The sequence below is a fragment of the Shimia sagamensis genome (assembly GCF_900182745.1).
GTDB lineage: Bacteria > Pseudomonadota > Alphaproteobacteria > Rhodobacterales > Rhodobacteraceae > Shimia > Shimia sagamensis.
Genome location: NZ_FXTY01000004.1, coordinates 1 through 57259, shown reverse-complemented (window position 1 = coordinate 57259; position 57259 = coordinate 1). Strand labels below are relative to the sequence as shown.

Here is a 57259-nt window from a genome sequence, read left to right as displayed (position 1 = left end):
CTACGTCAACCAGCTGGAATTTATGAAAAAAGGCGGCTCCCGCATTGGCGGTGCCACCGGTCAGTATGCCTTGCGGTTCTTGGGCAAAGACAGCTTCATTCTGTCCCGCGATGTGGTCGCCCGCCTGATCGCCGAAGGTGTAATCGACAAACAACCCACCTCCAAAGGCGCGATGAAAAAGGTGCAAGAGGCCTTCAACATCTGGATGGATCAATCCGGCCGCTCCCTGACCGAGATCAGCCGCGTTCTGGCGATGAGCCTTTAACCTTTACTGCTGCACACTCTGCAAATACGCCACCAGCGCCACCACCGGCTGCGAGGTCATAATCGGCTGGCCCGTGGGGGCTTTCAGCGCCACATCCACACCCTCAAAGAAATCGCCATACACCGGCATCGGGCTGCCATGGCTCACCAGCGGATCCCGCCCGTCAATGCGCTTGATCACCCGCACCAAGGGAAACTCCCCGCTATTGCCACTGCTCAAAGTCAACAAGTTGTCCGGCTTGATCATCAACACGCCCGCCATCGGCCCGTTGCCATCCATATCAATGCCATGGCAGGTCGCGCAGTGCTTCATATACAGCGCCGCACCCTCTTCCACATTCTCCGCAAAACTGGCCCCCGCCACCAATGTGACCGCCAGCGCATATAGTCCGATTTTCATCACACCATTCTCCTCAGCTACAGCAGACCATTGATCTGCATTGCACGCCCCCACGTCAGCAGCCTGCCACACCCACCCGGGACATGCCTTGATCCGGATCATAGCACGTGACACAACTCAAACCTGTTCTTCAGAGAGAGCTCCGCCATGCACTACGCCGAAGACCTCGCACCCAACGCTCAAGCGATTACAGCGCTTTTCACCATCACCTTCACCACCTCCGAAGGCGAAACAGAAGGCACGCTCATTGGCGCCATGGTGGATCAGATGCTGCGGGACCGGCAAGATGACGGCACACGGGTGTTCACCGCCACCGACAATGGCACGCTTGTTGGCGCGGTACTGTTCTCACCGCTGCGCTACGCCGGAGATCCGCGCACCGTGGTCCTGCTGTCTCCAATGGCGGTTGCCACCACGCGCCACGGCGAAGGCATCGGCCAAGCGCTCATCACCCACGCCCTGAATGTGCTGCGCAACACAGGCGCGGACATCGCCATCACCTACGGAAGCCCCGTATTTTACGGAAAAACCGGCTTTTCGCCAATTGGCGAAGACATGGCCACCCCGCCTCTGCCGCTCAGCTTTCCCCATGGCTGGATTGCTCAGTCCCTTACAACTGAGCCGCTCACTCCGCTCCAAGGCAAGCCCACTTGTGTCCCTGCACTGAACAATCCGGATGTCTGGTAAACCAATGCAGGCCATCGCGGCTCATCTAGGCGGACCATGCGCCAATTTTTGCCGATCCCCGACCTTTTGCAGCATCTTCCCAATAATTGTTTTGAAGCTTTCTCTTGTATACTGGGCAACAGCCTCTTATGTAGCCCTCGCAAACGTTTTTCTATTTCGACCACTGTCTCCCTTCAAACGGCGTTCAGTCTCTCGATACAGACCGACATCGCCACGCTGCCGCAATCGTGCGGGCAGATTATTTTAGGAGACTACGGAATGGCTACTGGCACCGTAAAATGGTTCAACACTACTAAAGGCTTCGGCTTCATCGCACCAGACGGCGGCAGCAAGGACGTGTTCGTACACATTTCCGCGCTTGAGCGCTCCGGCCTGACTGGTCTGGCTGACAACCAAAAAGTGACCTTCGACATCGAAGCAGGTCGCGACGGTCGCGAATCCGCGTCCAACATCGCGCTGGCATAAGCCACCCGATCAAGACATTTGAAACGCGGTTCTCTTCGGAGGGCCGCGTTTTGCGTTTGTGGTCCCTGATGCGCCGCTGAGACAGCTGATCGCGCAACGCACGTTGTGTTTACAAGCGGCCGGCAGCACAACAGGACCACCTCCGCAAAACGGTCGTGTTACCGACGTAATACCGACGTGATTTTTTTGGCTTTTTGTCCGTTAACCACTCCCGCAACAGGCGATGGTTAGCCGTCCACCAAAACCCCGTTTTCAAGCCGCACCACACGGTCCATCCGCGCCGCCAGCTCCATATTGTGCGTGGCCACCAACGCCGCCAATCCGGTCTCGCGCACCAGCTTCATCAGCGCATCAAACACTTGATCACTGGTTGCCGGATCAAGGTTCCCTGTTGGCTCATCTGCCAATAAAATCCGGGGCTTATTGGCCAAAGCCCGACAAAACGCCACCCGCTGCTGCTCGCCCCCGGACAGCTCCGCCGGCCGGTGTTTCGCCCGATGCGCCACGCCAACGGTTTCCAGGAGTTCCCGCCCCCGTGTCTCCGCGTCCGACTTGCTGACCCCATTGGCCATCTGTGGCAGCGCGATGTTCTCTAAGGCACTGAACTCCGGTAACAAATGGTGGAACTGGTAGACAAACCCAATGTCCTCCCGCCGCGCTCTGGTGCGCCGTCGATCCGACTTCCCACTCAAGGTTTTCCCGTCAATATCAACGGAACCGCTGTCCGCTTCATCCAACAATCCTGCGATGTGCAGAAGCGTCGATTTGCCTGCCCCTGACGGCGCCACAAGCGCCACCAACTCACCCGGTTTTAGCGCCAAATCTGCGCCGCTCAGCACGCAGATCTCATTGGCTAAGCCTTTGTTATAAAACTTTTCTACGCCCTCAAGCGTCAGCACAACATCACTCATAACGCAGCGCCTCCACTGGGTTCATTCGGGCCGCTCGACGCGCCGGGAAAATCGTCACTACAAAAGCCAAACCAAGCGACAAGCTCATCGCACTGATCACATCTCCCACCTCAAGTTTGGCCGGAAGGCGGTAGATACCCCGGATCGAAGGATCCCAAGCCTCGCCCCCTAAGAGCACATTTACAAAGGAAAAAATCGGATCAATATAGAGCGCAAACAAGCATCCGAAGGCGACGCCAAGCAGTGTTCCCAGGACACCCGTGAACGCCCCGCAGATGAAGAACACCCGCAGCACAGAGCCCTCGGTCAGCCCCATGGTGCGCAAAATACCAATGTCACGCCCTTTGTTTTTCACAAGCATAATCAAACCACTTACGATGTTCATTGTGGCGATCAGCACCAAAATGGAGAGGATCACAAACATCACGTTGTCCTCCACTTCCAGCGCATTCAGAAACCCGCCGGAGGCCTGTTTCCAGGTCCACACCAAGGCACGATCTCCAGCGGCCATCATCAATGGAACCGCCAGTACTTCCACATTCTCCGGCTCGGCCACCATGACCTCGATCTCATCCGCCACACCATCACGATCAAAGAAGATTTGCGCCTCGGCAAACGGCAAATAAACCCGTGTGCGATCAATGTCATAACGGCCAGCAGAGAAGATATAGACCACCTCAAAACTGCTGATCCGCGGTGAGGTGCCAAATGCGGTTTTCACCCCATTGGGCGAGATCAATTTGATGCGATCTCCCACCCGCGCACCCAGCTCTCGCGCCACACCGGACCCAATTGCAATACCTTCGTCATAACGCGCGATGTCGCCATCGCTGGTGGTAGGATCCGCAATCCGCGGCAGTTCAGCCAAATCTTCCGCCCGCATGCCAAAGACTTCGACACCGGCGTTGCGGTTGCGCAGGTTGCCCATGACCTGCCCTTTCACCAGCGGCGCCGCTCGGGTCACACCAGGCACGTCTTTCAATCTCGCGGCCATCGCATCAAAGTCTTTGATGGTGCGGTCAATCACGCCGGTTTCGGAAATTTCGCCACTCTGATAGACGCTTACGTGAGCGTTTGCGCCCAATATGGTTCCAACAAACTCCGATCGAAACCCAGCCCGCACTGCCAAAGTTGCGATCAAGGCAAACACTGCCAACGTGATGCCGATCAGGCTGATCCAGGTCATCGTGCTGACCCCGCCTTCAGCCTTGCGTGCACGCAAATAGCGCCAGGCGATCATCCATTCAAATCGGGAAAAAGGGGCTGTACGACCTGCCATAACTGCTCCGGTTCTTGGTTGGCGCGACCCTATGAGGCCACCCGCTTAGGGTCAAGCGATCCCGGCGCATCCAATCCCAGCGGGCAGGCCTCAGCCAACCGCTGTGCGACAACGGCTCGCAGCTCTGCAAGTTCCTTCATACGCGCATCAATGTCTGCCAACTTTCCAGCCAGAAGTTTTTCGACCTCCGCCTGAGACAATCCCCCACCAAGACCCTTTACCAACGCGCCAATTTCTTTGAGCGAAAACCCCAACGCCTGCCCCTGCCGGATCATACGGACCATCTCCACCATGCCCTCGGGATAATCCCGATAGCCATTTGGCCAGCGATCCGCCCGGATAAGTTTCTGTTTTTCGTAGTATCGCAAGGTGTCCCGGCTCACACCGGCCGCCTCAGCCAACGCCCCAATTCGCATCACTTTTCTCCTTGACCTTGGACCTTGCTCCAGGGTTTACACCTCGCCGCATCCAACGCAACTGACAAAGGATGCACGATGTCACCCACCAACTTTCACCGCCTCTACCGCGTCTCCGCCTGGTATGATTTGCTGATCACCTGGCCCTATATGACGCCGCTGACGCTTGGCCTGTTCTGGAGCGGCATGAACGGCGCCCACGCGGCCACCGGCCTGCCGCCCCTCCCGGACCTAAATGCCTATGCCGTGCTCTTCGCCAACTTCTTTGGCAGCGTCGTAACCATCTGGTCGATTGTTCGCCTGCGCCTGAATGATCCCCAACTCGCCCGCTACGACGCCGTCGGCCGCTGGCTGTTCTCTGCCTGGATGCTCAACGCCGTCCTAAACGGCGCAAGCCCTCTGATCTGGGGCTTTATCATCATCGAATTGACCTTCGCGGTTTTGCAATCCCTTCCCGTCCGGGAACCGACACAAGTCCATGCGACATAACAAAAAAGGCCCTCGCAAATCGCGAGGGCCTTCCAATGCTCAATGTTCAAAAAGCGTCTGGATCAGAGGCCGGTCACTCGGTGATCTGCATAGATCTCGATCAGCTTAGCCACCGCCGCTTCAGGTGCCAGTTCTTCGCTTTCGCCTGTCCGACGCGAAGTCAGCTCCACAACACCGTTTTTCAGGCCACGTGGCCCCACAGTGATGCGCCATGGCAAACCAATGAGGTCCATAGTCGCAAACTTACCACCCGCACGTTCTTTGCGGTCGTCATATAGGGGCTCCAGGCCAGCCGCTTCCAACGCCTTTTCGAGCGCTTCACAGGCTGCATCCGCTTCCGCGTCACCCTGCTTCAGGTTCACAATACCCGCATGGAACGGCGTCACACCTTCTGGCCAGATAATGCCGTTGTCGTCGTGACTGGCTTCAATGATTGCACCAAGCAAGCGGCTCACGCCAATGCCGTGACTGCCCATATGGACGGAGACCTTCTCGCCTTCGGCTGTCTGCACCTGCGCGCCCAGCGCGTCAGAGTACTTGGTACCAAAGTAGAAAATCTGTCCCACTTCGATGCCGCGTGCGGTGCGGCGACGCTCCTCAGGAACCGCCCCAAATAGAGCTTCGTCATGGGTCTCATCGGTGCGGGCATATTTCGTGGTGAACTCTTCCAAAACGCCCTGACACTGCTCCACGCTGTCATAGTCGATCTCGCGATCGCCAAAGGACAGGTCGGTTACAGCGGAATCGTAAAACACCTCACTCTCGCCAGTTTCCGCCAACACGAGGAACTCATGGGTGTAGTCGCCCCCAATAGGGCCACCATCCGCGCGCATTGGGATCGCCTGAAGACCCATGCGCTCATAGGTGCGCAGGTAGCTTACCAAGTGACGGTTGTAGGCGTGAAGCGCATCCTCTTTGCTGAGGTCGAAGTTATAGCCGTCTTTCATGTAGAACTCACGGCCACGCATCACGCCAAACCGTGGGCGGATCTCATCGCGGAACTTCCACTGAATTTGGTACATGGTCAGCGGCAAGTCTTTGTAAGAGCTCACGTTGCTGCGGAAAATATCGGTGATCAGCTCTTCCGCTGTTGGCGTGTACAGCATGTCACGGCCATGGCGATCTGTGATACGCAGCATCTCTTCGCCATAGGCGTCATAACGCCCACTTTCCTTCCACAAGTCTGCGGATTGCAGCGTTGGCATCTGCATTGGGATATGGCCCGCACGCATCTGCTCTTCGTGCACAATATTCTCGATTTTGCGCAGCACTTTGAAGCCAAGAGGCAGCCAGGAATAAATTCCTGCCGCGGACTGTTTGATCATGCCAGCGCGCAGCATCAAACGGTGGCTGACGATCTGTGCTTCAGAAGGGGTTTCCTTCAGCACAGGCAGAAAATAGCGGGACAGGCGCATTGGCACTCACTCTCTCGGCTGGGGCCGCACACCAAATGGAGCGGCCATCTTATAACATTTGCCTTGGGCTAGCCCAATCAGACTGGCGAGGCAAGCCATCCACCCTGCTCCTCCTCATCGCGAATGGAACCGTGGATGCAAATTTACAATCATTACCCAAATGGCAAAAAAGTTTACATTTGCTTCGGCTGTATTAGGTCACCATTAACTCTTTTCATGTTTGATCAAAAATTGAAGGGGCGCTTCGCGGCGTTCATTTGTGTTTTTGCAATGTGCGTTTTGGTCGACAGGCAGTCTGAGACCTCACTGCTAACAGAAACTGAACAGCGCGAGCGCTCCTTCTGATTTGTTAACAAGTGAGCCAGATAATGAACACATCGGTGGCATCAAGAATTGATCCCAAACCCGCAAATGACAGGCTTCTGGCAGACCTCGGTCTTGTCGACGCAGACGTTGACGCGGCCTTTGACAATTTGACGTCGCTCACCCGCTCTGTTCTCAACGTGCCTGTTGCGTTGGTCTCCATCGTGCAACCTGCCTTGGACCGCCAATATTTTAAGAGCCAGGTCGGCCTGGTCGCACATTGGGCAGAAGCCCGCCAAACGCCACTGTGCCATTCTTTTTGCCAACACGTACGCGCCAGCAACAGCCCTCTGATTGTGCCCGATGCCCGCGTACATCCTGTGCTCAAATACAACAGCGCAATTGATACGCTGAAAGTGGTTGCCTACCTTGGCATGCCAATCACTTTGCCAGATGGCACTTGTATCGGCGCCCTTTGTGCAAGTGACGATGCCCCTCGCAACTGGAGCGAAGACGAGCAGCAAAAACTGCACCAACTCGCTCTATGTGTGAACGAGCAAATTGCCTTAAAAGTCGCTTTGCGCACCGCCGAGATTGCCAAAACGGAAGCAGAAGAAGCTGCTCAGGCGCGCGAAGATTTCCTGGCGCATATGGCCCATGAAATCCGCACGCCGCTCAATGGCATTATCGGCTCTGTCGATCTGCTGTCCGCAGAATTGGACAAAAGTGATCAGGGCACGGTGGTTCCAGAATTGCTGCGCACCATGGACACCTCCACCCAAGGCCTGTTGCGTACGCTCAATGATTCTCTGGATCTCAGTAAAATTGACGCTGGCAAACTTGATCTGGAGCACCGCCCCTTTAATTTACGTGCCGCAGTGGCGGACGTGATCGCTCTGCACCGCGCCTCCGCTGATTGCAAAGGTGTGAAGCTAATAGTCGAGGCCAGCGATACCGAAAATGGTGCGCCACGCCTGGGGGATAAATTCCGATTGCGGCAGGTGCTCGGCAACCTGCTCAGCAACGCGGTCAAATTCACTGAAAAGGGAACGATTCACGTCACCCTTGAAGCCACGACAGACACGATTTGCGCCAAGGTGAAAGACACCGGCTGCGGGATGGATGCCAGTCAGATTGCGCACGCATTCTCGGCCTATTCACAAGCCGACACCTCCGTCGCCCGTCGCAAGGGGGGCACAGGGCTGGGGTTGGCAATTGTGAAACGATTGGTCGACCTCATGGAGGGGGACGTCTCAGTGGATAGCGCACCGGGAGAGGGCACCACCTTTTTCGCCTGTGTGCCCATGCCTGTCACAACGGAAGTGGACACAAAAGGCCTGAGCGCTGCAAAAATGGCCAATGCCTTTGCTGGCAAACGCGCGCTTGTGGCAGACGACAGTCCAGTAAACCGCCTGGTGCTATCACGTATGCTGGAAAGCATGGGCGCCGAAATTGTCTGTGCCCATAACGGGGAAACTGCATTGCACCATGCGCTGACAGACAAGTTTGACACGCTATTCATCGACATTCGCATGCCCGACATGACCGGTGATCAGATCGCCCGCACTCTACGTGCAATGGAAACCCAAAGCGATGCTGCAATTCTGCCCAAAATGGTCGCGGTCACAGCCAATGTTTTTCCTGAACACATCGCCAGCTATTTGGATGCCGGGTTTGACCATTGTTTGGCCAAACCAATCCGGCGCGCGGATCTCTGCGCATTAGTCACACGCTAACTCCCCTTCAACCGCAAAGGCTTGCAACCCCTGCCCGCTTGCGCAATCACTGTGCGCAACGCGACAGACCGGAGTTCAGTGCCAATGGCCCTTCCCGCCCACAAACAGTTTCAGTTCTGGGGAATATTTGTAGTGGTTTTTTCCGTGGTGCTTTGGGCGCTCGGGGATGTTTTGCTACCGTTTGTTTTGGGCGGCGCTATTGCCTATTTTCTGGATCCGCTTGCCGATCGGCTTGAAGCCCGAGGCCTGTCTCGTGCCGCGTCCACCACGGTCATCACTTTGCTTGGCGTGTTCACCTTTGTGATTGGAATCTTGGCTGTTGTGCCAACATTGATCCAGCAAACCGAAGAGCTGGTGAAAACCTTACCCGAAGTTTTCACTCAACTACGCACCTTTGTGGCCCAGCGCTTTCCCAGCTTGTTGCAACCGGACTCTATGATGAACCAGTCCCTACTAAAAGTGGGCGACTTCTTGCAAGAACGCGGCGGCGATTTCCTGCAAACCGCGCTCAGCTCCGCGGCTTCCCTTTTGAACGTGGTGATATTGCTGGTGATCGTACCGGTTGTGGCCTTTTATTTGTTGCTGGATTGGGATCGCATGGTGGCAGAGGTCGATTCGCTTTTGCCCCGAGATCACGCGCCCACCATCCGCCGACTGGCCGCGGACATCGACAAAACGCTGGCCTCCTTTGTGCGCGGCATGGGCACCGTTTGCCTGATCCTTGGCACCTACTACGCGGTCTCGCTTATGATCGTGGGCCTCAATTTTGGCCTTGTTGTCGGGTTCATTGCAGGCCTCGTAACCTTCATTCCTTACCTTGGTGCACTCATCGGTGGTGCCTTGGCCATTGGTCTGGCGTTGTTTCAGTTTTGGGGGGATTGGCTGCAAGTCGGCCTCGTCGCGGCAATATTTGCCATCGGCCAAATGATCGAAGGCAACGTTCTCACCCCAAAACTTGTCGGAAAATCTGTTGGTCTGCACCCGGTTTGGCTGCTTTTGGCTCTATCTGTCTTTGGCGCCCTCTTTGGTTTTGTCGGTATGTTGGTGGCTGTACCTGTGGCCGCCTCCATCGGAGTGCTTGCACGTTTTGTCACCGGCCAATACATGTCGTCCACGCTCTACAAAGGGCGCAGCGAGACTGATCAAGCAAGTGCACAGGACGCCGACTGAAACCAAATGGCTGAGCAGCTGAACTTTGATCTGCCGGTTCGGGCAGCCCTTGGGCGTGATGATTTTTTTGTCAGCCCGGCCAACGCCATGGCGCTTGGCCTGGTAGATTTGTGGCCAAATTGGGCTAGTGGCAAACTGGTGCTCGCGGGTCCTGCTGGCGCGGGCAAAACCCACTTGACCCATGTTTGGGCCGCCCTGTCGGGCGCACAAATTGTGGCTGCTTCCACACTCACAAAAGACGCCGTGCCCGCGTTGGCCAAAACCCCTGTCGCTGTCGAAGATGTGCACCTGATCGGAGGCAATCCGGAAGCGCAAACCGCGCTTTTCCACCTGCATAACCTGACACTGGCGGAAGGCAACACCCTCCTGCTCAGCGGCAACGGCACACCTTTGCAGTGGGGCCTGACCTTGCCGGATTTGCTCAGCCGCATGCAGGGCACCACAGTTGCCACATTGGATCAGCCAGACGACATGTTGCTGATGGCGGTCATGGCCAAACAATTTGGCGACCGCCAGCTTATGCCCACGCCGGATGTGTTGAGTTACATCGCCAAACACATGGACCGCAGCTTTGCCAACGTCGCACATGTGGTTGAGACGCTGGACCAGTTAAGCCTGAGCGAAAAGCGCCCCATCACCAAAGCTTTGGCGAAACGGGTACTGGAGCAGGAGTGACATCCAATCTCCCCCGCGACACCCTGCCCGGCGCGCGTCTCTGGACCCTGCCAGCTTTCCCGCCTAAAGTCATCTTCTCGTTACCTGCCAATGGCATGAGACCGATATGACCCAAGCTGACTTTCTAAAATCCGACTTTCCTGTACCTGTGGCATTGCCTGATCTGGACCGCACCGGCCCGGATCGCTTCTTCAACCGCGAATTAAGCTGGCTCAGCTTCAACTGGCGAGTTCTAGAAGAAAGCGAAAACCCACGTGTGCCTCTACTGGAGCGTCTGCGCTTTCTGTCGATCTCCGCAACCAACCTAGACGAGTTTTACACCGTCCGCGTGGCTGGTCTGCGCGAACTTGTGCGTGAGGGCCACAACAACCCCGCACAGGACGGCCTGTCTCCTGCTGAACAACTGGTGCTGATCAACGCAGACGCCCGCAACCTGCTGCAAGAACAGCAGCGCATGTTCAACAGCCTGCGTGATGAGCTGGAAGCACAAAACATCAACATCCTGCAACGGGATGCCCTCACAGATGAGGATCTCACGTTCCTCGCAGATATCTTCATGAACCGCGTGTTTCCGATGTTGTCGCCACTGGCCATCGACCCAGCACACCCGTTCCCTTTTATTCCAAACACCGGTTTTACGCTGGCATTGCAGCTAGAACGCAAGAAAAACAAACGCAGCCTCAAGGCTTTGCTGCCGATCCCAAATCAGATCGACCGTTTTGTCTTTTTGCCGTCACCCGAGGGTACCATCCGCGCCTTGCCACTTGAGGAACTTCTGATCCTGCACTTGGACAGCGTTTTTCCCGGCTACAAAACCAAAGGACACTGTGCATTCCGTGTTTTGCGCGACAGCGACCTCGAGGTTGAAGATGAAGCCGAAGACCTCGTGCGTGAATTTGAAGTGGCGCTCAAGCGCCGCCGCCGCGGCGAAGTCGTGCGCCTGAAGATCACCTCCGACGCCCCCGCCGGTCTTAAAAAACTCATCATGCGGGAGCTGGAAGTCACCGGCGACGAAGTGGTCGACATCGACGGAATGATCGGCCTCGCAGACCTCAAGGAAATGGTGATCGATGATCGCCCGGACCTGCTTTGGCCGTCTTTTACCCCAAGGGTGCCGGAACGGGTGCAAGACTTTGACGGCAACATGTTTGCCGCCATTCAGCAAAAAGACATGCTGCTGCACCACCCCTATGAGACCTTCGACATGGTGGTGCGCTTTTTGCAACAGGCCGCCCGCGATCCCAACGTGGTGGCGATCAAACAAACGCTGTATCGCACCTCAAAAGATTCCCCAATTGTTGAAGCGCTGTGCGAGGCCGCCGAGGATGGCAAGTCTGTCACCGCCCTTGTCGAGCTCAAAGCCCGCTTTGACGAGGCCGCCAACATCCGTCAGTCCCGCCGCTTGGAACGGGCCGGGGCGCATGTGGTTTACGGCTTCCTGGATTTGAAAACCCACGCCAAAATTTCGACCGTGGTACGCCGAGAAGGTGACAAGCTAGTGACCTATACCCACTACGGCACCGGCAACTACCACCCAATCACGGCGAAGATTTACACCGACGTGAGCCTTTTCACATGTGACGCGGCTTTGGGCCGCGATGCCAACCGGGTGTTCAACTACCTCTCAGGCTACGTTGAACCTGACACCTTGGAAAATCTCGCCATCTCTCCAATCAGCCTGAAGCCCAAGTTGCTTGAGCTGATCGCTCAGGAGTCTGAGAACGCCGGTGCGGGCAAACCGGCGGCAATCTGGGCCAAAATGAATTCTTTGGTCGAGGCTGAAGTCATCGACGCACTTTACGCCGCATCACAGGCTGGCGTGAAAATCTCGCTTATTGTGCGAGGGATTTGTTGCCTCCGCCCCGGCATTCAAGGCCTGTCTGACAACATCCGCGTAAAATCTGTGGTTGGCCGCTTTCTGGAACATTCCCGCATTGTCTGCTTCGCCAATGGCCATGATTTGCCTACCAAAAAGGCCCGCGTTTTCATGTCCTCAGCAGACTGGATGGGCCGCAATCTCAACCGCCGTGTTGAAACCCTCGTCGAAGTCAAAAACGCGACGGTAAAAGCCCAAATGATGTCCCAAGTAATGGCCGCCAACATGGCCGACGTGGCTCAAAGCTGGGTAATGAACCCTGACGGCAGTTTTGACCGTACCCCGGTGCCTGAAGGCGAATTTGCCTTCAATTGCCACCGGTTCTTCATGGAGAATCCGTCGCTCTCTGGACGTGGCACTGCGGGGGCATCAGATGTGCCCCAATTGACCCATACAGATGATTGACCACACTTCTTTGGTAACGCAATGTTGCGTTACCAAACCACACTGTATCTGACGTAAGACGACCGCCATGCCCCACGACCCGCAGCAGGATCACAGCCTGTTTGAACGCCCCATTTTTGAAGACCTCGAAGCACGCGCCCTGTCGCGGGTTGGCGTGGTTGACGTCGGCTCCAACTCGGTGCGCCTTGTGGTTTTTGACGGCGCGGCGCGCAGCCCGGCTTATTTCTACAACGAAAAAATCATGTGTGCCCTGGGGGCCGGTATCGCTGACACCGGCAAACTCAACCCCAAAGGACGTGAAAGGGCACTGGCGGCAATTGCCCGCTTTGCCCGCCTAGCGGATTCCATGCACCTAAACGGCCTAACCGCCGTGGCCACAGCCGCCGTGCGCGAAGCTTCCGACGGCCCGGATTTCTGCGCCGACGTGATGGCGCAAACCGGCGTGCACATCCACGTGATTGACGGCGCCGAAGAAGCCCGCCTGTCCGCCCAAGGGGTGCTCACCGGCTGGCCCGGAGCCTATGGGCTGATCTGTGACATCGGCGGGGCGTCTATGGAGTTGGCCGAAATCAACGACGGCGAAGTTGGCAAACGGGTAACCTCTTCGCTGGGCCCCCTGAAACTGCGCGATGTGAAAGGCGGCAAGAAAGGCCGTCGCGACTTCATCAACCATACACTGGACGCCCTCTACCAGCAGATGGGCAACCAGAGAAACCGCTTGTTCCTTGTTGGCGGCTCTTGGCGCGCCATTGCCCGCATCGACATGGAACGTCGCGGTTACCCCCTGAGAGTGCTGCATGAATACCGCATGACCGCCACCGCGGTACGCGACACTGCCCGCTTTATTCAAGAGAACGATCCAGACGAGCTGCGTGGCCGCTGCGGCGTGTCCAGCTCTCGCATGGCGCTTGTTCCGCTGGCAATCGAAGTCCTCAAAGGCGTGTTACGACGCTTCAAGCCTCATGACATCGCAATCAGCTCTTATGGCATCCGCGAAGGGATGCTCTACGAGCAAATGCCGGACCGCATTCGTGAGCGTGATCCGTTGATCGAAGCCTGCCGCTTTATGGAAGCCAAAGACGCCCGCATTCCGGGCTTTGGCAAATCGCTTTACAAGTTTATCTTCCCAATCTTCAAATCATCTAGGCCGGAACAACTGCGCCTGATCAAAGCGGCCTGTTATCTACATGACGTGAGCTGGCGCGCGCACCCTGATTACCGGGCTGAAACCGTATTTGACAGCACCACCCGCGCCAACCTCGGTGGCCTAAAACACGAAGAACGTGTCTTCCTCGGTCTGTCTCTGTTGCACCGGTATCGCAACAAATCCGAAGGCACCCGCTTTGAAGAACTCGCCCAGCTGCTGACCGAGAAAGAACGGCATCAGGCCGAAGTCATCGGCAAAGCCATGCGCTTTGGCGCCATGCTGTGGCAGCAGGACCGCGACAATATGGGCACGTTAAAATACCATCCGAAAAAAGCAGAGCTGCACCTGAAGCTGCCCGTCAGCACCGGGCCACTGTATGGCGAAGTGGCCGAAGCACGTTTTAACGCGCTCGCCAATACACTGAGAGCAACTTCAAACGTGCGCCTGAAAGACTAGCACCGCGCCAAGCCTTTATTGGAGCGCACCGCTCTAAAGCTCCACGCCCTCGGAGTTTTCTGTCGTGTCCGGCACACCAATCTCTTCAGGCGTTTTCTTGCGCATGATGATGTCGCCATTGGGCAGCATTTCCGGCGCGTGGTACGTGCTCCAGTCTTCCACCTTGGAGAACACCGCGCCAAGCTTTGGACCCATCTCCTCAAGAAATCCTTGAAGGCCCGGCCCAATCTCCTCCATCAAGCTCGCAAACCCTTCGATGGTGGGTGCGATCTCATCCTGAAGCCCCTTTAGGAACAACTCCATACCTTGCTCCATCAGGCTTCGACCTGCAGTGTCGTCCTCTGCGGTTGCCGACACTCCGGACAAACAAAGTCCTGCGATCACGACGCACGCTCTTAAGGTTTTCATGGGGTACCCTCCCAAACTCAGCTCAAATTTCAATATCCAAAACCACTGGAAAATGGTCAGACGCCGTCAGCAGCGCATCCCGCAACTCCGGCACATCCCAACATGTATGATCTTCAAAGGGATGCCAAATCCGCCAGCGTGGGTTCGCCGATCGCAATGTCTCTGATACCATAATGTAGTCCAGTAGCGCGCTCAGGTAACGCCCTTCGCGTTCAATATGGAAACGTGCCGTTGTCGGCTGTGCCGCCAACTTGTGTCGCAAGGCCATCTCGGCATGCGGATCATACATGCGCGCACCACCGTTACTGCCCAACAAGATTTCAACCGACGACCGCCCAAACAGATCTTCAAATGTATCCAATCCGGGCCCATCATTGAGATCCCCCAGCAAGATTACATCCTCTCCCGCCGCCAATTCCGCTTCAATCCGCCGCCGCAGCCAAATCGCCTGCGCCAATTGTTTGCGACGATTGGCAATGGAAATTTTCATCACCTCATCACGATTGCGCGCACCATGCGGCGCCTTTGACTTGAGGTGCGCCCCGATCACACGCAGCTTCCGACCCGCTGCGGTGGTCAGATCCAATTCTAACGGCGGCTTGGAAAACACCACCAAATCTTCTTTGGCATCCACATCCAAATCCAACCGCAACGTGCCGTCAAACCGCGGCGCGCCAGTGGCCCCGTGCTTTCCGGTGAGTTCCCCGCGGGGATCATGCGCAGGGGTCATCGCCGTGGGGACATACAAAAGCGCAATTTCCTGCTGCGTGGTATTGGCAAACCCCAGAACCGCTTTGTTGGCACGCAGCTCAAACGCCGCCGCAAACCGCTCCAGCGCCAGCACCGTGTTACGCTTGCTGCCTTGATCCGGCGCTTCAATCACCATTACCGCGTCCGCATCCAAGGCCGTGAATACGGCGCCCACCGCTTCGATCTGCTGCGCCCGCGTCACGCCTCGACGACCAGACCAGCCATCGTCCATAAGCAATTGATTTTGAGCATCAAACAGGCTGGAAAACCACTCCACGTTATACGTGGCGATCCGCATCACGCCGCCTCGTTGATCTGTTCCCAAGCGCGGTTGATATCAATCATGCGCTTCTCGGCAATTTTTACCGCCTCTTCCGGCACACCGCGCGCGATCATGGCGTCTGGATGCGTTTCGCGCACCAGTTTGCGCCACACCTGTCGGATGTCTTCCATCGGCATCTCCGGCGTCACACCCAAAACTGTAAATGGATCCGCTTCTGCGTCGGGCACAAACCGTGCACGCATGGCCTTAAACGCATGATCCTCAACCCCAAGAATCTCTGCGACACGTTGCAAGAAAACGTCTTCGTTGGGGTGATATTCCCCATCCGCCACCGCAATGTGAAACAACCCTTCCATCAGGTCATCCGGCCGCCCATGCACGGCCCCAAACATGCCCTTGATGCGTGTGGCGTATTCTTCAAAACCGGCCACATCCTGGCGCGCCATGTTAAAAACTTTGGCCGCGTTGGCCTCATCTTTTTGCGCGATCTGGAATACGTCGCGAAATGCCGTCACCTCGTCACGTGTCACCAAACCATCCGCCTTGGCCATCTTTGCGCCCAACGCGATCACTGCGATGGTAAAAGCCACGGACCGCTCCGGCGGCGCGCGCAAATGATCAAACACAGAGGAGAGCGACTCCCCTTGGCTCAGAGCAGACAACGCCTGCGATATGCGGGACCAAATTGACATGCGGCCACCTTAGCGCTTCTTTGCAGAATGGCCAGTGCTGCGTCACAGCATTTTTTGCAGCAGCACGAAATCCATCCAACGATCAAATTTTTGGCCAACCTGAGGCATCCGCCCCACCTCGACAAACCCAAGACGCGTATGGAATGCAATGCCGGCGGCGTTCTCTCCGCCCACGCCCGCCACCAAAACATGTACGCCGCGCGCTTTGGCCTCTGCCTCCAACGCGCCCATTAAGGCCCGCCCTGCGCCTTTGCCACGCGCGGCCGCAGCCAGATAGATTGTGTGCTCCATCGTTCGGACATAGCCTGGACCGCTCCGAAACGGCCCGAAGGTTGCAAACCCATGCACCCCACCATTTTCCTCAACAACTTTAAACACAGCCTCTGACGCAATCGCGGCCTTTATCGCTCCAAGCTCTTTCTCAACGGTGTTAAACGTGCTGACCCCGTCGCGTATTTCACGGTTCCAGATCTCCGCAATTGCCTCTGCATCCGCAGATGTCGCATTACGCATTATCATCGCAACACCCGCACGCCGTGAGGCGTGTCAAACGTCGCTTGCAATCCCGACGCCCCAGTCACAAACACCACACGCGGATCAATGATCCCAACGCTCTTCTCCAAATCGGCCGCCTCTGGATGGGCCACTTCAAGCCGTGTCAGAATCACACCTGACGGTTTCAAGATCTCAGCAGGTGTCACCGCCACGTCCCATTGAATGAGCGCCGGAAAGCGATTGTCAAACGGCAACACGCCGCTGTCCGGCACCGCCATACGCCAACGCAAATCGCCGCGCGCCAGACGGATTGCTTTGCCCGCGTCAACATCCAGACGCACCAGCTCGACATCCAGATCATCACTGCGACAAATCCAATTCCCAAGGCGCGGCGCGCCCTTCAAGCGATCCAAATCAAACCAGCGAGGATAGCGCAACGGCGCCACGGCCGGATTGGCCGCAATCGCCTCCAGATAAATACCACCTGCCAGCCCCATCAACTGGTTATGCGTTCCAAAGTGGGCATGTTCCCCGCCTGGCCCCATTTTTACGCCCAGCATGTCTTCCACATGCGCCACAGCCGCCTCTAGCGTTTCGCCAGCAACCGCCAAGTGATCCAAAGTCAGCATCAAAGCCCCCCATTTGCCGCCATCAAAGCGCAAAGAACACGCTTCCACAACGCAAAGCGCAGGTTGATCCAACCAATTTGGCCGAGCGAAACCGCTTGGGCCCGTGTCAAAACAGAATCGCGCGCCAAAATGTGTGAAATCTTGTTGGCGGAGAAGCAGTCCGCCTATAAAATCTCGCAAGTTACTGTAACTAAAAATAAAAAAATGTAAGATTTGAATTTGTACCACAAAAAATACCACACCCATTTGTGAAAACCCGATATGCCCCAAGCCCCCCCTAAAGCGAGCCGTCATATTCCTGGTCAGAATCATCTCAGCCTTGCAGAACAGCATGTGAGCCTACAACATCAATAATCTCATTGAGAATGTTACCCGGGAACCCTGGAGGACCTGCGCGCTGCGCGCCACCGATCCTCGCACGGGCAAAAGGGTGGAAAGCGGGCGTGCAGTTCTTTGGGGACCTTCTTAAGGGCCTCAGCACGAATGGGTAGTGAACATTCAGGCCAAAAAAGTGCGCGGGTAGATTAGCCACGACATGTATCGGAGCCCCTTATGTGCATGGTGCAGACTGCCTGTATTCCCAAAATATTCAGGCGGGAGAAAGGGAGCGTCAAATACACTAAACAACACCGCAGTTTTGGTGAATAGCTTAATGAATACTGTTGCCTTCCTAGTCGTTAACCAAACGAGAGTTCATCTCAGTTACCCAACCGAAGCACTTCTCCCCGGAGCCAGTAAACTAAGCCCATGGGATCATCGGCCCACTCCTCGATCTCAGGCGGCTGGATCTGGTGGCCAACGTAGGGACGCTGTGGTTTGTTAAGCGCGTGTTTCACCTCGAACAGCAACAATCCCTGCCGCAGTGTCTGCGACGTCCGGTTCGCAATCTGATATGCGCGACTGTTCTGGCCGGGAAATCTGACGGGAACTACTGTTGCATTGGATCTTTGTATCATCTTGGCCGTAAATGCACTCCAGGGTTGCTCTACGGCTGGGGCAAACCAACTGTCCGAAGAAGCAACTACACCGGCTGGAAACAGCGCAACCAATCCACCATGTTGTAAATGTTCCATCGCACGCTTCCGCATCAACAGACTCTTGCCCAATGCATCAGGGTCATGGGCAAAGGGGACTGGGATCATGAATTCATCAATTTCTCCGACGCCAGTTAACAGTGAGCGCGTGAGAATTTTGTAATCCGTGCGAACCCGACCAATGAGTTCTGCGAGAACCATGCCATCCACAAGCCCGTGCGGATGATTTGCCGTAATGACAACTGGGCCGGTTTTGGGAATACGTTCAATTTCTTCCTGTGGGGTTTCAATGGCGATGCCCATTACTTCCAGAGCCTTCGCCCAAAACGCCTGCCCATGCGGCACCCCCATTGCCTCAAATCGCCTAATTCTACGCAACAGACTCATTTTGGCCGTTGCAAGTTCGATGACTTGGATGGCGCGCTGTTGAATAGGACTGGTGAAGGTGCTGGCGTAAGAGAGACGGCGTCCGTCGTAAGGTTGATCCACCAGGTTTGCCCCATCTCCCTGTCCGTTGGTCTCCACAGCGCTCTCTGTACGTGCACTTCTCACAGGTTTTGGTATTTTAACCATCCTTTTCGAGCTCCTTCGGATCGGTCGGCTCAACTACGTTGGACAAGCACGGAGCAGGTAGCCCTTCGAGAGACCCGTGCAGCTGTCGATCCCAGGAAGTAATCTTTTGCAGAGGGATGGTGCGCGCCAACAATGATCAATTCCGCGCCAATCTCATGCGCGAATTCGGTGATGCGAACGCCAGGTTTCCCTGTTGCGACTTCACAGTCGATATCGCTGCCCTCTCCGGCAAGCGACATTAGTTTTCCCATAATTTTATCCGTCAGGTGGTTTTCTGATTTTACCGTAACAAACTCCGCAGTGAATCCAGGGATTTGCTCAAGCACAGTGAGTAGTGTGATTTTCCCGCCAGGCGCCAGTACCTTGCGTGCAGTGCCGATCTTTTCTTTGACCAATTCTTCATGGTCAATCGCGACGGGGATCAAAACAGATTTATACATGCAGACTCTCCTCAACGGGTCGAAGTGATATTCAGGGGTAGAACAGTAAGTGCTATTGCCACGATTACGGCGAGAAACAGCGTTTCAATCACAAGCAAACCAGCCGCAGCCCGCCCCACCTTCAATACTTCGGCGGGTTTCGTCTTAAGACCCACCGCCGCGATCGCAATAAGCAAAAGCCACTGCGAGCTGTTGGCAACAAAGCTCAACAAAGCGGCTGGCAACGCCATTGCCGAGTTGAGAGTAGCGAGGCCAAGAAACCCAACAACAAACATCGGCACAATGGGAGGGCGCTTCTGGTTCATTGATGGATCAGCCCGGCCTCTCAACAAAAGCGAGGCGACAACAATGACTGGCGCCAGCATTGCGACGCGAAGCAGCTTGACTAAAGTCGCAGTTTCCCCTGCTTCTGGCGAAATCGAAAATCCGGCACCCACAACTTGTGCCACATCGTGTATTGTCGCCCCTAAGTAGATGCCCGCCATTTGATCGTTAAAACCCAAGTACTGGCTAATGATCGGATAGGTGATCATGGCCACCGTCGACAACAGGGTGACCCCAACAACAGTAAAAACAAGACGGTCTTCGGATTTGGCATCCTTCGGCAGGATCGCAGCAATTGCGATGGCCGCCGAGGCACCGCAAATGGCAACAGCTCCCGCGGAAAGAAATGCAAAGCGGAACTTAAACCCAAAAAACCGAGAAACAATCAAGCCAAACGCAATTGTAAGAGGCACCATTGCAACGACCAGTCCAACAACTGGCCAGCCCAGCGTCCATATCATGTCAAAGCTGATGCGGAGTCCCAGTAGTGCAACTCCAAGCCGCAGTACGCTACGAGCACCAAAGGAGACCCCCTCACTGCATTCGGGGTGGTCCCCTACAAAATTCAAGCTAATGCCAAAAAGCAGCGCAAGTAGCATTGCCGGGGCGCCGTAGTGTTCCGAAATGAACTGGCTGGCCAAGGCAATGACCCAAGCAATCATAAGGCCAGGCACGAGTTGTTGGAGCCAAGTAACTCGCCGTGAAATATTTGTTGTCACACTCAACACTCTGTCTCGCATATCGGTTGCATTGGCCTGCCCGCCAGTTGGTGGACCTGTTGATACAGGTGCATGGGGACGTTCAATCCATCCCTCTCAGCCATCGAGATAGCCAATCGACGACGAGCTCCGGGCAGGCGCGCGCCCTCTAGAGATGAGATGATTTCAAGCAAACCTGCCACACGTTGGCCAAACTCGGTGTCGTTGGACGGATGAATGGCAATGAGGGTCTGACCGACATTGGGAAAATCGCCGTCTGAGGTGAAGAAAGAACCCGCGTCGCGACTAAAAGAACTGCCGGACAGCGCTGCGGCAAGAATTTCAACCATAAGCGCCAGCGCGGTGCCTTTGGCTTCACCAATCGGCAGCATGGTGCCTTCCAATGCTGCTCTTGCGTCCGTGGTAGACTGCCCATGAATGTCCAAGGCCCAGCCTTCTGGAATGGGCTTGCCTGCTTTGTGCGCTGCCATGACTTTGCCGCGTGCAACTATGGAGAGCGATAAATCAATCACCAACGGGGCGCTGTTTGCCACGGGTGTCGCAAAGGCAATTGGGTTGGTGCCAAAGACTGCGTCTTTCGCCCCCCAAGGCGCGATGGCTTTAGGGGCATTTGCAACCATCAAACCGATCAGTCCAGCATTTGCGATCTGCTCGACCTGAACAGACATGGCCCCGCAATGATGCGAGTTCCCAATGGTCATAACCGAAACGCCCATTTCCTGGGCCAATGGGATGCCGGCTTCTAATGCGGCCTCCAGCGCAGGATAAGCAAATCCGTTCTCAGCCTTTATATGCAACGCCGCCGGTGCCCGTTGCTCCACTTTGGGCTTGGCCTCAACATTGATCTTACCGCTGTGGATTTGCGCCACATAGTCGGCGACACGACTAAATCCATGACCGACTTGTCCTTCGCTTTCCGCTGCGACCAGCGCACGCGAAACACTAGAAGCAACAGACGGGCGCGCGCCAGCTCTTTCAAAAACAGCCATCAACAGAGAGGTGGCTTCCGACAGTGTTAGCCGAACCATTTCAGTCATATCAAACCCAATTCAAAACAACGGCGGCCCATGCTTAACGCAATGGGCCGCCGCCTGAAGTTTTTAAGCGCTGCGGTACAGTTTGGTCATCGAGAACTCCCGATGCCCCAAGGCTTCCGCTGCAGTATTGCGACCGTTAGCGGTCCGGCGGATCATATCGATCAACTCGTCGCCAGCCTCGTCAATTGTCTGTTCTCGCCGAAGGATGCCGGACACATCCACATCCACATGCTCGCCCATGGTGCGTACAGTGCGCGGGTTTGCAGTGATCTTGATCACAGGCACGATCGGGTTGCCCACCACATTACCTTGCCCCGTTGGGAAAGTGTGAATAACCGCGCCACCTGCGGCCATCAGCGTCACGCATTCCGCCGCGGCAGATGAGCTGTCCATGAAATACAGACCGTCACCGGAGCTTGGCTGCTCAGCAGGTTCAAGAATGTCGATATACTGCGACGTGCGACCAATTTTTTCGAGGTTGCCGAGTGCCTTTTCCTCAATGGTGGTCAAACCGCCCAAGATATTGCCTTTGGTTGGCTGGCTATCACTCAGGTCATCAGTCTGGTGCGCAAAGATGACGTCGTCCTGATAAGCTTTCCACATCTTATACCAACGCTCACCAACCTCCTCGTTGATCGCGCGCATCTGACAGATGTGTTCTGCGCCGGTGATCTCGGAAGTTTCACCAAAGAACCCGGTAATGCCCTCTGGGAGCAGTTTGTCATACATATTCCCCACTGTTGGACAGGATCCGAGCCCAGTAGTTGTGTCACTCTCTCCGCATTTAGTGGAAACCCAAAGTTCGGCGATCGAACACTCTTCGCGTTGAATTTCCGTGGCCTTGTGCACAAAATCCTTTGCCGCCCAGGACGCGGCCCGAATGGTTTCAAAGTCGCCTTTCTGTTCAATAGAGAATTCAGCGACTTCCTTGCCCGTGGTCCGGATTCCGTCCGCGATGCGTTTGGTCCATTCAGGCTCAATCCCGATCACAACAACAGAGTGGACATTCGGGTTGGCACCCGTGCCAATGATGGTGCGGAAATGTGTTTCCAGATCTTCGCCAAATTGCAGGCGGCCATAGGCATGCGGAATTGCCATAGTGCCTTTGACATTGTTTGCCACAGCCTCACATGCTGCGTTTGAAATGTCATCTACCGGCAAAATGATCACGTGGTTACGCACGCCCACGCGGCCATTTTCGCGACGGAATCCCTGAAAGGTGACGTTAGAATATTTCGATGCCATGGTGTCAGGCTCCTTACCAGCGTTTGGTTTTGCAATTGTGAGTGTGGACGTGCGCACCTCGGGGGATGTCGGCGATGATCTTACCAATATCTTCTCCGTACTTGATTGCGGTGCCTCCGTCTTTCAGGTCAGTCAACGCGATCTTGTGCCCAATCGGCACGTCGTCCCCTGCCGTGAGCCGGAATGTGGAATTGTCATGTGTGATGCAGCAAAGCATGTCCGTGCCCGCGGTCAGCCCTTCGACCACCACAACGCCAACGTTGTCGGCCTCCTCATGCACCAGTAGGTGCGGTATTTCATTGGGTGCTGGGTTTGACATTTAGTTCTCCGATTTCGTCATGGTTTAAGAATGATTTTGGGGGCGTGTGTTGTGCCTGCGCGAAGGTCAGTAAAAGCCGCGGCTCCATCGGCAAGCGCGCGGGTTTCAAACCAGTCGAGCGCGCCGAGGCGCCCCTCAAACATCGCCGCACAGGTGTCGCGAAAGTCCTGAGCCGTGTAGGTATACGTGCCAATAAGGGTGATTTCCTGAAGCGTGATGCGCCGGATATCCAGCCCTCCTTCGGAACTGCCAAGGCCGATGTGAAGGATCACCCCTCCGGGACTGACAACAGCACAGGCCGCAGCTCTTGTGGATGCAATCCCCACAGCATCTATCACTAACGGGACATTTTTTTCTGGCTCTGCAACTACATTGATGCCACAGACCTTTCGCAAGTATTCTGCACGGGCGACATTGGGTTCTGACATCGTAACCTCATTCACGCCCATGGCTTTTAAAGCCAGCGCTGCCGCAACTCCGATGGCTCCCCCGCCAAGCACATGCGCACGCCGTTGATCTGCTGGATGCATAGCGGCAAGTCCCAACCGGACGGCGTGCCAACTGACAGCAATCGGTTCCGCAAGAGCAGCCTGTTCGAAAGTGATGTGGTGAGGCACCGCAACCAAGTTGCCCTCTGGAATGGCAACCCATTCGGCAAAGGCTCCTTCGCGCGGAGGCATGGAAATAATCTGCCTCGAAGGACAGAGGTTTTCTCGCCCCGACCGGCTTGCGGCACTGGTGGGATCTGTCACCAGCGGGTTGATCGTCACTCGTTGCCCGTCCGAAGTTACACCAGCCCCTTCATGCCCGAGTGTCAACGGCGCAGGCCGCCGCTCATCATGCCCCAAGTAGGCGTGCATGTCTGAGCCACAAATCCCGACACTGTCGATACGCACCAGTGTTTCGCCTTGGTTCGCGACCGGATCAGAAACAGCTCGATACTCGAGTGTCTCAACGCCGGTATAAACAAGCGCTTTCATTTTGCTGTGAACCCCCCGTCGACCATCAGAACCTGTCCGGTCACGTAGGCGCAGGCATCGGAGCAAAAGAACATCAATGGACCATCGATGTCCTCAGGCTCGCCGTTTCGCCCAACACAGGTTTGCGCCGCGTTGCGAGCTGCGCGTTCAGGGTCGTCAAATACTGCCGCAGTGAGTTCTGTTCGAAAGAAACCAGGACCGATGGCATTCACGCAAATACCGCTCGCGGACCAAGCCTCCGCCATTGCCCTGGTAAGCTGTGCCACGCCCCCCTTGGAGGCTCCGTAACTTAGTCCGCCTGGAAAGGCGCGGCTCGACTGCAAAGACGCAAAGTTGACGATGCGCCCCCAGCCTTTTGTCTTCATGTTCGGCACGAGGTGCTGAGACAGAAAAAATGGCACAGCCAAGTTGAGCTCAATTGTGATGTCCCAGCCCTCGGGCGTCACATCATCTGCCACCTCCCGAGTGTTAATCCCGGCAGCGTGCACCAAGATATCCGGAGGGCCAAACGGGTCCGATGCCGCTTTGGCCAACTCGCCCAACCCGTCTCGGTCCGAAAGATCCCATGGCAGGGCGTGAATCTGTTTCATTTCTTCCAACGCGTCTGCGCGTCGAGCCACCCCGACAACGCGCGCGCCAGATTGGGAAAGGACTTCAGCCGCCCGGCGACCAAGACCAGAGCTGGCTCCGGTTACAAGCGCGACACGTCCATTGAGATCAGGTTGATACGTCACGGTTCGGATCAATCTTCCGCCGTCAGATCAAAATTTTCACTTGGGAAGAACTTCGCTAACCGAATGTCGGCGGTCCGCGCATGGGCCTCCATGCCCTCAAGACGAGAGATCCGCGCGGTTGCTTCTGCAATGGGCTTCATTGCGTCAGCGGTAGACCGCTGCCAAGTCACGATCTTCATGTATTTATGGACACTCAGGCCGCCTGTGTACGTTGCCGCACGGCTGGTGGGCAGCACGTGATTGGTTCCTGAGGCTTTGTCACCAAAGGCCACCGTCGTTTCTTCCCCAAGGAAGAGGGACCCGTAACAAGTTAGGCGATCCAGCCACCAATCAAGATCGTTGGCCATTACTGTCAGGTGTTCAGGTGCGTAATCATCTGACGTTGCCGCCATCTCATCACGATCAGCGCACAGGATAACCTCGGCATAGTCTCGCCAAGCTGCGGTTGCGTTTTCACGGTTCACTTCCGGTAGGTCCTCGATCAGGACCGGTACCAAGCGCATCACCTCTTCGGCCAAGGATCGATTGTCTGTCACCAACCAAACGGGAGAATTGTATCCGTGTTCCGCTTGTCCGACGAGGTCAGTTGCGACCACCATCGGATCTGCGGACTCATCTGCCAGGATAAGGCTATCTGTGGGACCAGCTATCATATCGATGCCCACACGCCCGAACAGGATACGCTTAGCCTCCGCTACAAACTGATTTCCCGGGCCTACCAGTATGTTGGCTTTGGGCAGGCCAAAAAGTCCGAATGTCATCGCGGCGACACCTTGCACGCCCCCCATGGCCATGATTTTGTCCGCGCCGCAGATATGCGCCGCATACACAATGGCCGGTGCAATACCGACTTCCGGACGTGGAGGTGAGCACGCTACAATGTGTTTGCAACCCGCGACTTTGGCTGTGGTAACAGTCATAATTGCACTGGCGATGTGGCTGTAGCGTCCACCCGGCACGTAGCAACCAGCTGCTTCAACTGGGATCATCTTTTGGCCCGCAGTCATCCCCGGCACAACCTCAACCGCAATGTCGGTCATTGATGCCTTTTGGGCTTCAGCAAAGCGTTTTACGTTTCCGTGACTGAATTCGATATCACGCTTCAGTTTTTCTGGAACAGCAGCAATGGCCGCTTGGATTTCCTCATCACTGAGCAGGACACTGCCTTCATATTTGTCAAACTTGGACGCGTACTCCAGTGCCTTTGCATCGCCTCCTTCTTCAATGTCGGCCAGGATCCCCTGAACGATATCGTTGACGTCCGACGCACCGCTTCGTGCGGTCAGTGTCGCTTTCTTTAGATATTCACGAGTCATGTAACGTGTCCTTTTTTTTACCGCGTCTTTTGGCGGCTTATCGGTAGGCATCAGGCAAAAGTGACGTGGAGAACGCCGGAATGTAGGCGATCATCAGCGTCACGATCAGCATGAAGAAAACGAAGGGGATGGCGTAGTACGCAATCTTGAGAATGGATTCGCCGGTGATCCCTGACACCACGAACAGGTTCAGCCCCAGTGGCGGTGTAATGAAGCCTACGCCGAGCGCCGTAATCATCATGATACAGAACTGGATCTGGTTCATCTCGATCTCTTGCGCCAACGGGTAGAGGATCGGTGCCAAGATCACGATATTGGGCGTTGTTTCCATGACGCAGCCCGCAGCAACAAGGATCAGAACCATAATCGCGATCAGCATGTAATCATTTGACGTCATCGAGGTGAGAGCGCCCACAAACCCCTGAGGAACACCAATGATTGCAAGCGCCTCTGCGAGCGGGATCGAAAAGGCAATGATTGGCAGAATGACACCATTCACCTTGGCAGAGCTAACCAGCATTGCTGGGAAATCACTGAGCCTAAGCGTTCCAAGGAGGAACCCCATGGCGATAGTCACTACTACGGCAACCGCGCCAGCTTCTGTTGGTGTCAATCGTCCCGAAAAAATGCCGTAAAAAATGATGCCTGGAACCAAAAAGGCGTACCATCCCGATTTTACGGTTTTCCAAAGGTTGGCGCGCCACTCCGCTGCGGTCATCACCCCGCCGCCTTCCCAAAGGTTGAGGCGGTTCATCACAATGTTTGTCACGAGGATCGCGGTCAGGATCAGTATCCCTGGGATCAGTGCGGCCAGGAAAAGAGTCGACACAGCTATGCCAAGCACAAGTCCGATGATTATGTAGGCAATCGATGGAGGAATTAGGATGCCAGTACAGGCCCCGGCGGCTACCAGAGCGCACGCGTAGGGGCGCGGATAACCGCTCTCCACCAGCCGGTCGATGGTCATCCGCCCAACAGCGGCCGCACCTGCCGCATCCGATCCAGAGATCGCTGAGAACATGCCACACACGAGAACAGTGGCTGATCCAAACCCGCCTTTTGCCCAACAGGTTAGCGCTTCGGCCACGTCTAAGAATTTTCTGCTCAGGCCCGTTCTGACAAGCACGTCACCGGTCAGAATGAAAAGGGGAACAGCAGTAAGTGCAAAGGCGTCAATACCTGAAAAAAGCTTTTCACCCAAAAGACTTAGAGGTAGGGCGCCAGACACCATCAACATTGTGATCGTTGCTGCGCCTATGGCTGCCCAAACGGGCACGGCAAGCGCAATAAGTACCACAAACAGAATAACTGAAGCGTAAAAGTCCCATCCCAACTCGAGGGCTTGGGCACCCATTTGTTGCCACATCATGGTGTGAGACCTCTCTTAATCAAACAGCTTGTCGCCCTCGTAGACGGGACGGCCCGCTCGAAGGTCGGCGAGATCACGGAGGAAGGATTGCACCAGTCGAGAGATGACCAATGCAAAACCAAACGGCACTGCAAAGAGGAAAAAGACCTGGCTGATCCGCAATCCGTGTGTGACGGATCCAAAAGTCCAGGAAACGTGAACAGTTTCCCACGACCAGTAGAGTGCAAAAATCGCTACAATGAACATTACAAGATCGCCAAAGATATACAGGAGCGTTTTGACCCGCCGCGGCACGTAATGCATTAGGACATCGATGCGAATGTGCCCGCGCTCTTTCACTGCTGCGGCCGCACCAATCCAAGCGAGATAGATAAAGGCATATCGGACGATTTCTTCGCCCCAAATGGATGAATAGGCGAACACTTCACGGCGAACCACTTCAATAAACATAGTGCCTACAAGCATGACGTAAAAGACTAGTAGCAGCCATCGCTCAGCGTTTTTATCGATTGCTCGAAAGAGCTTAGACATAACTTCCTCACCTATGTCGCTCAAAGCGACAAGTTCTCGCGGTTTCGATTTGGACGAAAAGACATTGGCCGGCGACACTCGCCGCCGGCCAAGCAAAAGTTAGGCGTCGTGCACGTAGTATTTGGCACGTGTGCCTGCAGCCTCTTCGAGCCTGGAAAATGTATCCATCGAGCCGGCAAGCTCCGTTTTGAAGCTGTCCCATTCGCTACGCTGGTATCCACCAACGTCTTTCCATTCAGCCAGCTGGTCCTCGGAGAGTGAGTGGAACTCCACACCATTTTTGACCAGTTGAGACATCGCATAGGACCGTGCGGATGGCACTTTGGAGAGGTTCTGTTGTTGGGTCACTTCGCCGGCAAATTCGATACCTTCTTTGACATCCGTGGGAAGGCTGTTGAACCATTCCAGATTGACCGAATAAACTTGGCTGTCCGGAACGGCTTGCGTGAAGGTCACGTGACTAAGAATCTCGCCAAAGCCAAACACGTGAAGCGCACCAACCGACGGATCGAGTGCATCGGCAACACCTTGCCTGATTGCAGAAGGAGTTTCACCCCATGCTACAGGCGTCGGGTTCGCGCCAACCATTCCGTAGTACTGCTGCAGCATTTTCGAACCGGGAACGCGGAATTTAACCCCGGACATATCTCCTGGTGTAATGATGGCGCTTCCACCTTGGCGGACCGCTACTACACGCGGGTCAATCACAATGTACATCAACGCTTTGAAGCCAGAAGCCGCAATCTTTGGATCAACTTCCGATTTCCAGGTTTCTGACGACGTTAGGTTCGTAAATCGCTGATTAGAGCCACAGAAGTACGGCAGGTTGATCAGGTCAACGACACTGGCGAATGGCGCAAAGTTTGCCAAGGAATGTTGAGCGCATTGAATTGTTCCGCCCTGCACGGCTTGAGCCAATGCCCCGCCCGCGCCCAACTGTCCGCCAGGCGCCAGTTTCACATAAACCTTACCATTCGTCATGTTCTGGATGTTTTCTTTCAAGTCCAGCTGCATAATCGGATAGCTGCGGGATGCGCCCATGACGTATGCAGTTGCAAGGGTCATCTTGAATTCTGCTGCAGCTTCCCGATCACGCTCTTCGGCTGCCATTTGTGCAGAGGCCTCACTGGACCACAACACTCCAGTAGCGCCGGCAACCATTGCAGCAGTAAATGCTCCGGACCCAGTAAGCTTAAGAAAGTTTCGACGCTCCGCCGATTTCAGTTCCCGTTTCGAATTGTCCATGCGTTTTCCTCCCGATTGGACGTCGCCTGACCTACTTTGAGGCCTTTTCTTCTTCTGAATTTCTTTTCGCCTCGCTGCGGAGGATCCCGATGGAAAAGGCTATCGCCGCCCCCAATAAGATCAGCATCTCCCAGACAACATTTACCGGAGGCGTCTTCCAAACAGCTCCGATCACAACGTTCAAGACGAACGCCATCAGAAGTATTGTTGCAATCAGGTATGGCATGTGACCTCCCTCACTTATCCACGCTCCTAACCGAGTCGAGCTGAATGTAAGCGCTTACATTTTTTAATGCAAGCGCTTACATTTTGAGTGTGATATGCTCTCTCTAGAATACAGACTTTTGTCTGGTTGCTACATGAGTTAGCTGGACACAGAACCGCTAAGAAAACCGATGACAAACAATACAAAAGACAATGGAGTCCCGACTCTTGCGGACGTGGCAAATTACGCAAACGTCTCCACCGCAACGGTGTCTCGCTGCCTGAACTCACCGGAGCGCGTGGGGGGAAACACGCGCAAACGAGTGATGAAAGCCGTTAGAGATTTGGGATATGCGCCGAATTTTGGTGCGCAGGCGCTCGCGGCGAGACAAACAAATACCGTTGCTGCCGTTATCCCGACGATGGAGAACGCCGTTTTCGCCCGTGGACTTCAGGCTTTTCAGGAAGAACTAGGACGTCACGGGAAAACACTTCTTGTCGCGTCGTCAGCGTATAATGCAGAGCTTGAGGAACAGCAGGTGCGCGCATTGGTGGCCCGTGGCGCGGACGGGATTTTGCTGATTGGGTACGACCGCACCCCCGAAATCTATGAATTTCTCGCAAAACAAAAAGTGCCAACACTGATTGCATGGTCTTTCAATCCGGAAGAGCCCCGGCCGGCAGTAGGCTTCAACAATCGCGCTGCAATGGCAGATCTCGCCCGACAGGTTATCGGTCAAGGCCACGAAAACATTGCTTGTATCTCAGCTCCGACAGCCTCCAATGATCGCGCAAGGGAACGAGTTGAGGGTATCCGGGACGCAAAAGCCAAAGCTGGGCAGGATCCAAAAAATCTCACCGTGATCGAGACACCCTATGGCATTGAAACTGGTGAGACTGCGTTCCGTCAAGTGATGACCAACGCACCTCAAACCACGGCAATAATGTGCGTAAATGACGTATTGGCAGTTGGGGCTCTGCGTGCTGCCAGAGAAATGGGGATGAAAGTTCCGAACGACATCTCAGTTACAGGCTTCGATGACATCGAAATTGCCACTCTCGCCGAACCGCCGTTAACAACGGTCCATGTGCCACACAGGGAAATGGGGCGATGCGCGGCTGATATGCTCATACAAATCCTTAAAGGAGACTTGATTGGACATAACCTGGAGCTCGCGACCGAAATTCGGATACGCCAATCGTTAGGGCCAGCCCCACATTGATCGCAAAAAGCCAGCAATGTGTTTCATCCGTGTCGGCTTCCAAGACGGGCTAGACATTGGACGGAAAGCTGGTCAACGGCGGCTCTGGGCCGTCAGTGAAGACGGCCCAGATTCCTTAGATTTCTATGGCCTCTGCAATCGCAAGGGCATCCTCAAGCTCGACGCCGAGGTATCGAACAGTGCTGTCCATCTTCGTATGGCCCAACAGCAGCTGCACTGCGCGAAGGTTGCCCGTCTTTTTGTAGATTTGCGTTACCTTGGTCCTTCGCATCGAATGAGTGCCGTATGCGCTTGCCTCAAGGCCAATCGACGTCACCCAGTCACGGACGATTCGCGCATATTGGCGGGTGGAGATATGAAGGCGTTCGTGAAACCGGCCAGGCCAGAGGTGTGCGGATCCAACCATCAGCGGGTCTTGCATCCACTTTTCGAGTGAGGCGCGGGTGCCTTCGGAGATTTCGAAGCGGACAGGTTTTTGCGTCTTGCTTTGCAGAATCGAAGCGCGTTCCTTGATTTGACCTGACGCCATTACATCGACGACCTTCATTTTGACCAGATCGCAGCCGCGTAACTTGCTGTCGATGGCCAAATTAAAGAGCGCTAAGTCGCGATGGCTCTCAGCCAATTCTAATCGAACCCTGATTGCCCAGACGTGTTTGGGCTTGAGTGGTCGCTTCTGACCGACGATCCGTCCCTTGTTCCAGGCAGGGCGTAGCGCCCGAATGGCAGGTAAGTTTGGTGTTTCCATAACTGATCCTCCTATCCACCTCTCCCTCCCACAACGACAACCCGGCGTTGACCAGGCACATTATCATCGAATTGCGGCACCGCCTCTGCGGTCTGGAAGAACCCGATTGAACGTTGCTGCGCCAAAGTCATATGGCGGCAATGCGCAGACAACGACCTTTGCAAAGTCTACCTTTTGGCCTGGGAACATAGCCTGTTAACGCTGCAACGCCGCGTGAGAAGCGGTCATTGATGAGAGATGCAGCGAAACTTGGGGGTTGAAGGGCAGCAGTGCGGACCTTTCTGCCGTTCACCGCTATGGCTTCAATGGCCGCTCCCAGCCCAAAGCAGACATGGCGTTTCAACACAATGGTGGGAGAGTTGCCTTTCTCTGCGGTTGCGAAGGTAAAGCTTCGACCTGGCTAAAGCGGCCATTCAGACCCTGCCAGAGTGGACCCCACTCGCTGCGTCAATCACTAAGAGCGGCAATGCGCAGAAAGCGAGGTTTGCAAAATTATTGAAATTTCCAAAGCCGCCTTTCAGTTAAGTCGCAAGTACTCGTCGTTTTCTGCGTGACTTTGCCAATCGTTAAACTTGGATCGGGTTGTATACACCCACATAACGATCGCGTGTTGGGCAGCCTGCATTAGCTCCAATGATCTATGCAAGGACTGGTGATTTTGCCGCAGTTGTCGGAAAAGTCATAGCAAGGGTGTTCTGACGCTTGTTGTTTTCTTAAAAACGCTCAACCGTGGATAGCGATGACACGGGGGTTTAGGCATTTGTTTAAAACGACGATGAAGGCTGTTGCGCTGACAGCGCTTCTGGCATGCAACAGCGCGGTGGTCATGGCGCAGAGCGATGAACTGTTTGATGACATAATTCTCGACAATGAATTCGAACTGGAAGCCGAAGACGATACTTCGCCCAGCGATCTGATCTCCCTGGCACCGTTGCAAGTCACCTTCAGCAGCAGTTTGGTTGCCGACAACTACCCCGATTTGAACGATGCGGATTTTATACGACCCTATGAGGTTCAATCCGGTGCGCGCATTCCCCAAGGCGCCGAGCTGCGGATTTGGATCGAGCTGGAGCGGCCCAAACACATCAAATGGAAACGGCGCACCCGTCTATATAGCGCCCAGAACAATGCCAAAAATAGTCTGTCTGAAGATGTATTGTTGGAATTGGATGGCACTGACAACCTATACCTTAAATGGAAAGGCACCAGCTACGAAGACTGGCCCAAAGTGGCCTACCTGAAAGCTCCGGTGAATTTTGATTCCTATACAACCGAGACTGGTCGACGCAACACCAGCGGTCACTTTCAACTGCCTACAGCGCATCTGTTGCCCGGCGACTATCACATATTGCTCGGCATTTTTCGGCGGGAGGATGGTGAAGATGTTGAAGAAGACCTGCAACGATTTGCCTTTAGCGTCATTGATGCGCCTCTTTCGGTAACCACTGAAGTGCCTGGATCGATCCCAGCCTATGTGGATAAGCAAAGTGCCCACCAAACCCGGTTTGCCGCCTATATGTCGGATTGGGCCGTGCCCCCGATTAACGCACACCTGATGAGTGAGCTTCCCGGAATGACGATTACCAATGAGGGGACGTCGACCTGGAACCTTGGTGACCCCCTGTTTTCTTTGACCTTGGAACCCCCGGTCGACGTGGCTGGTCTGCGTGACACCATGGTGTTGGAAGTGACCGATGGATTGGGGCGTACTGCGATCTGGGAGAAAACTGTCAAAATCACCGATGGCCTCTCGAGCCAGATGCAAGTTGAAATGGTCCGTAAAGTTGATGCTGGCGATATGCTCTATGGCACTGTTACCTACCCTTCGGGATTCGAAATGTCCGAGCCCCCCTTTGTTGGTGACAAACGCGGCTTTGAATGGACCAACGATGATTACACCGCTTTTCGCATCCGAGTAAAAGAAGAAGGCGTTCATCATCAACGTCTTCTGGGGTTGGTGGTGCGGGGCCAAGTTGCCGGTGTCAATGAATTTGCCACCCTGGTTTGGCAACAACGCTACAAAGTCCTCTCGCAGGATCTGATCTATGATCCCGAAGCCATTGCCGCAGCCAAGGTCGAACGCGCCGCCACAGCAGCGCGCCGGGCCAGCGTGTTTGTCGAGGTGATGACCGATGTTGGTGCCAGCTACGAGCAGATTGAGGACTATCAGGCGGAAAGCTTCTTTGAGGTGATCAGCATCGAAGAAGGCGACAGCGGCGAAGGCGATGACAGCTGGGGCCAAACCACCGATGTCTTTGAGGCTGTCGAAGGTGACTCCAGCCTCACTTATGACCGTACAACCGGGGGCTCGAATACCGCAGACTTGTCACCCCCTCAAAATGGGTCCAGCAATGCCTATGAAGCCGGCATTGAAGGTGAGATTTGTGGAGTTCCGGTTTTGGGTGACGAATTCGAAGTTGGTTATCAAAAGAACGACTACGTCAGCGAAGGTGTCGGCAATGTCACCTATACTGAAGACAACGTCGAATATGACATCATCCGTTTGGTGAAATACGGCCTCCCCTACGATGGCTATGAAACGTATGATAAATTGGAGTTTATCAAAGACAGCTGTGTGCTGATTGCAGAGGAAACAGCAAACCGGGTAGGTGGAGACGATTATGCACTTTACTATTCCAATGGTGGTCGCAGGTCTTTGCTAAGTGAATTCACAAAAAAAACATGGGACCGCCGCGGCAACCTAACCAGCCATTCCAAGCGCAAGGGCTACCACGCCGATTGGGAGAACGTCTGCTCCAATTTTGGCTACTTGCGCAAAAAATCGCCATGCTCGACCCCGTGAGACCACAACTGCCACGCGCCATTTTCTGCCGAAACCAGCCCCAAAAGACCAAAGGAGCACCTCGTGAGCAATGTTGAAACCGCGCCGCCGACCCCAAGCCGGAAATGCAGCAATTGCGCCGAAGGGATAATGGCTCCGATGCCACTGGAAGAATACGCCTACCGCACTGATCGGCGCTATAAATGCGTTAGTTGTGGTGAGGAGTTAAAGATCGATGCGGTGGGGTTCATTGGCTTGTATTTCTGGGTCTGGGCCATTGTCAGCGTCGGGCTAATCTATCTGTTTTTGTGGCATGACAGATTTCCCAGCCTGTTCAGCTATGTGGTGATCGGGCTGTTTGTCGGTATCGGCGGACTGACCAACCTGTTGTCGATAATTAGGCACTGGACCCATCCTTTTGTTGACCCGCAGGACCCCGTCGACACAACCAAACCCGAGGCCGACACACGAAAAAAATTCGACAAGCTACTGGATCTGGGGATGGTTAAGACCCCGGTTCTAGTTTTTCTGACCGCTGCAGCGGTCTTGGTTGCAGCGGCTATCATCGGGATGTTGCGCGACCACTTCTATTGATGAAGAAATTACCCAAGAAGTGTTGAAAAATGCTTGGTAGTATTTCTCAATGCTTCCCGCGCTGGAATGCGTTGCGGCAAAGGTCCGCTCTCCAGACGAGTGGATGAGCTGTCATGACTGCTCAGGGCTGACAACGGTCCTCGGAGCCCACCTCCAAGGACGCTGAGGCCCGGAATCTGGGCCGCACTGCCGCAAGGCGACTTGGAACCCAGATTATCGATATTCTGCATCTCCACGAATGCCTGTTATCGTCACGCAGTCAAGAACCTTCGACAACAACCGAGGTTTTGAATGGGGTTTTTGGCAGCGTAAATTGAATTGGTTTGAGGCCGCGCCCAAAACGAGGGGTTCTGGTGGAGTCTACTGGAGCAGTTAATAGTCTGGTTGGGGCCTGAGCGGGTACACTCGCCCAGCGACGCGAGCTAAAGTGCTTGATCTACTGGTCTCGTAGGACGAAGAGTATCGGGAATGATTTTTAAGCGAGGCTGGGCCAGTGATTAGAAGTTTAAATCTTAGCACTGTCCTTTCGCTTGTTTGGGTTACGAGCGCATTTTCCGGGGTTTGTGACTATCGGCTCAGCCAGTTGGCCAGCCCCACAGCCGCAACTGCAGTTGTCGCCGCTGGTGGTACCGGGGCATCCGTTGGCCCCGCTACAATGGCTTTAGGGGGGCTTTATTTCTTTCCACACGCAGCCGGCGGATCAGTGATGTTGGGTTCGACGCTTGCCGGGGCTTCAGGAGCTGGGACCGTAGGTATCATCGGAGGGAGTGGATTTGCGGCAAGTGTGCTGGCCGTCCTTACTGCGCCAATTACATTGTTTGTTGCTGCTGGCACGGCGGTCACGGTCGGCGGGGTGGAAGCTGGCTGCTATTTTGTCGATGAGAGGATCACCGAAGAAGAAGAGGTGGTTGCAATCTTAAGGCAAGCGGCGCTGACCTCCAATGAGGATTACTTTAAGCTGTTTGACGTGAGCGGCGCGGAGGCCGCCGAAACCGGGGTAGCCAGCCGAGTTCGTATTCCTGATGAGGACGGGACGTATCAGTTTTATGAAGTAGAAAATCTCTACATCGTAAATGGTGAATTACTGCACCGAGATTGGTTTTTTAACACTTCTCTCGGAAACATCGCGGCCGCGCTGGTTGCACAACCTTAACTGTCATTTCGGATCAGGAGTATCCCGCCTCAAACTGAATAATAGGCTGATTTCAAAAGCGCCCATTTGTTGACCGTTCGCCGAACCTGACATTTACGCTCTTGTAGCGAAGGTCTGAAAGGTCCCGCTCAGCTGGCCTCTGCACCCAACAGTTCGCCGCACCTCCCATCAACGACCGCTTCTCCTGTGGCAACGCAGCAGTCGAATGCAGCGGGGCAAGGCTGAAAGGTGAGCTTTGCAAATTCCGCTTCCTGCGCATTGCTGCCGCTCGTGACTGGCGCAGCATACGGTAATAAGGGCTCAGCGGTTAGCCGCATCACCCACTAAAGTGGCTGAGCGTCGAACAAGAGTGATGTTGGTCTCGCGCTTTCTGTCGGGGGCGCCGGACAGGGTGCAGGGACAGACGGCGAGTGGTCCTTGCCTTAGAGTGTCCAGAGAGGGAAGTCCTCTCATTGGTCCAAGCTGGATAGGCTGCCAGCGGGTGCAGGGGGAGTGGCGAACGACGCCCCTGCGAGTGGGGCTGAAAGGGGTGGGCGAAACCTCCCTTTCTCGGGCTGAAAGCCCCGTGAGGGTTTGGGAGAGTTGGACGTCTCCCAAGGCCGCCGCAGGCGGCCAGGGTCCAGGGGGATGCCCCTGGCGAAACGCGTAGCTCGAACGCAGAACCGAAGGGCCGGAGTGCGAGCTACTTAGTGAGTAAGCAACACCACAACTATGAAAACAAAAATCGGTGGAAAAGCCGCGTTGCAGAACGTCTCATGGACGCGGACTATTCTATTATAGCGGACGTTCATCGATGTATCAGGATGAGGGCAGCTGTATTAGCGCACCGCGGAATTGGATTACCTGGGCTGCAAGTGTACTGGCAGCGGTGATCGCCTCAGCAAGGTTGTGCCCTTGCATTCTGCTGGCGATAAAGCCCGCGTTGAACGAATCTCCCGCGGCCGTGGTGTCTACAATATCGGCAACGTTTACAGGGGTGTGCATGCTGAGCTCCCCATTGGTTATCGTTACAATTTGGCCGGGTCCGTTCTTGACAACAACAATATCCGCGCCTTGTTCGGCATAGCGCTGTGCGGTGGCGTTGGGGCTGGTGTCTCCAAACCAACTTTTTTCATCCTCATGTGATGGCAGCACGATGTCACTGACTGCGCCAGCCGCCATTACTGCTGATGTCATCTCACCAGCGGAATCCCAGAGCCGCCGACGAAGGTTGGGGTCGAAAACCACGGACCCACCGTTGGTGCGAAACTGTCGCAATACGTCTAGCAATCGCTCGCGATCCTGAGGCGGTAGGATGGCGAGGGTAATTCCCGAGAAATAGGCAATATCCGCACCTATCATGGCTTGGGTCAAGGTGGCGGCGTCTTGCGCAAGTGTGCGGGCGGCACTTTGTCCACGCCAATAGTTGAAACTGCGCTCGCCCTCGGCCAACTGGATCATATACAGCCCAACAGTCAGATCACCGCGTCTGATGATATGATCCGTTCCAATACTTGATTGCGTCAAAAAATACATCATCTGGTCGGACAGTGTGTCTGCGCCGAGGGCGGTAAAATAGTCTACCTGATCTTCTGGCCCCAATAGCTGGCGGAGGTACCAAGATGTGTTCAAGGTATCGCCCGCAAACCCCATACGGTACTCAGCAGTTGGCCCTGTTGGGGCCAACTCAACCATGCATTCGCCAATCGCGACGATACGGGTCATTGGGTGTCCTCGGTGAACCAATTGTGGTTGTCGGCCTTGATCGCCTCTATGTGGATCAAGATACGTGACAAGTGGTCTGTCATCGCCAGCTCAACAGCATTAGCATCGTGCGACGTTAGGGCGCTAAATATCCTAATATGATCATCAAGCGCCAAATGCTGTGAAGCCGAATCCAATGTTAGCATCCGAACACGGTCCATATGGGCCTTGTTTTCATGGATCAAATTCCAAACATATCCGACGCCAGATTGCACACATATTTCACGATGAAACGCATCGTCCAGAGCGTGGAACTTTTCTCGGTCTTTGGCGGCGATCGCCGCTTTTTGATCCTCGATTAGCGCCGCAAGTGCCGCAAGCCCGCCTGAATCCAATGTGTCAGCAGCTGTGCGGGAGGTTTTCACCTCAAGCGCAGTGCGAATAAACCGCGCACGCAAGACAGCATTTTCTGAAATCAAGCTTACTGTCGTACTGCTCTGGGGGCGAATGTACAAAAAGCCTAGCTTTGCAAGACGCTTGAATGCTTCGCGTACTGGTTGGCGCGAGACACCCATTTGCTTGGCGACCTCAGCCTCGGAAATTTTAGTACTCGGAGGGAGCTTTAATGATAAAATTCGTTGACTTAGTGCATCAAAGATTTGGTCAGCAACGCTTGGCGTCGTGGCTTGCTGAATGACCGGAAGAGGCAAGTCTTCATCGTGTTTCTTAGGTGCATTTGCCACGGATTTTTTCATTCCCAATGTTCCTCTTTCTCACATGACATGACATCTTTTTTGCGAAGTCGCAACTGGGTTATTAGTTGACATGGCGATTCTGTGATCCTAGGATATCAGTTGATTGGCCAGACCAGAGTGGTGTTCAAGGCATGTATAGAGGAGGGGGAACAGATGGCTTTGCTGGATGAAAATCGATTATTTCCAACAGATCCATCAGTGCGGGATTTGGCACGTATTCTCTACCAGAGTATAAAGCAGCTACCTATTGTCAGCCCTCACGGTCACACCGACCCGCGCTGGTTTGCTGAAAATCGGAACTTCACCAATCCCACTGACTTGTTTGTGACGCCAGATCACTATGTCTTCCGGATGTTGCATTCCCAGGGAGTCGGCCTGAGCGCGCTAGGTGTGCCAAGAGCTGACGGTGGCGAAACCGAACAGGATAAACGAAAAATTTGGCGACTGTTCGCCGAAAACTTTCATCTTTTCCGTGGAACGCCCTCGCGTCTCTGGATCGATCATGCCTTTCAAGAGGTGTTCGGCGTAACCGCGCGCTTGTCTATAGAAACAGCGGATATGATCTATGACCAGATTGCCGACTGTTTGAAACAAGACGCGTTTCGTCCACGTGCATTGTTTAAGCGCTTCAATATTGAGGCAATTTCTACGACCGAAAGCGCGATAGACGACCTACGTTGGCACAAAATGATCCGTGATAGCGGCTGGGACGGCAAGGTTATTACCGCTTATCGCCCGGATGCAGTTGTTGATCCTGAATTTGAAGGTTTTGCCCGCAACGTTCAGATCATGGGTGAAATGACGGGTGAAGATACCACTGCGTGGACTGGCTACCTCGCTGCACATCGTAAGCGGCGCGCATTCTTCAAGACGTTCGGCGCCACATCCAGCGATCACGGTCACCTGTCCGCACGCACAGAAGATTTACCACAAGCTGAGGCCGCTGCCTTGTTTTCCAAAGCCCTGCAAGGCAAATGCAGCGCGGACGAAGCGGATCGTTTTCGCGGCCATATGCTGACCGAAATGGCGCGGATGAGCCTGGATGATGGGCTGGTTTTGCAAATTCACCCAGGTTCATTTCGCAATCACTCGGCAGATATCACAGCAATGTTCGGACGTGACAAGGGTTGCGATATCCCGATGCGCACCGACTACGTCACTGCTCTGCGTCCACTTTTGAACGCAGTTGGCGGGCGATCTGATCTGACAATCATCGTGTTTACGATGGACGAGACAAGTTATTCGCGTGAACTGGCACCGCTCGCCGGGGTTTACCCCGCGCTGAAACTGGGGCCGCCTTGGTGGTTCCATGACAGTTATGAGGGCATGCTCCGGTTCCGTGAAATGGCGACCGAAACCGCAGGATTTTACAATACCGTCGGCTTTAATGACGACACCCGCGCCTTTTGCTCGATCCCGGCCCGCCATGATGTGGCTCGCCGTGTGGATTGCTCCTTTCTCGCCACATTGGTCGCCACCGGGCGATTGCATGAGGATGAGGCATTCGAGGTCGCACATGACCTTGCTTATCGGCTTGCCAAACAAGCCTACCGGCTCTGAGAGCCATTTCCAGGGAGGAAAACTATGACTTACGTAAAAACTATTGGGGCGGCTTTGCTGGCCAGTGTTGCGCTGGCCTCTGCTGCTGCAGCATCTTGCGAGATCACGCTGCGCTCGTCAGATACCCATCCGGATGGGTATCCCACTGTTGCGGCAGTAAATGCCATGGGTGAGATGCTGAAAGAGCGCTCGGACGGTCGGCTGTGCATAGAAGTTTTCCACTCTGCCCAGTTGGGTGAGGAAAAAGACACCATTGAGCAAACCCAGTTTGGTGTGATCGACATGAACCGCGTCTCGTTGGGACCGTTCAACAACATCATCGAAGAAACCCAAGTGCCGTCGCTGCCCTATATCTTCCGGTCGGTAGGGCACATGAACAAGGTTATGGACGGCCCTGTTGGCCAGCAAATTCTGGACGCGTTCAGCGATCATGACCTGGTGGGCTTGGCGTTTTATGACGGTGGCTCGCGCAGCTTCTATAACTCAGAAAAGCCGATTGCCTCGATCGATGATCTGGCTGGCATGAAGTTCCGCGTGATGCAGTCGGACATGTTTGTCGACATGGTCAGCGCACTAGGTGCCAATGCGACACCAATGCCCTATGGCGAAGTCTATTCGTCCATCCAGACAGGTGTTATCGACGGCGCCGAAAACAACTGGCCGTCCTATGACAGCTCAGGGCACTTTGAGGTCGCCAAATATTACACACTTGATCAGCACCTAATCGTACCAGAAGTACTGGTGATGGCAAAGTCGTCGTTTGACAAACTAAGTGCCGAAGATCAGGCGATGGTTCGTCAGGCAGCGCGCGATTCCGTCCCGGTAATGCGCGATCTTTGGATTGCACGCGAACAGACTTCAGAGGCCCGCGTGCGCGAGGCTGGCGTCCAAATCATCACTGACATCGACAAGACCCCGTTCATCGAAGCGATGGTTCCTGTCTATGAAAAATACGTCACTTCGACGGTTCTTCAGCAAATGGTCGCTGACATTCAAGCCACCAACTAAGGTAATTTGGCCTGCTCCTTTTAGAGCAGGCCTCATTAAGTTCGAGCAAGGATGTACGCGTGAAAAACACTATGAAATCAGTGGCCCTCACAACCGGTCTGCTGGCCCGTGTGGCGTTATGGGTGGCAGGCGCGGGGCTGGTCGCAATGACTGCTCTGATCGCAGCACAGGTCTTCTGGCGCTATATCTTAAATGACAGCATCGTCTGGACCGAACCCGCCTCGGTGATGATTATGGGCTGGTTCATTTTTTTGGGGGCCGCAGTTGGCATCCGCGAAGGATATCATCTGTCGTTTGATGTGATGCTTTATCTTGTGCCCGATAGGGTCAAGCTTGTACTCTATTCAATCTCTGATCTGGCAGTGGCCGGATTTGGTGTCGGCATGGTTTGGTTTGGCTGGAAACTGGCAGCCAAAACCGCCGCAAACATGTTGCCGAGCCTTGGAATTTCCGGTGCCTTTGATTTTGCCCCGTTGGTCGCAGGTGGGGTCCTGGTGGTCCTGTTCTCTCTTGAGCGGGTGGCTCGCCGGGCTGCCGGATTACCAACCGCCCGATTTGGCGAAGACGCGGTGGAGCACTAACAATGGAACTGTATGTCCTCTTTGGTACTTTTGTATTTCTGCTTCTAATTGGTACTCCTGTAGCCTTTTGTTTGGGCGTATCCAGCTTTGCCACCATCGCCTATCTGGGCCTGCCGCCAGTGGTGGTTTTCCAGCGCTTGAATTCCGGCGTGTCGGTCTTTGCACTAATGGCAATCCCCTTCTTTATTTTCGCGGGTGACTTGATGGTGCGCGGCGATATCGCCCGTCGTCTGGTGGCCTTGGCCGGCGCCTTTGTAGGCCATCTTCGTGGCGGCTTGGGCCAAGTCAATGTGCTGTCATCAGTGATGTTTGGCGGCGTGTCTGGATCAGCCGCAGCCGATGCAAGCGCGGTGGGTGGTCTGATGGTGCCCCAAATGAAAGAGCGTGGATATGACGTTGACTATGCGGTCAATATCACTGTTGTCAGCGCGATCATTGCCCTGATGCTGCCGCCGTCGCACAACATGATCATTTATTCCATTGCTGCGGGAGGGCGGATCTCGATCGCTGATCTGTTCACGGCCGGCATTGTGCCTGGCTTCCTGCTGGCGTTGACGCTGATGGTTGCGGCATGGTGGGTGGCCAAGCGCAAGGGCTATCCGGTGCAACCGTTCCAGGGGTTTCGCATGATCGGCACGTTGTTTGTCTCAGCGGCGCCGGGTTTGGTGCTTGTGGCGATAATCTTTGGCGGTGTGCGATCGGGCATTTTTACCGCCTCGGAATCGTCTAACATCGCAGTCGTTTACGCCTTGCTGGTGACGTTCTTTGTGTACCGCAGTCTGAGCTGGCATGATTTTGTAGAAGCAACATTGGCGGCTGTGCGCACCACTGCAATGGTGTTGCTGGTCATAGGCTGCGCAGCATCTTTTGGCTGGTTACTGGCCTATACAAAAGTGCCGGCGTCAATGGTCGCACTGCTGCAAGGGGTATCTGACAATCCGATCATCATCCTTCTGCTGCTCAACGTGGTGCTGCTGTTGCTGGGTACCTTTATGGACATGTCGCCGCTGATCGTGATCACCACGCCCATCTTTTTGCCAGTAGCAACCGCCTTTGGTGTCGATCCTGTGCATTTCGGCGTCATTTTGATCCTCAACCTCGGTATCGGTCTCTGCACGCCCCCCGTCGGAGCGGTGCTGTTTGTTGGCTGTGCTGTGGGCCGAATTCCAGTCTGGGATTCGGTGCGGTCGATCTGGCCGTTTTACGGAGCAGCCTTTGGAACCCTGATGCTTGTCACCTACATTCCGGCGCTGTCGCTTTGGCTGCCGTCGCTGTTTCACTGAGGTCTGGTATGAAAAATCCAATTGTCCCGACTGATCCCGGCGTGACGCGTCAGGTTTTGGCAGAAAACGCTGATCTAATGTTGGTCGCATTTCGGTTTGAGGCCGGTGCCGAAGGCAAATTGCACAGCCATCCACATGTGCAGGCAACCTATGTAAAATCCGGGCGTTTTGCCTTTTCGATTGGTGGGACTGAACACGATTTGGGAGCTGGCGACAGTTTGATAATCCCGTCCCAAGCCCGCCATGGGTGCGTCTGTCTTGAGGCCGGCACCCTGATTGACACATTCACGCCGCGCCGCGCTGATTTCCTCTGATTTGAAAGACATAACCATGCTGAAAAGCCAAACTCGCTATGCCATTGACCCAGCCACCGCAAAGACGCTGGACACGGATCAGCTCAGGGATCATTTCCATGTTGGCGGATTGTTCGCCGAGGGTGAAATCAACCTTGTTTACAGTCACTATGACCGGTTGATTTTGGGATCTGCTGTGCCCGGAAACGCTACGTTGACGCTGGATCACATGCCAGAAACGGGTACCGCGTCTTTCTTAGAGCGGCGCGAACTCGGTGTCTTGAATGTGGGCGACACCGGTACCGTTAGTGTGGACGGTGAAAACCACACGCTTAAGCGCGGAGAAGTGCTGTATGTCAGCATGGGCGCTGGCCCGGTGAGCTTTTCCGGGACTGGCCGCTTCTATCTGTTGTCCGCGCCAGCACATCGCAGCTGCCCCACCAGGCTGATCAGGCTGACCGATGCGCGCCGGGTTGAAATGGGCGCCCGCGAAACAGCGAATGAGCGCGTTATTTTGCAGTTTTTGCATCCCGAAGTTGCCGAGACTTGTCAGCTGGTAATGGGTTACACTCAGTTTGCCGAAGGATCCGTGTGGAACACAATGCCCGCCCACCTGCACGATCGCCGAATGGAAGCGTATCTGTATTTTGATGTAGGCGCGGATCAGCGGGTTTTCCACATCATGGGCGAGCCTGACCAAACCCGCCATATTGTAATGGCCAACGAAGAAGCTGTGATTTCACCGCCGTGGTCAGTGCATTGCGGGGCAGGCACTGGGGCTTATACATTCTGTTGGGCGATGGCCGGCGATAATGTTGATTTCACAGACATGGATATGGTTGCCATGGGGGATCTACGGTGAACAATTCGTTCTCTCTTGCAGGGCGTCGCGCCCTGGTGACAGGGGCCAACACAGGTATCGGACAAGCGATTGCCATTGGTCTTGCACAAGCTGGTGCCTACGTCATCTGCGCTGGCCGCCGACCATCTGACGAGACCTTGCTCGAAATTGAAAAGCTTGGTGGCGAGGCCACAAACCTGAGCGCGGATTTCAGTGACCCAATGGCCGGGCAAACCCTGTTCGGAGACCAAGACATCGACATTCTGATCAACAATGCAGGCATCATCCGGCGCAATGATGCGGTGGAGTTCACCGAAGACGACTGGGACGCAGTCATGGATGTAAACCTGAAGGCGCTGTTCTTTACTACGCAGGCCTTTGCCAAGGCAGTACTGACGCGCGGCGGGCAGGGTGCAGTTGTGAATATCGCATCCTTACTATCGTTTCAGGGCGGTATCCGCGTGCCATCCTACACGGCGTCCAAACACGGTGTGGCAGGACTGACCAAACTGTTGGCCAATGAATGGGCTGCACAGGGCATCAATGTGAACGCTGTAGCCCCGGGTTATATCGAGACCAACAACACACAAGCCCTGCGCGCCGATCCGGCTCGCAATCAATCCATTCTTGACCGAATTCCCGCCGGACACTGGGGGAACCCGTCGGATATTGCGGGTGCTGCGGTTTATCTCTGCACGCCAGCTGCCGCCTATGTGCATGGTGCAGTATTAAACGTAGATGGAGGCTGGCTTGCCCGATAAAGCTTTGAAACTAAGTCCTGCAACCGGAATTGTACATCTGGGTTTAGGTGCGTTTTTCCGGGCCTTTGGCTGCGTATATGTGGCTGATGCCATGGCTGCGTCCGGTGGCGATTGGGGCATTGTTGGCGTCTCGCTTCGCAGTCCAAATACGCGCGACGCTCTGCGCCCTCAGGACTGGAATTATACAGCAGTTTCGTTGGCAGAAAACGACGTTGTGTCGCGCCAGATCGATGTTCTCAACGATGTCTTGGTTGCCCCAGAAAACCCCATGGCCGTGCTGGCTGCTATGATTGATCCGGCAGTCAAAATCGTGTCGCTGACAGTCACAGAAAAAGGCTATTGCCACAATCCGGCAACTGGGATGTTAAATCCAGATCATCCTGATGTGCACCATGATTTGACTCATGACTTGCCGGTCTCAGCTGTCGGTTTTCTGGTGCGTGCATTGCAAATGCGACGAGCGGCGGGCATCGCTCCGTTTACAGTGCTGAGCTGCGATAATCTGCCTGAAAACGGACGTGTCGTTCGCGGCGTGGTTTTGGATATGGCACGCCGGATTGATCCAGACTTGGCTGACTGGATTGAAGCTGAGGGTCGTTTCCCCTGCACCATGGTGGACCGCATAACGCCTGCCACCACGCAAGACGATATCGCCCGTGTCGAGACCCTCACCGGGGTACCCGATGCAGCCCCGGTGATGCACGAGCCGTTTTCCCAATGGGCAATCGTAGATGACTTTGTAGGGGGCAAACGCCCAGATCTGGCGGCGGCGGGTGCCGAAATGGTCGCCGATGTCACAGCCCACGAGTATATGAAACTCAGGATGTTGAATGGGACACATTCTGCTCTTGCCTATACAGGTTATTTGGCAGGCCATAAAACGATTGATCAGACTATCTTAGATCCAGTTTTCGCCACCTATACGCGCGCGCTCTGGGCAGAGATCATGCCCGCTGTGACGCCTCCTGACGGCGTCAACCTTGATGCCTACGCTGATGCGTTATATGAGCGCTACGCCAACCCCGCCATTCGGCACCGGACGTGGCAAATTGCCATGGATGGCAGCCAGAAATTGCCACAACGGTTGCTTGGCACCCTGCGCGAGAACATTGCAGCAGGCCGCCCTTCACCGGGCCTGTACCTCGCAGTGGCGGCATGGATGCGCTACGTTAGCGGTACCGATGAGACAGGGCAGCAGATTGATGTTCGCGACCCGTTGGCCGAGCAATTGTGCTGTATAACGGCGCCCCATGAAGCGCCGGCTGATATTGTAACGGCCATGCTGTCGGTGCGAGAGATTTTTGATGAAGACCTTGCGGGCCAATTAGCGGAACCCGTTACCCAAGCAGCACAGCGGCTCTGGGCTGCGGGTGCTCGTCAATCAGCACAAGAGGTGACGACATGATCGAAAGCTGGCGGTGGTACGGTGAATTTGACTCTATCACACTGGGTGAGGTGGCCCAGACTGGTGCCCGTGGTATCGTCACTGCGCTGCACGACATTCCATATGGCGAGGTCTGGCCAGCCGACGCGATTTCTGCGCGCAAGGGGCATATACAAAACGCTGGTTTTGAGTGGAACGTCGTCGAAAGCCTGCCGATCCATGAACGCATTAAGCGCGGAGAAGGTGATTTAGCGCCGCTGTTTGCCAATTACCGCCAATCCATGGCCAATCTCGCTGCTGAAGGCATCAATACTATTTGCTACAACTTTATGCCGCTGCTGGATTGGACGCGCACTGATTTGGTATCACCTGTTTCCAATGGTGCCACATGCCTGCGTTTTGATGCAGTGAAAATGGCCGCGTTTGAGATCAATATCCTGGGCCGCCGCGCCGCAGAGGATGACTACCGGGAAGACGTGCGTCACCGCGCAGCAGCATGGTTCCAGCACGCAACTGAAAGTGACCGCGACAAACTATTGGCTGCAATCATGGCAGGCCTGCCGGGCGCGTTTGAGCGCTACGATGTGCTCGGTTTGCGCAACGCTTTAAATAGTTACGCGGGCATGGACCGCACCGCCCTGCGGACCAGTTATCACCGTTTCCTGCAAGAAGTTGTTCCAACGGCTGAAGAGCTGGGCATGCGCCTGTGCGTGCATCAAGACGACCCCCCCCGCGACATCCTTGGACTGCCCCGGATCGTTTCAAATGGTGATGACTTGGATTGGGTGCTAAATGCCTATGATAGCCCGGCCAATGGCGTGACCCTGTGTGCGGGATCGCTCGGGGCCAACCCGGCTAATGATGTGCCTGCAATCGCTGCCAAAATTGCTAATCGCATCCATTTCGTGCACCTGCGCAATGTGCGCAAAGACCCCAATGGTTCATTCGAAGAGGCCGCCCACCTGGACGGAGATACCGACATGGTCGCTTTGATCCGTGTGATTTTGCAAGAAGAGGCGCGCCGCCGAGATGCGGGGCGTAGCGACCATGACATACCGTTTCGCCCCGATCACGGCCACCATATGCTATCAGACCTGACACGCGATCTAATCCCAGGGTATCCTCTGATCGGGCGGTTGAAGGGCTTGGCAGAGTTGCGTGGCGTCATCCGCGCCTTGAGTAGTTAAATCATGTCTGCACCGTTGATTTTACATCCTATGATACCGTATCCGTTTTACCCGCACGTGCATTGGCAGGGGACGCTCCCCTTGGCTTGGGTGCGGCACTTGCTGGGCCTGTACCCGCAGGCCGCAAGATTGCGCGGGTTGACCTGCGAGCGGGCACGCCTGTGGTAAAGTTTGGGCAATTCATCGGGCGTGCCACGAAAGATATTCCGGTAGGCGCCCATGTGCATTGCCACAATTGGACCTTTGCGACGCCCGGGAAAGGTTACAACATCGGGTCAGCTTTGGTTGCCGCTCGTGCAGCGTTGGAAAGCTACATACCGTGTGATTTTCAAGGGTTCAAACGTGCTGATGGGCAATAAGCGCGCAGATTCCATATCGTAATATTAGACTGCACCAAGTCACGTAGTGTCTCCACCTAGAGACCACGATGGGCTGGTCGCAATGGAGACTGCTTCTATTTGTCGATCCTTCAGGACCAAAAATGTGCCTGAATCTTTGCTTTCTGCGTGGCGCGGAATTCTAAACATTTATTAGATTTCCTTAAGGATAGCTGGGCTGGTTGGTGGCGTGCCGCTGAAGCCATTGACGGAAATGAGTGCGCTTTGCATTCATCTATTCGCAATCGGCAACCATCTTTCCGCATTGGCAGCTTACGTCTACTCTCTCTGCCCTCCCTGTCGTTCGACCATGGTCACTTTGGGCTGGCAGCAAACGCAAACTGGGCTCGACCTCGATGGCCGCTCTGCGCAGAAAGTGAGCTTTGCAAAGTCAAGCGAACGGCCCATAGCTGACCCTGAGTGTGACATGCGACTGATGCAGTACGGCCCGTCAAAGCTGCCTTTGGTGAGCTGTGCAGCATTTTTGAGAACAATGACCTCTGTGCACCCAATACTTCATTTTGCCCAAGTTATTCTTTTGCTCTCTTTCAGCCAGGGCAGATGGCGCTGCTCGATTGTTTTGCGAGAAGAGGCGCGAAGTGAGGTGCAAAGGCCCGATAGCGCTCCGATTTCGCGACCAACAACAACCAAATTCCCTAGCCCGTCATAAGTGTAAATTGCGGGGCTTGGCTTTCTAAAGTGACCAACCGGGCGTTGGGAAGATCATTTTCATCCACTTTTCGAACCGCGTCATTTTCTTCAATGTCGAAGGCAGACCATCGCTCTAACAGTCGGTTCCTCAAAATGGCCTCTTCGCAGATGATCATAGTCGTAAAATCAAAATAACTTCGCAACTTGTCCCAGGGGGGACGGTTCAGAAGAAGGTAGTTGCCTTCAACAATGACAATCTCCGTGTCTTGAGAAACTATCCGCGCGCCGGCACGGGAAATCTCCAATGATCGGTCAAAAATCGGAATAGCAACGTCCTCTGATCGGAATGCATTTTTGACACGCCGCAATGCCACATCCAAGCCAACAACGTCAAAAGTATCCGGTGCCCCTTTTCGGCCAAGGCGCCCAAGCTGTTCGAGCACACGGTCATCATAGTGGAAGCCATCCATCGGAATAACTTGAGTGCGACACTGATGTGTGTGCGCCAATTCATCCTGTAGGCAATCTGCCATGGTAGATTTTCCGCTGCCTGGTGCGCCAACCATTGCCACAAGCAAACGGGACTCGGTTTTTTGGTTTGCGATTCTGGATGCAAGGTCCGTCAATACTAAGCGGGTTTGCGGCGCAGACATTTGTCGGCACTCCTTTTGGTGGCAGGGCGCTATTTAGGACGACGAATTGATGTAGTGACGCAATGCGGCCTCCGCTCCCAAGCTCCAAATCATAGACAGCCAATGGGAGAACGCGGAATGAAACTGTGCGTTTTCTACCAGGTCTCCGTAGATGTGTGTCATTTTGAGCCACGCCGAGGGGGTATTCTTGGCCTGCAGCGCGGTTGAGTTCAGAACCGTCCAATTGGGATCATTGGCAGCAATGAGACCCTCTTCTTCGTTTGTGCCTGCGCACATCCGTGCCCAGAGTGCCTCCACAAGGGCCAGCCCGCCGATGCCTCCCCCGGTGTGCAGAGCATCACTCAATGTGGGCAAGATGAACCCTGGATGGCGCGCGCTTCCGTCAAAGGCAACACGGCGGGTTGTGTCGTGTATCTTGGGGTTGGAAAATCGTTTTTCTATCTTGCTGAGATAGTCTTTCGGCGAAAGCCCCGGAACTGCTTGCACGTGTGGTAGTACCTCGTTTGTCTGCACTTTGTGAAAAAACGCGGCCACGGTCGGCTGTGCCATACAGTCAGCAATTGTCTGAAGACCCATCACCTCACCAACATTGGCCAGCATCTGATGCCCGCCGTTGAGCACACGGATCTTCATGGCCTCATGGGCGTGGACGTTGTTCGTGATCGTGACACCTGCCAGTTCCCAAGGCGGGCGTCCGTCGCAAAAATTATCCTGCAGCACCCATTGACGAAAGTTCTCGTGTGTGACCGGTGCGGTGTCATCGATGCCCAGCCTCCGGGCAAGAGCCAATTCCGCTTCGCCGGTTGCTGGCACAATGCAATCCACCATAGCATTGGGGAAATCAGCAGTTTCATCGATCCATTGGGCCAGCTCCGGGTCGGAAAGCCGGGCCAACCCCACAACGGTATTTCGCAAGACGTCTCCATTTCTCAAGAGATTGTCGCAACTCTGACCCGCAAAAGGCGCGGCCCCCAATTCTCGGCGCGCCTTGTAGGCGGCAACCATGGCGCCATACGCGGTGATCGGGCGGTCCGGGTTGTTCGCATCGTGTTGAATATCCGGATGGTCCGTGTCCAAGCCTCCCGTCTCTGACACGTAGTAACCGCCTTCTGTTACGGTCAACGAAACGATACGTATTTGAGGGTCCGACATCGCGGCGATTAACGGTGCGTTGTGTTTGTCCACTTCCACAAAATCAACCATTGGACCAATGACTTCCACCGCTTCTCTATCGGGATCAAGCTCCACCAATGTCGTTAGACAATCCTGGCGCAGCAAACGTTCCCGCATCGCTGCGTCACCGGGGCGAACTCCTGCGCCGATGATGGCCCAATCATGAGCAAGCCCCTTTTGCATCAGTTGGTGTAAATACCACGCTTGATGTGCGCGGTGGAAGTTGCCAAGTCCAATATGGACTATGCCCGGCGTCAGCTTGGATCGATCATAGATCGGTGCTTTCACATTTTTTGGTAAGCGGGGCAGCGCAGAATCCGAGAGTGTGACCAAAGGGTTGGGGTGTGTGTGATCTGCCATCAGCTCATCCAATTCCCGCCGTCAACGTTATAGGTCTGTGCCACGACGTAGGCGGCCTCTTCGCTGGCCAGAAACACGGCCATGCCGGTGAGGTCCTCAGCGGTGCCCATGCGCCCGAAAGGCACGGCGGCGGCGACTTCGCGTTTCTTTTGCCCCGGAGCCTTGCCCTCATATTTGGCAAACAACGCATCAACACCGTCCCAATGCTCGCCATCCACCACGCCCGGCGCGATGGCATTCACGTTGATGCCATGTTCAATCAGGTTGAGCCCGGCGGATTGCGTGAGGGAAATGACCGCCGCTTTGCTGGCGCAATAGACAGCCACAAGGCCTTCGCCACGTCGTCCGGCCTGGCTCGCCATATTGATGATCCGGCCTTTGACGCCTTGATCAATCATGTGGCGTGCTACCGCCTGCAACGTGAACAATGTGCCCGCGATATTGATGTCAAACACGCGCGCATAGTCATGGCGCGTTATGTCGGTGATGGGCGCTGCGGTGAACAGAGCGGCGTTGTTGATCAACACATCGATCTGACCAAACGATTCGATCGTTGCGGCGATCGCGGCCTCAATACTGCTCTGGTCTGTCACATCCATCTGCACAGCGCGGGCAGCTTCGCCAATTTCCGATGCCGCCGACTTTGCGCGCGCAAAATTGATGTCGGCGAGCACAACCCGCGCGCCTTCGGCGACATAGGCCTTGGCAAAGGCCAGCCCGATACCGCGGGCGGCCCCTGTGATCAGCGCGGTTTTCCCAGACAAACGCCTCATGCTATCCGCAGCCCCGCAGCGTCAAAACGGTGGAATTCTTCAACGCGCGGAGACAGGTGGATGGTGTCGCCATGTCTGAGGCTGACGTCCCCAATTGCGCGCACGGTCAGAGTTTCGGCCAGCCCGGTGTTGTGAATGTGGAAAAACGTATCTGATCCAAGGTGTTCGGCGACGCCCACCGTGCCCTGCCAAGCGCCACCACTTTCGACCACATCAATGTGCTCCGGGCGTATGCCCACGGTGTGGGCACCGTGTTTTGCGGCCTCCTCGCCGGTCAAAAAGTTCATTTTGGGTGAGCCGATGAAGCCTGCAACAAAAATGTTGCGAGGGGTGCGGTAGAGTTCCAGCGGCGTGCCGACCTGTTCGATCACACCGGCCTGCAACACCACAATCTTGTCGGCCATGGTCATGGCCTCGACTTGATCATGGGTCACATAGACCATGGTTGTTTTCAGCCGTTCGTGCAGCTCGCTGATTTCCAGTCGCATGCCGACACGCAAGGCAGCGTCCAGATTGGACAACGGCTCGTCAAACAGGAAGGCCGAAGGTTCCCGCACAATCGCGCGGCCAATGGCAACCCGTTGGCGTTGCCCGCCAGAGAGTTGGCCGGGGCGGCGATCCAGATAATCGGTGAGGTTCAGAACCGCGGCGGCGGCTTCGACTTTCTGGTCAATGGCGGCTTGGTCCAGCTTTGCCATCCGCAATGGGAAAGCAATGTTTTTGCGCACGCTCATATGTGGATAAAGCGCGTAGGATTGGAACACCATGGCAAGGCCACGTTTGGCAGGCACCACGCTGGTGGCGTCTTGGCCATCAATTTCGATATGACCGGTTGTGATGTCTTCCAGCCCGGCAATCAGCCGCAATAGGGTGGATTTTCCGCAGCCGGAGGGGCCGACAAAGACTGTAAATTCTCCATCCTCGATGGTGAGGTCTAAGGGCGGGATCACCTCTGTTGAGCCGAAGCTTTTGGTGACTTGTTTGAGTTGGATTTGTCCCATGTGACAGCTTCCTTACTTCACGGCGCCAAAGGTGAGGCCGCGGACAAGTTGTTTTTGGCTGAACCAGCCGAGAATGAGGATGGGGGCGATGGCCATGGTGGAGGCCGCGCTGAGTTTTGCGAAGAACAGGCCTTCGGGGCTGGAGTAGCTGGCGATGAAGGCCGTAAGCGGTGCCGCGTTGGCGGCGGTGAGGTTGAGCGTCCAGAAGGCTTCGTTCCAAGCGAGAATAAAATTCAGCAACAGCGTGGAGGCGATCCCGGGAATGGCCATGGGTGTGAGCACATACAGCAGCTCTTCTTTCAACGTGGCACCATCCATGCGCGAGGCTTCCAAAATCTCGCCGGGGATCTCTTTGAAGTAGGTGTAAAGCATCCAGACGATGATCGGCAGATTGATCAGCATGATGACCACCATCAGCCCGCCACGCGTGTCCAAAAGGTCAAATCGCACGAAGATCAACGAAATCGGATACAGCACACCAACCGCAGGAAGCATCTTGGTCGACAGCATCCACAAAAGGATATCTTTGGTGCGTCTTGAAGGCACAAAGGCCATCGACCATGCGGCGGGAATGGCAATCAGTATGCCTAGGATCGTGGAACCGCCGGCAATGATCACGGAATTCCGCAGGAATTTCATATAGTCAGAGCGCTCCTGAACGATCGCGTAGTTCTCTAAAGTCCAGTCAAAGGCAAAGAACAGCGGCGGGTCGTTGATCGCCTGTGCCTCGGTTTTGAAGCTGGTCAAAATGGTCCAATAGATTGGAAAGAAGATGATCAAGCAAATGGTCCATGCGGCGGCTGTGGTGAGGATCTTGCGCTGTGTGGTGACGGTGCGTGCCATGTCTCAGCCTCCTATGCGTCCAAGTTTTTGCCGACGATGCGCATCAGGAAGATGGCAACGACATTGGCGAGAATGATGGCGTAGACACCGCCTGCGGAGCCAAGCCCGATGTTCTGGCTGTCAATGACCCGCTGGAAGATCAGATATGTCAGCGTCCGGGTGCCAAAGGCGCCGCCGGTGGTGACAAAAATTTCGGCAAAGATCGACAACAGGAAGATGGTTTGGATCAGGATCACAATGGTGATGGCGCGCGCCAGATGCGGCAGCACAATGTACCAGAAGCGTTTTATGACGGGGGCGCCGTCCATTTCCGCGGCCTCAAGCTGTTCGCTGTCCAGCGATTGAATGGCCGTCAACAGGATCAGCGTCGCAAAGGGCAGCCACTGCCAAGAGACAATCATAATGATTGAGCTGAGCGACGCATCTTGCAGCCAGGCCACGGGCTCTGCTCCGAAAAAGCGCCACAGATGGGCGAAAATTCCGTTGACCGGGTCCATCAACATGTTTTTCCAGACCAAAGCGGACACGGTTGGCATTACAAAAAACGGCGCAATGACAAGAATGCGAACCACCCCTTGGCCCCACATCGGTTGGTCCAGCAACATCGCCAATAAAATGCCCAAGACCACCGTGATCAGCAGGACGCCTCCCACCATAATCAACGTGGTCTGTACTGCGGGCCAAAAGGAGCTCGACGAAATGAAGCGGGCGTAATTGGCAATCCCAACCCAATCAAGACCACGCTCAATACTGTCTCCGCGCAGCGGCAGGTACTTTGTAAATGAAAACCACAAGGTCATGATGAGGGGCACCAGCATCCACCCCAAAAGCAGGACAACGGCGGGCGCCATCATGATGCGGGCGGCGGATCTGGAAGCTTTGGTGGCCATGGGACGGTCCTCTCCTGTTGGCGAAACACGCCTCGGATCGTAACAAATATGAGGGAATTGTCAGAATAGGGGTCAGGAGACAGCCCGAAGGCCGCCTCCCGACAGGGGAGTTAACGGTACCCGGCGGCTTCCATTGCCTCATTGGTGATCGCTTGCGCTTTCTCCAATGCCACGGCGATGGTCTGCTGACCGGCGTATGCGGCAGAGAACTCTTGGCTGACTTCCGTTGCGATCCCGGCAAACTCTGGGATGGCCGCAAATTGGATGCCAACATACGGGCTGGGGTCCACGGTGGAGTCATTTGGATCCGCGCTCAGAATGGAATCCAACGTCATCTTGGCAAATGGCACTGCCTGATAATTTGGGTTCTCATACAGCGACGTCCGTGCGCCCGGAGGCACATTTGCCCACCCTTCGTTGGCTGCAACCAACTCGATATAGTCTTTGGATGTGGCCCACTCGATGAACTGTTTGGCTTCAGCCTGCTGTTGTGTGCCGGCAGGGATTGCCAACGCCCAAGCCCAGAGCCAATTGGAGCGTTTGCCCAAGCCGGTGTCCGGCGCCAAGGCAAATCCAACTTTGTCGGCCACGGTCGAGTCGTTCGGATTGGTCACAAAACTCGCCGCCACTGTGGCGTCAATCCACATGCCGCATTTGCCCTGCTGGAACAGCGACAGGTTTTCGTTAAACCCGTTGGTCGCGTAGCCTGTGGGCCCCGCAGCATCCATCATGTCTTTGTAGAAGGTTAGCGTGTTGGCCCAGGCGTCCGTGTCAAACTGCGCGTTCCAATCTTCATCAAACCAGCGCGCTCCAAAAGAGTTGGACATCGCAGTGATAAACGCGCCGCCTTCTCCCCAGCCTGCTTTGCCGCGCAGGCAGATGCCGTTGATTTCATTGTCCCGATCCGTCATCGCGGCCGCGGCTTGGCCAATGAACTCCCATGTGGGGGCGTCCGGCATCTCAAGCCCGGCCTTCTCCATGAGATCAGCGCGATACATGATCATGGAGCTTTCGCCATAAAAGGGCGCCGCAAACAGCTTTCCGTCATGAGACAGGCCACCGGCCATGGCTGGCAATAGATCCTGCACGTCGTAGTCATCAGACAGATCGTCTAACGCAACAAGCCAGCCGTTTGCCCCCCAAATCGGCGTCTCATACATGCCAATTGTCATGATATCAAAGGCGCCGCCTTTCGTGGTGATGTCGGTGGTAACCCGTTGGCGAAGAACGTTTTCTTCCAAGGTGACCCACTCAACGGAAATGCCGGTGGCTTCGGTGAAATGGTCGGTATAGCCCTGCATGCGGATCATGTCGCCGTTGTTCACGGTGGCAATGGTGATCGTTTTGGCATGGCCGTCTGCGAAGGCGCCGCCCGCTGTGATCAGCGATAGCGCGGTCGCAGCACAAAGTGTGCTCTTAAAAGACATCCGGTGTCCTCCCTGATTGGATGTACCACCAAGGCTAGTCGCAAGGGCGACGCGACGTCAATAATATTTTTACGCGCGTAAATTTTTGGGAAGTCACGCGGAATCTCTCAGGATCAAGCTGCCTTCCAAACGTGTGCTTTTCCAAGGGGTTACCTGACCTTCAATGGCGGCAAACAATGCGTCGGCAGCCGTTTGAGAAACAGCATCATAGTTATGTGAAATGGTGGTGAGCGGTGGGCACGTGTATCGCGAATGCGGGTGACCATCTTGCCCCGCTACCCGAATCGAACAGTCTTTGCCTCTGCCAACTTTGACCCCCTGTTCGTAACACGCGGTCAGCAATCCAATCGCCAGTCGATCATTGCTGCACAGAACTGTATTGGTCGAAAATCGGTTTTGTTTGATCGCTTCATATCCGCCCAAACGACCAATTTCCTCAAAACCCCAGCCTTCTCCGTCAACAGAGATCACATCCGGCTCAAATCCAAATCTCTCCATCGCTGCGACATAACTTTGCCGCCTGCGATGGGCATTGGGGTTGGCCGGTGTCTTCATTTCAAAAAAACAGGGCGGTTCCCCGGTTCGGCACAAGTAGTCTGTGATATGGGATGTGAATTGAAAATTATCCGATCCCACAAACCCCAGCCCAATTTCCTGCACGCTGCTGTCAAAAATCAGCGTGGGAACATCTTTGCAAAAGGCCTCTAGTGCACGGTAATCTGACGCGCGACCCAATGGCGCAAGCAGCACACCCGCGGGCTTCATTGCCCGCAGCGTGTCGAGCACTTCGACCTCCAGCGCCGCGTCCCCATGCGAACTGAACAACGTCGGACGGTATCCGTCGGCGAGGCAGCGTTGTTCCAGGTTGCGGGCGATCTCTGCAAAATAGGGATCGGACAGCAATGGCACAACAATCCCAACATTCTTGGTCAGTTTTCGGTTCTGGTTCATCGCGTAGATATTGGGGCGGTAATCATGTTGCTCAATCGCCGCCTCAATGCGCGATCGGGTGCTAGCCCGTACGCTAGTGGGGTCATTGAAATACTTGGAAACCGTCGGGCGAGAAATGCCGCTCACACGGGCAAATTCTTCCATATTCCGAATTTTTTGACCCGTCATTGGAGAGCTCCGTAAGGTTCGAAGTTAAAATTTGAACTTAACAATTCGAGGTTAAATTTTTACACGCGTCAAGAACTTTTTTGAAGTTTCTCCTCCTTGCCTGCGTCCCCAAGGCATGACCCCCTTTTTGCTTTGGGGATGACCACAACTATGGTGTGCTGAAATCAAAAGTTTCAGTTTCCGATAGTAGTTTCGGCATGTACTGAGGTTTCAGGAGGCTGCAGCAAAATGTGTTATTTCTCGCAAGAGCGACAGTCATCAATGATTTGCTCGGTGGACGTTAGCAACAGTTGGTACACTAAGTCATTGAGCCGGTTAGCGGCGCGAAACGGTCCTTGGTGGATAGAGCGGCGAAGGTCTGCTTCCCGCCCTTCCTGCTTCAGGCGCCCTCCATGCTGCGCTGCGCACCAATGTTGTAGAAGGGCTGGTACTAGAATTTGAAGAGCTCACGATCCCGCGTAGGTCCGCTCCCGGAAGCAAGCACAGCGTCGTGCTTCGGCGCGACTGTAAGCTGACCATCGGCTATCTAGCCCATGTCCAAAACCACACCTCTCATTCCCAGCCAACCTTCGCCAGTACCTCGTTCATCAGCGCAAGCTTCTGCGCGTCGGTCAGTTTGCGCGGTGTGGTCTCTGCTTCTTCCTTGCCCTGCACAATGTCTTCAAACAGGGCGAAGCGCGCTGCCTCGGGGAGTTTTCCATAATGGGTCTCGGTGATTTTTTCGCTTTCGTGCCC

At 55.0% G+C, this 57259-nt stretch carries 57 protein-coding genes and 1 pseudogene (1 of these 58 cut by a window edge); 23 read left to right on the top strand and 35 right to left on the bottom strand.

From position 1 onward, the window contains the following. Window positions 1-265, top strand: partial view of a DNA-3-methyladenine glycosylase I gene (locus QOL67_RS11085; RefSeq protein ID WP_283426029.1) — the 3' portion only. Its footprint begins 398 nt before the window's first position; only the last 265 of its 663 coding nucleotides appear in the window; the start codon falls outside the window, past its left edge; it ends in the stop codon at window positions 263-265. 3 nt (window positions 266-268) lie between these two features. Here QOL67_RS11085 and QOL67_RS11080 read toward each other — a convergent pair whose 3' ends face one another. Continuing rightward, a complete protein-coding gene (locus QOL67_RS11080; RefSeq protein WP_283426028.1) occupies window positions 269-664 on the bottom strand; it encodes a c-type cytochrome in 396 nt (131 codons plus the stop codon). A gap of 147 nt (window positions 665-811) precedes the next feature. On the opposite strand from QOL67_RS11080, the gene QOL67_RS11075 reads away from it, so the two are divergent. Next, on the top strand, window positions 812-1351 hold the full coding sequence (locus tag QOL67_RS11075; protein ID WP_283426027.1) for a GNAT family N-acetyltransferase: 540 nt from the start codon (window positions 812-814) through the stop codon (window positions 1349-1351). A 258-nt stretch (window positions 1352-1609) separates the two neighbouring features. Further along, on the top strand, window positions 1610-1816 hold the full coding sequence (locus tag QOL67_RS11070; protein WP_283426026.1) for a cold-shock protein: 207 nt from the start codon (window positions 1610-1612) through the stop codon (window positions 1814-1816). Window positions 1817-2043: 227 nt separating this feature from the next. Here the strand turns inward: QOL67_RS11070 and QOL67_RS11065 are convergent, their stop codons facing one another. The 3 genes from QOL67_RS11065 to QOL67_RS11055 are packed head-to-tail and all read right to left on the bottom strand — an operon-like array spanning window position 2044 to window position 4422. Continuing rightward, a complete protein-coding gene (locus tag QOL67_RS11065) occupies window positions 2044-2727 on the bottom strand; it encodes an ABC transporter ATP-binding protein (RefSeq protein ID WP_283426025.1) in 684 nt (227 codons plus the stop codon). After that, window positions 2720-4006 (bottom strand): lipoprotein-releasing ABC transporter permease subunit, encoded by a 1287-nt coding sequence (locus tag QOL67_RS11060; RefSeq protein ID WP_283426024.1) that lies wholly within the window; start codon window positions 4004-4006, stop codon window positions 2720-2722. Before QOL67_RS11060 ends, QOL67_RS11065 begins: the two co-directional genes overlap by 8 nt. Window positions 4007-4035: 29 nt before the next feature. Continuing rightward, window positions 4036-4422, bottom strand: a complete 387-nt coding sequence (locus QOL67_RS11055) for a MerR family transcriptional regulator (RefSeq protein ID WP_283426023.1) — start codon at window positions 4420-4422, stop codon at window positions 4036-4038. A gap of 78 nt (window positions 4423-4500) precedes the next feature. Between QOL67_RS11055 and QOL67_RS11050 the strand changes: the two genes are divergently transcribed. Beyond that, window positions 4501-4911: a hypothetical protein gene (locus QOL67_RS11050; RefSeq protein ID WP_283426022.1), complete on the top strand. Its 411-nt coding sequence runs from the start codon at window positions 4501-4503 to the stop codon at window positions 4909-4911. A gap of 62 nt (window positions 4912-4973) precedes the next feature. On the opposite strand, the gene proS is transcribed toward QOL67_RS11050, so the two are convergent. Next, window positions 4974-6326 carry a proline--tRNA ligase gene (gene proS, locus QOL67_RS11045; RefSeq protein WP_283426021.1) on the bottom strand — a complete coding sequence of 451 codons (1353 nt, stop codon included), beginning with the start codon at window positions 6324-6326 and terminating at the stop codon, window positions 4974-4976. A gap of 368 nt (window positions 6327-6694) precedes the next feature. On the opposite strand from proS, the gene QOL67_RS11040 reads away from it, so the two are divergent. The 5 genes from QOL67_RS11040 to QOL67_RS11020 all read left to right on the top strand — a co-directional run bounded on the left by QOL67_RS11040 (window position 6695) and on the right by QOL67_RS11020 (window position 14094). Next, complete coding sequence (locus QOL67_RS11040; RefSeq protein ID WP_283426020.1) at window positions 6695-8365, top strand: ATP-binding protein; 1671 nt, start codon at window positions 6695-6697, stop codon at window positions 8363-8365. A gap of 84 nt (window positions 8366-8449) precedes the next feature. Continuing rightward, the gene (locus tag QOL67_RS11035) at window positions 8450-9535 is read left to right on the top strand and encodes an AI-2E family transporter (protein WP_283426019.1); all 1086 of its coding nucleotides are present in this window, start codon (window positions 8450-8452) and stop codon (window positions 9533-9535) included. A 6-nt stretch (window positions 9536-9541) separates the two neighbouring features. Then, complete coding sequence (locus tag QOL67_RS11030) at window positions 9542-10210, top strand: HdaA/DnaA family protein (protein ID WP_283426018.1); 669 nt, start codon at window positions 9542-9544, stop codon at window positions 10208-10210. Between the two features lie 106 nt (window positions 10211-10316). Continuing rightward, window positions 10317-12491 carry an RNA degradosome polyphosphate kinase gene (locus QOL67_RS11025; RefSeq protein ID WP_283426017.1) on the top strand — a complete coding sequence of 725 codons (2175 nt, stop codon included), beginning with the start codon at window positions 10317-10319 and terminating at the stop codon, window positions 12489-12491. A gap of 67 nt (window positions 12492-12558) precedes the next feature. Beyond that, a complete protein-coding gene (locus QOL67_RS11020; protein WP_283426016.1) occupies window positions 12559-14094 on the top strand; it encodes a Ppx/GppA family phosphatase in 1536 nt (511 codons plus the stop codon). A 33-nt stretch (window positions 14095-14127) separates the two neighbouring features. Here the strand turns inward: QOL67_RS11020 and QOL67_RS11015 are convergent, their stop codons facing one another. The 18 genes from QOL67_RS11015 to QOL67_RS10930 all read right to left on the bottom strand — a co-directional run bounded on the left by QOL67_RS11015 (window position 14128) and on the right by QOL67_RS10930 (window position 29443). Next, window positions 14128-14502 (bottom strand): hypothetical protein, encoded by a 375-nt coding sequence (locus QOL67_RS11015; RefSeq protein ID WP_283426015.1) that lies wholly within the window; start codon window positions 14500-14502, stop codon window positions 14128-14130. 22 nt (window positions 14503-14524) lie between these two features. Beyond that, window positions 14525-15550 (bottom strand): endonuclease/exonuclease/phosphatase family protein, encoded by a 1026-nt coding sequence (locus QOL67_RS11010; protein ID WP_283426014.1) that lies wholly within the window; start codon window positions 15548-15550, stop codon window positions 14525-14527. After that, the gene (locus QOL67_RS11005) at window positions 15550-16227 is read right to left on the bottom strand and encodes a molecular chaperone DjiA (protein WP_283426013.1); all 678 of its coding nucleotides are present in this window, start codon (window positions 16225-16227) and stop codon (window positions 15550-15552) included. Before QOL67_RS11005 ends, QOL67_RS11010 begins: the two co-directional genes overlap by 1 nt. Before the next feature lie 42 nt (window positions 16228-16269). Further along, a complete protein-coding gene (locus tag QOL67_RS11000) occupies window positions 16270-16740 on the bottom strand; it encodes a GNAT family N-acetyltransferase (RefSeq protein WP_346770605.1) in 471 nt (156 codons plus the stop codon). Between the two features lie 2 nt (window positions 16741-16742). Further along, the gene (locus QOL67_RS10995; RefSeq protein ID WP_283426414.1) at window positions 16743-17348 is read right to left on the bottom strand and encodes a VOC family protein; all 606 of its coding nucleotides are present in this window, start codon (window positions 17346-17348) and stop codon (window positions 16743-16745) included. Between the two features lie 701 nt (window positions 17349-18049). Continuing rightward, window positions 18050-18958 carry a lysophospholipid acyltransferase family protein gene (locus QOL67_RS10990; protein WP_164643071.1) on the bottom strand — a complete coding sequence of 303 codons (909 nt, stop codon included), beginning with the start codon at window positions 18956-18958 and terminating at the stop codon, window positions 18050-18052. Between the two features lie 29 nt (window positions 18959-18987). Beyond that, window positions 18988-19398, bottom strand: coding sequence for a universal stress protein (locus QOL67_RS10985; protein WP_164643070.1), 411 nt, complete (start codon window positions 19396-19398; stop codon window positions 18988-18990). An 11-nt stretch (window positions 19399-19409) separates the two neighbouring features. Continuing rightward, window positions 19410-20384 (bottom strand): YeiH family protein, encoded by a 975-nt coding sequence (locus QOL67_RS10980; protein WP_346770609.1) that lies wholly within the window; start codon window positions 20382-20384, stop codon window positions 19410-19412. A 59-nt stretch (window positions 20385-20443) separates the two neighbouring features. Then, the gene (locus tag QOL67_RS10975; RefSeq protein ID WP_164643065.1) at window positions 20444-21478 is read right to left on the bottom strand and encodes an Ldh family oxidoreductase; all 1035 of its coding nucleotides are present in this window, start codon (window positions 21476-21478) and stop codon (window positions 20444-20446) included. A gap of 63 nt (window positions 21479-21541) precedes the next feature. Beyond that, window positions 21542-22723 (bottom strand): UxaA family hydrolase, encoded by a 1182-nt coding sequence (locus QOL67_RS10970; RefSeq protein ID WP_283426011.1) that lies wholly within the window; start codon window positions 22721-22723, stop codon window positions 21542-21544. A gap of 13 nt (window positions 22724-22736) precedes the next feature. Next, on the bottom strand, window positions 22737-23042 hold the full coding sequence (locus tag QOL67_RS10965; RefSeq protein ID WP_164643061.1) for a UxaA family hydrolase: 306 nt from the start codon (window positions 23040-23042) through the stop codon (window positions 22737-22739). 17 nt (window positions 23043-23059) lie between these two features. Continuing rightward, window positions 23060-24022: a zinc-dependent alcohol dehydrogenase gene (locus QOL67_RS10960; RefSeq protein WP_283426010.1), complete on the bottom strand. Its 963-nt coding sequence runs from the start codon at window positions 24020-24022 to the stop codon at window positions 23060-23062. Beyond that, the gene (locus QOL67_RS10955) at window positions 24019-24756 is read right to left on the bottom strand and encodes an SDR family NAD(P)-dependent oxidoreductase (protein ID WP_283426009.1); all 738 of its coding nucleotides are present in this window, start codon (window positions 24754-24756) and stop codon (window positions 24019-24021) included. The genes QOL67_RS10960 and QOL67_RS10955 overlap by 4 nt, the downstream gene beginning before the upstream one ends. A gap of 8 nt (window positions 24757-24764) precedes the next feature. Next, on the bottom strand, window positions 24765-26072 hold the full coding sequence (hisD, locus tag QOL67_RS10950) for a histidinol dehydrogenase (protein ID WP_283426008.1): 1308 nt from the start codon (window positions 26070-26072) through the stop codon (window positions 24765-24767). Between the two features lie 37 nt (window positions 26073-26109). Continuing rightward, window positions 26110-27441 (bottom strand): TRAP transporter large permease, encoded by a 1332-nt coding sequence (locus tag QOL67_RS10945; protein ID WP_283426007.1) that lies wholly within the window; start codon window positions 27439-27441, stop codon window positions 26110-26112. A 15-nt stretch (window positions 27442-27456) separates the two neighbouring features. Further along, the gene (locus QOL67_RS10940; protein WP_164643053.1) at window positions 27457-27972 is read right to left on the bottom strand and encodes a TRAP transporter small permease; all 516 of its coding nucleotides are present in this window, start codon (window positions 27970-27972) and stop codon (window positions 27457-27459) included. 99 nt (window positions 27973-28071) lie between these two features. After that, window positions 28072-29217, bottom strand: coding sequence for a TRAP transporter substrate-binding protein (locus tag QOL67_RS10935; protein ID WP_164643051.1), 1146 nt, complete (start codon window positions 29215-29217; stop codon window positions 28072-28074). Window positions 29218-29248: 31 nt separating this feature from the next. After that, window positions 29249-29443: a hypothetical protein gene (locus QOL67_RS10930; protein ID WP_164643048.1), complete on the bottom strand. Its 195-nt coding sequence runs from the start codon at window positions 29441-29443 to the stop codon at window positions 29249-29251. Window positions 29444-29612: 169 nt separating this feature from the next. Between QOL67_RS10930 and QOL67_RS10925 the strand changes: the two genes are divergently transcribed. Further along, window positions 29613-30644: a LacI family DNA-binding transcriptional regulator gene (locus QOL67_RS10925; RefSeq protein WP_283426006.1), complete on the top strand. Its 1032-nt coding sequence runs from the start codon at window positions 29613-29615 to the stop codon at window positions 30642-30644. A gap of 115 nt (window positions 30645-30759) precedes the next feature. Here QOL67_RS10925 and QOL67_RS10920 read toward each other — a convergent pair whose 3' ends face one another. Beyond that, window positions 30760-31392: a tyrosine-type recombinase/integrase gene (locus tag QOL67_RS10920; RefSeq protein WP_283426005.1), complete on the bottom strand. Its 633-nt coding sequence runs from the start codon at window positions 31390-31392 to the stop codon at window positions 30760-30762. A 760-nt stretch (window positions 31393-32152) separates the two neighbouring features. Here QOL67_RS10920 and QOL67_RS10915 point away from each other — a divergent pair. The 3 genes from QOL67_RS10915 to QOL67_RS10905 all read left to right on the top strand — a co-directional run bounded on the left by QOL67_RS10915 (window position 32153) and on the right by QOL67_RS10905 (window position 35921). Further along, on the top strand, window positions 32153-34195 hold the full coding sequence (locus tag QOL67_RS10915) for a hypothetical protein (protein WP_283426004.1): 2043 nt from the start codon (window positions 32153-32155) through the stop codon (window positions 34193-34195). Window positions 34196-34258: 63 nt separating this feature from the next. Then, on the top strand, window positions 34259-34768 hold the full coding sequence (locus QOL67_RS10910) for a hypothetical protein (protein ID WP_283426003.1): 510 nt from the start codon (window positions 34259-34261) through the stop codon (window positions 34766-34768). A gap of 706 nt (window positions 34769-35474) precedes the next feature. Next, window positions 35475-35921 (top strand): hypothetical protein, encoded by a 447-nt coding sequence (locus QOL67_RS10905; RefSeq protein ID WP_283426002.1) that lies wholly within the window; start codon window positions 35475-35477, stop codon window positions 35919-35921. A 798-nt stretch (window positions 35922-36719) separates the two neighbouring features. On the opposite strand, the gene QOL67_RS10900 is transcribed toward QOL67_RS10905, so the two are convergent. Together QOL67_RS10900 and QOL67_RS10895 are read right to left on the bottom strand one after the other, a co-directional pair. Continuing rightward, on the bottom strand, window positions 36720-37625 hold the full coding sequence (locus QOL67_RS10900; protein ID WP_283426001.1) for a sugar kinase: 906 nt from the start codon (window positions 37623-37625) through the stop codon (window positions 36720-36722). Beyond that, a complete protein-coding gene (locus tag QOL67_RS10895; protein ID WP_283426000.1) occupies window positions 37622-38359 on the bottom strand; it encodes a GntR family transcriptional regulator in 738 nt (245 codons plus the stop codon). Before QOL67_RS10895 ends, QOL67_RS10900 begins: the two co-directional genes overlap by 4 nt. 153 nt (window positions 38360-38512) lie before the next feature. Here QOL67_RS10895 and uxaC point away from each other — a divergent pair, with 153 nt between their 5' ends. The 10 genes and pseudogenes from uxaC to QOL67_RS22130 form a co-directional block, all read left to right on the top strand. Then, on the top strand, window positions 38513-39919 hold the full coding sequence (gene uxaC, locus QOL67_RS10890; RefSeq protein WP_283425999.1) for a glucuronate isomerase: 1407 nt from the start codon (window positions 38513-38515) through the stop codon (window positions 39917-39919). Window positions 39920-39943: 24 nt separating this feature from the next. Beyond that, the gene (locus QOL67_RS10885; RefSeq protein WP_283425998.1) at window positions 39944-40927 is read left to right on the top strand and encodes a TRAP transporter substrate-binding protein; all 984 of its coding nucleotides are present in this window, start codon (window positions 39944-39946) and stop codon (window positions 40925-40927) included. A gap of 71 nt (window positions 40928-40998) precedes the next feature. Continuing rightward, the gene (locus QOL67_RS10880) at window positions 40999-41508 is read left to right on the top strand and encodes a TRAP transporter small permease (RefSeq protein ID WP_430458953.1); all 510 of its coding nucleotides are present in this window, start codon (window positions 40999-41001) and stop codon (window positions 41506-41508) included. Between the two features lie 2 nt (window positions 41509-41510). Then, complete coding sequence (locus QOL67_RS10875; RefSeq protein WP_283425996.1) at window positions 41511-42791, top strand: TRAP transporter large permease; 1281 nt, start codon at window positions 41511-41513, stop codon at window positions 42789-42791. A gap of 8 nt (window positions 42792-42799) precedes the next feature. Beyond that, window positions 42800-43105, top strand: a complete 306-nt coding sequence (locus QOL67_RS10870) for a cupin domain-containing protein (protein WP_283425995.1) — start codon at window positions 42800-42802, stop codon at window positions 43103-43105. Between the two features lie 16 nt (window positions 43106-43121). Then, a complete protein-coding gene (kduI, locus tag QOL67_RS10865) occupies window positions 43122-43946 on the top strand; it encodes a 5-dehydro-4-deoxy-D-glucuronate isomerase (protein ID WP_283425994.1) in 825 nt (274 codons plus the stop codon). Continuing rightward, window positions 43943-44686, top strand: coding sequence for a 2-dehydro-3-deoxy-D-gluconate 5-dehydrogenase KduD (kduD, locus tag QOL67_RS10860; RefSeq protein WP_283425993.1), 744 nt, complete (start codon window positions 43943-43945; stop codon window positions 44684-44686). Before kduI ends, kduD begins: the two co-directional genes overlap by 4 nt. Further along, entirely contained in the window at window positions 44664-46091 is a 1428-nt protein-coding gene (locus QOL67_RS10855) for a mannitol dehydrogenase family protein (protein WP_283425992.1), read from the top strand. Before kduD ends, QOL67_RS10855 begins: the two co-directional genes overlap by 23 nt. After that, window positions 46088-47257 carry a mannonate dehydratase gene (gene uxuA / locus QOL67_RS10850; protein ID WP_283425991.1) on the top strand — a complete coding sequence of 390 codons (1170 nt, stop codon included), beginning with the start codon at window positions 46088-46090 and terminating at the stop codon, window positions 47255-47257. The genes QOL67_RS10855 and uxuA overlap by 4 nt, the downstream gene beginning before the upstream one ends. Before the next feature lie 44 nt (window positions 47258-47301). Further along, a pseudogene (locus tag QOL67_RS22130) lies at window positions 47302-47616 on the top strand (altronate dehydratase); the annotation flags it as partial. A 674-nt stretch (window positions 47617-48290) separates the two neighbouring features. Here QOL67_RS22130 and QOL67_RS10845 read toward each other — a convergent pair. The 9 genes from QOL67_RS10845 to QOL67_RS10805 form a co-directional block, all read right to left on the bottom strand. Beyond that, window positions 48291-48938: a nucleoside/nucleotide kinase family protein gene (locus QOL67_RS10845; protein WP_283425990.1), complete on the bottom strand. Its 648-nt coding sequence runs from the start codon at window positions 48936-48938 to the stop codon at window positions 48291-48293. 33 nt (window positions 48939-48971) lie between these two features. Continuing rightward, window positions 48972-50471, bottom strand: a complete 1500-nt coding sequence (locus QOL67_RS10840; protein ID WP_283425989.1) for a mannitol dehydrogenase family protein — start codon at window positions 50469-50471, stop codon at window positions 48972-48974. Further along, window positions 50471-51244: an L-iditol 2-dehydrogenase gene (locus QOL67_RS10835; protein ID WP_283425988.1), complete on the bottom strand. Its 774-nt coding sequence runs from the start codon at window positions 51242-51244 to the stop codon at window positions 50471-50473. The genes QOL67_RS10840 and QOL67_RS10835 overlap by 1 nt, the downstream gene beginning before the upstream one ends. Further along, window positions 51241-52245 (bottom strand): ABC transporter ATP-binding protein, encoded by a 1005-nt coding sequence (locus QOL67_RS10830; protein WP_283425987.1) that lies wholly within the window; start codon window positions 52243-52245, stop codon window positions 51241-51243. Before QOL67_RS10830 ends, QOL67_RS10835 begins: the two co-directional genes overlap by 4 nt. A gap of 12 nt (window positions 52246-52257) precedes the next feature. Continuing rightward, a complete protein-coding gene (locus tag QOL67_RS10825) occupies window positions 52258-53088 on the bottom strand; it encodes a carbohydrate ABC transporter permease (RefSeq protein ID WP_283425986.1) in 831 nt (276 codons plus the stop codon). Window positions 53089-53099: 11 nt separating this feature from the next. Next, window positions 53100-53978, bottom strand: a complete 879-nt coding sequence (locus tag QOL67_RS10820; protein ID WP_283425985.1) for a carbohydrate ABC transporter permease — start codon at window positions 53976-53978, stop codon at window positions 53100-53102. A gap of 110 nt (window positions 53979-54088) precedes the next feature. Then, a complete protein-coding gene (locus QOL67_RS10815) occupies window positions 54089-55405 on the bottom strand; it encodes an ABC transporter substrate-binding protein (RefSeq protein WP_283425984.1) in 1317 nt (438 codons plus the stop codon). A 93-nt stretch (window positions 55406-55498) separates the two neighbouring features. Next, entirely contained in the window at window positions 55499-56524 is a 1026-nt protein-coding gene (locus QOL67_RS10810; RefSeq protein WP_283425983.1) for a LacI family DNA-binding transcriptional regulator, read from the bottom strand. 552 nt (window positions 56525-57076) lie between these two features. After that, on the bottom strand, window positions 57077-57259 hold a 183-nt coding region (locus QOL67_RS10805), incomplete at its 5' end, for a hypothetical protein (protein ID WP_283425982.1).

Coding starts and splice junctions, on each gene's coding strand:
- QOL67_RS11080 (WP_283426028.1), bottom strand. CDS start 664: ATGAAAATCGGACTATATGCGCTGGCGGTCACATTGGTGGCGGGGGCC.
- QOL67_RS11075 (WP_283426027.1), top strand. CDS start 812: ATGCACTACGCCGAAGACCTCGCACCCAACGCTCAAGCGATTACAGCG.
- QOL67_RS11070 (WP_283426026.1), top strand. CDS start 1,610: ATGGCTACTGGCACCGTAAAATGGTTCAACACTACTAAAGGCTTCGGC.
- QOL67_RS11065 (WP_283426025.1), bottom strand. CDS start 2,727: ATGAGTGATGTTGTGCTGACGCTTGAGGGCGTAGAAAAGTTTTATAAC.
- QOL67_RS11060 (WP_283426024.1), bottom strand. CDS start 4,006: ATGGCAGGTCGTACAGCCCCTTTTTCCCGATTTGAATGGATGATCGCC.
- QOL67_RS11055 (WP_283426023.1), bottom strand. CDS start 4,422: ATGCGAATTGGGGCGTTGGCTGAGGCGGCCGGTGTGAGCCGGGACACC.
- QOL67_RS11050 (WP_283426022.1), top strand. CDS start 4,501: ATGTCACCCACCAACTTTCACCGCCTCTACCGCGTCTCCGCCTGGTAT.
- proS (WP_283426021.1), bottom strand. CDS start 6,326: ATGCGCCTGTCCCGCTATTTTCTGCCTGTGCTGAAGGAAACCCCTTCT.
- QOL67_RS11040 (WP_283426020.1), top strand. CDS start 6,695: ATGAACACATCGGTGGCATCAAGAATTGATCCCAAACCCGCAAATGAC.
- QOL67_RS11035 (WP_283426019.1), top strand. CDS start 8,450: ATGGCCCTTCCCGCCCACAAACAGTTTCAGTTCTGGGGAATATTTGTA.
- QOL67_RS11030 (WP_283426018.1), top strand. CDS start 9,542: ATGGCTGAGCAGCTGAACTTTGATCTGCCGGTTCGGGCAGCCCTTGGG.
- QOL67_RS11025 (WP_283426017.1), top strand. CDS start 10,317: ATGACCCAAGCTGACTTTCTAAAATCCGACTTTCCTGTACCTGTGGCA.
- QOL67_RS11020 (WP_283426016.1), top strand. CDS start 12,559: ATGCCCCACGACCCGCAGCAGGATCACAGCCTGTTTGAACGCCCCATT.
- QOL67_RS11015 (WP_283426015.1), bottom strand. CDS start 14,502: ATGAAAACCTTAAGAGCGTGCGTCGTGATCGCAGGACTTTGTTTGTCC.
- QOL67_RS11010 (WP_283426014.1), bottom strand. CDS start 15,550: ATGCGGATCGCCACGTATAACGTGGAGTGGTTTTCCAGCCTGTTTGAT.
- QOL67_RS11005 (WP_283426013.1), bottom strand. CDS start 16,227: ATGTCAATTTGGTCCCGCATATCGCAGGCGTTGTCTGCTCTGAGCCAA.
- QOL67_RS11000 (WP_346770605.1), bottom strand. CDS start 16,740: ATGCGTAATGCGACATCTGCGGATGCAGAGGCAATTGCGGAGATCTGG.
- QOL67_RS10990 (WP_164643071.1), bottom strand. CDS start 18,958: ATGGTTAAAATACCAAAACCTGTGAGAAGTGCACGTACAGAGAGCGCT.
- QOL67_RS10985 (WP_164643070.1), bottom strand. CDS start 19,398: ATGTATAAATCTGTTTTGATCCCCGTCGCGATTGACCATGAAGAATTG.
- QOL67_RS10980 (WP_346770609.1), bottom strand. CDS start 20,384: ATGATTGCTTGGGTCATTGCCTTGGCCAGCCAGTTCATTTCGGAACAC.
- QOL67_RS10975 (WP_164643065.1), bottom strand. CDS start 21,478: ATGACTGAAATGGTTCGGCTAACACTGTCGGAAGCCACCTCTCTGTTG.
- QOL67_RS10970 (WP_283426011.1), bottom strand. CDS start 22,723: ATGGCATCGAAATATTCTAACGTCACCTTTCAGGGATTCCGTCGCGAA.
- QOL67_RS10965 (WP_164643061.1), bottom strand. CDS start 23,042: ATGTCAAACCCAGCACCCAATGAAATACCGCACCTACTGGTGCATGAG.
- QOL67_RS10960 (WP_283426010.1), bottom strand. CDS start 24,022: ATGAAAGCGCTTGTTTATACCGGCGTTGAGACACTCGAGTATCGAGCT.
- hisD (WP_283426008.1), bottom strand. CDS start 26,072: ATGACTCGTGAATATCTAAAGAAAGCGACACTGACCGCACGAAGCGGT.
- QOL67_RS10945 (WP_283426007.1), bottom strand. CDS start 27,441: ATGATGTGGCAACAAATGGGTGCCCAAGCCCTCGAGTTGGGATGGGAC.
- QOL67_RS10940 (WP_164643053.1), bottom strand. CDS start 27,972: ATGTCTAAGCTCTTTCGAGCAATCGATAAAAACGCTGAGCGATGGCTG.
- QOL67_RS10935 (WP_164643051.1), bottom strand. CDS start 29,217: ATGGACAATTCGAAACGGGAACTGAAATCGGCGGAGCGTCGAAACTTT.
- QOL67_RS10930 (WP_164643048.1), bottom strand. CDS start 29,443: ATGCCATACCTGATTGCAACAATACTTCTGATGGCGTTCGTCTTGAAC.
- QOL67_RS10925 (WP_283426006.1), top strand. CDS start 29,613: ATGACAAACAATACAAAAGACAATGGAGTCCCGACTCTTGCGGACGTG.
- QOL67_RS10920 (WP_283426005.1), bottom strand. CDS start 31,392: ATGGAAACACCAAACTTACCTGCCATTCGGGCGCTACGCCCTGCCTGG.
- QOL67_RS10905 (WP_283426002.1), top strand. CDS start 35,475: ATGTTGGGTTCGACGCTTGCCGGGGCTTCAGGAGCTGGGACCGTAGGT.
- QOL67_RS10900 (WP_283426001.1), bottom strand. CDS start 37,625: ATGACCCGTATCGTCGCGATTGGCGAATGCATGGTTGAGTTGGCCCCA.
- QOL67_RS10895 (WP_283426000.1), bottom strand. CDS start 38,359: ATGAAAAAATCCGTGGCAAATGCACCTAAGAAACACGATGAAGACTTG.
- uxaC (WP_283425999.1), top strand. CDS start 38,513: ATGGCTTTGCTGGATGAAAATCGATTATTTCCAACAGATCCATCAGTG.
- QOL67_RS10885 (WP_283425998.1), top strand. CDS start 39,944: ATGACTTACGTAAAAACTATTGGGGCGGCTTTGCTGGCCAGTGTTGCG.
- QOL67_RS10880 (WP_430458953.1), top strand. CDS start 40,999: ATGAAATCAGTGGCCCTCACAACCGGTCTGCTGGCCCGTGTGGCGTTA.
- QOL67_RS10875 (WP_283425996.1), top strand. CDS start 41,511: ATGGAACTGTATGTCCTCTTTGGTACTTTTGTATTTCTGCTTCTAATT.
- QOL67_RS10870 (WP_283425995.1), top strand. CDS start 42,800: ATGAAAAATCCAATTGTCCCGACTGATCCCGGCGTGACGCGTCAGGTT.
- kduI (WP_283425994.1), top strand. CDS start 43,122: ATGCTGAAAAGCCAAACTCGCTATGCCATTGACCCAGCCACCGCAAAG.
- QOL67_RS10855 (WP_283425992.1), top strand. CDS start 44,664: ATGGAGGCTGGCTTGCCCGATAAAGCTTTGAAACTAAGTCCTGCAACC.
- uxuA (WP_283425991.1), top strand. CDS start 46,088: ATGATCGAAAGCTGGCGGTGGTACGGTGAATTTGACTCTATCACACTG.
- QOL67_RS10845 (WP_283425990.1), bottom strand. CDS start 48,938: ATGTCTGCGCCGCAAACCCGCTTAGTATTGACGGACCTTGCATCCAGA.
- QOL67_RS10840 (WP_283425989.1), bottom strand. CDS start 50,471: ATGGCAGATCACACACACCCCAACCCTTTGGTCACACTCTCGGATTCT.
- QOL67_RS10835 (WP_283425988.1), bottom strand. CDS start 51,244: ATGAGGCGTTTGTCTGGGAAAACCGCGCTGATCACAGGGGCCGCCCGC.
- QOL67_RS10830 (WP_283425987.1), bottom strand. CDS start 52,245: ATGGGACAAATCCAACTCAAACAAGTCACCAAAAGCTTCGGCTCAACA.
- QOL67_RS10825 (WP_283425986.1), bottom strand. CDS start 53,088: ATGGCACGCACCGTCACCACACAGCGCAAGATCCTCACCACAGCCGCC.
- QOL67_RS10820 (WP_283425985.1), bottom strand. CDS start 53,978: ATGGCCACCAAAGCTTCCAGATCCGCCGCCCGCATCATGATGGCGCCC.
- QOL67_RS10815 (WP_283425984.1), bottom strand. CDS start 55,405: ATGTCTTTTAAGAGCACACTTTGTGCTGCGACCGCGCTATCGCTGATC.
- QOL67_RS10810 (WP_283425983.1), bottom strand. CDS start 56,524: ATGACGGGTCAAAAAATTCGGAATATGGAAGAATTTGCCCGTGTGAGC.